The organism is Paraburkholderia sp. ZP32-5 (assembly GCF_021390495.1).
GTDB lineage: Bacteria > Pseudomonadota > Gammaproteobacteria > Burkholderiales > Burkholderiaceae > Paraburkholderia.
Map to the genome: position 1 here is coordinate 1 of NZ_JAJEJP010000002.1, position 55964 is coordinate 55964.

Annotated in this window: 54 protein-coding genes and 3 pseudogenes (1 of these 57 running past the window's edge); 33 read left to right on the forward strand and 24 right to left on the reverse strand. The window is 64.0% G+C overall.

Going from position 1 to position 55964, the window contains the following annotated elements; translation table 11 throughout:
• The coding region (locus tag L0U82_RS18865; RefSeq protein WP_233833408.1) for a replication initiation protein at positions 1-1350 on the forward strand (1350 nt) is incomplete at its 5' end.
• Between the two features lie 113 nt (positions 1351-1463).
• On the opposite strand, the pseudogene L0U82_RS18870 reads toward L0U82_RS18865, so the two are convergent.
• The 3 genes and pseudogenes from L0U82_RS18870 to parA all read right to left on the reverse strand — a co-directional run.
• Positions 1464-2330 (reverse strand): annotated as a pseudogene (locus L0U82_RS18870) (ParB/RepB/Spo0J family partition protein); the annotation flags it as partial.
• A gap of 74 nt (positions 2331-2404) precedes the next feature.
• A pseudogene (locus tag L0U82_RS39980) lies at positions 2405-2519 on the reverse strand (ParB/RepB/Spo0J family partition protein); the annotation flags it as partial.
• 25 nt (positions 2520-2544) lie between these two features.
• On the reverse strand, positions 2545-3207 hold the full coding sequence (gene parA, locus L0U82_RS18875) for a ParA family partition ATPase (RefSeq protein ID WP_233833412.1): 663 nt from the start codon (positions 3205-3207) through the stop codon (positions 2545-2547).
• A 737-nt stretch (positions 3208-3944) separates the two neighbouring features.
• Between parA and arsC the strand changes: the two genes are divergently transcribed.
• Positions 3945-4304 carry an arsenate reductase (glutaredoxin) gene (gene arsC, locus L0U82_RS18880; protein ID WP_233833414.1) on the forward strand — a complete coding sequence of 120 codons (360 nt, stop codon included), beginning with the start codon at positions 3945-3947 and terminating at the stop codon, positions 4302-4304.
• A 52-nt stretch (positions 4305-4356) separates the two neighbouring features.
• Here arsC and L0U82_RS18885 read toward each other — a convergent pair whose 3' ends face one another.
• Positions 4357-5340: a sulfonate ABC transporter substrate-binding protein gene (locus tag L0U82_RS18885; protein ID WP_233833416.1), complete on the reverse strand. Its 984-nt coding sequence runs from the start codon at positions 5338-5340 to the stop codon at positions 4357-4359.
• A gap of 295 nt (positions 5341-5635) precedes the next feature.
• Here L0U82_RS18885 and L0U82_RS18890 point away from each other — a divergent pair, with 295 nt between their 5' ends.
• Entirely contained in the window at positions 5636-7012 is a 1377-nt protein-coding gene (locus L0U82_RS18890) for a GntT/GntP/DsdX family permease (protein ID WP_233833418.1), read from the forward strand.
• Positions 7013-7185: 173 nt separating this feature from the next.
• Positions 7186-7477 (forward strand): annotated as a pseudogene (locus L0U82_RS18895) (DUF1272 domain-containing protein).
• A 442-nt stretch (positions 7478-7919) separates the two neighbouring features.
• Here the strand turns inward: L0U82_RS18895 and L0U82_RS18900 are convergent.
• Entirely contained in the window at positions 7920-8135 is a 216-nt protein-coding gene (locus tag L0U82_RS18900) for a zf-HC2 domain-containing protein (protein ID WP_233833419.1), read from the reverse strand.
• Positions 8128-8730, reverse strand: a complete 603-nt coding sequence (locus tag L0U82_RS18905; protein ID WP_233833421.1) for an RNA polymerase factor sigma-70 — start codon at positions 8728-8730, stop codon at positions 8128-8130. The genes L0U82_RS18900 and L0U82_RS18905 overlap by 8 nt, the downstream gene beginning before the upstream one ends.
• A gap of 351 nt (positions 8731-9081) precedes the next feature.
• Between L0U82_RS18905 and L0U82_RS18910 the strand changes: the two genes are divergently transcribed.
• Positions 9082-9324: a hypothetical protein gene (locus tag L0U82_RS18910; protein WP_233833423.1), complete on the forward strand. Its 243-nt coding sequence runs from the start codon at positions 9082-9084 to the stop codon at positions 9322-9324.
• A gap of 185 nt (positions 9325-9509) precedes the next feature.
• Here L0U82_RS18910 and L0U82_RS18915 read toward each other — a convergent pair whose 3' ends face one another.
• Positions 9510-9725 carry a hypothetical protein gene (locus L0U82_RS18915; RefSeq protein ID WP_233833426.1) on the reverse strand — a complete coding sequence of 72 codons (216 nt, stop codon included), beginning with the start codon at positions 9723-9725 and terminating at the stop codon, positions 9510-9512.
• Positions 9726-10025: 300 nt separating this feature from the next.
• Here L0U82_RS18915 and L0U82_RS18920 point away from each other — a divergent pair, with 300 nt between their 5' ends.
• A complete protein-coding gene (locus tag L0U82_RS18920) occupies positions 10026-10580 on the forward strand; it encodes an NADPH-dependent FMN reductase (protein ID WP_233833428.1) in 555 nt (184 codons plus the stop codon).
• Positions 10581-10729: 149 nt separating this feature from the next.
• Here L0U82_RS18920 and L0U82_RS18925 read toward each other — a convergent pair whose 3' ends face one another.
• Complete coding sequence (locus L0U82_RS18925) at positions 10730-11932, reverse strand: hypothetical protein (RefSeq protein WP_233833430.1); 1203 nt, start codon at positions 11930-11932, stop codon at positions 10730-10732.
• Between the two features lie 235 nt (positions 11933-12167).
• Positions 12168-14462 carry a hybrid sensor histidine kinase/response regulator gene (locus L0U82_RS18930; RefSeq protein ID WP_233833432.1) on the reverse strand — a complete coding sequence of 765 codons (2295 nt, stop codon included), beginning with the start codon at positions 14460-14462 and terminating at the stop codon, positions 12168-12170.
• 577 nt (positions 14463-15039) lie between these two features.
• Between L0U82_RS18930 and L0U82_RS18935 the strand changes: the two genes are divergently transcribed.
• From L0U82_RS18935 to L0U82_RS18965, 7 genes are all read left to right on the forward strand, one after another.
• Positions 15040-15405 carry a response regulator gene (locus L0U82_RS18935; RefSeq protein ID WP_233833434.1) on the forward strand — a complete coding sequence of 122 codons (366 nt, stop codon included), beginning with the start codon at positions 15040-15042 and terminating at the stop codon, positions 15403-15405.
• Entirely contained in the window at positions 15398-16021 is a 624-nt protein-coding gene (locus L0U82_RS18940) for a chemotaxis protein CheC (RefSeq protein ID WP_233833436.1), read from the forward strand. Before L0U82_RS18935 ends, L0U82_RS18940 begins: the two co-directional genes overlap by 8 nt.
• On the forward strand, positions 16018-16974 hold the full coding sequence (locus tag L0U82_RS18945; RefSeq protein ID WP_233833438.1) for a sensor domain-containing diguanylate cyclase: 957 nt from the start codon (positions 16018-16020) through the stop codon (positions 16972-16974). Before L0U82_RS18940 ends, L0U82_RS18945 begins: the two co-directional genes overlap by 4 nt.
• 208 nt (positions 16975-17182) lie before the next feature.
• A complete protein-coding gene (gene hpnD / locus L0U82_RS18950; protein ID WP_233833440.1) occupies positions 17183-18031 on the forward strand; it encodes a presqualene diphosphate synthase HpnD in 849 nt (282 codons plus the stop codon).
• 4 nt (positions 18032-18035) lie between these two features.
• Positions 18036-19301, forward strand: coding sequence for a hydroxysqualene dehydroxylase HpnE (gene hpnE / locus L0U82_RS18955; protein WP_233833442.1), 1266 nt, complete (start codon positions 18036-18038; stop codon positions 19299-19301).
• On the forward strand, positions 19301-21373 hold the full coding sequence (gene shc / locus L0U82_RS18960) for a squalene--hopene cyclase (protein ID WP_233833444.1): 2073 nt from the start codon (positions 19301-19303) through the stop codon (positions 21371-21373). Before hpnE ends, shc begins: the two co-directional genes overlap by 1 nt.
• 3 nt (positions 21374-21376) lie before the next feature.
• Entirely contained in the window at positions 21377-22132 is a 756-nt protein-coding gene (locus L0U82_RS18965; protein ID WP_233833446.1) for a phosphorylase, read from the forward strand.
• 20 nt (positions 22133-22152) lie between these two features.
• Here the strand turns inward: L0U82_RS18965 and L0U82_RS18970 are convergent, their stop codons facing one another.
• Complete coding sequence (locus tag L0U82_RS18970) at positions 22153-23223, reverse strand: MlaA family lipoprotein (RefSeq protein WP_233833448.1); 1071 nt, start codon at positions 23221-23223, stop codon at positions 22153-22155.
• A 2-nt stretch (positions 23224-23225) separates the two neighbouring features.
• Complete coding sequence (locus L0U82_RS18975; RefSeq protein ID WP_233833450.1) at positions 23226-25841, reverse strand: MMPL family transporter; 2616 nt, start codon at positions 25839-25841, stop codon at positions 23226-23228.
• Positions 25842-26055: 214 nt separating this feature from the next.
• On the opposite strand from L0U82_RS18975, the gene L0U82_RS18980 reads away from it, so the two are divergent.
• Positions 26056-26658, forward strand: coding sequence for an MlaC/ttg2D family ABC transporter substrate-binding protein (locus tag L0U82_RS18980; RefSeq protein WP_233833452.1), 603 nt, complete (start codon positions 26056-26058; stop codon positions 26656-26658).
• Positions 26659-26794: 136 nt separating this feature from the next.
• Here L0U82_RS18980 and hpnH read toward each other — a convergent pair whose 3' ends face one another.
• A complete protein-coding gene (hpnH, locus tag L0U82_RS18985) occupies positions 26795-27949 on the reverse strand; it encodes an adenosyl-hopene transferase HpnH (RefSeq protein WP_233833454.1) in 1155 nt (384 codons plus the stop codon).
• A 10-nt stretch (positions 27950-27959) separates the two neighbouring features.
• Positions 27960-28904: a 4-hydroxy-3-methylbut-2-enyl diphosphate reductase gene (gene ispH, locus L0U82_RS18990; protein ID WP_233833456.1), complete on the reverse strand. Its 945-nt coding sequence runs from the start codon at positions 28902-28904 to the stop codon at positions 27960-27962.
• A gap of 572 nt (positions 28905-29476) precedes the next feature.
• Here ispH and L0U82_RS18995 point away from each other — a divergent pair.
• A complete protein-coding gene (locus tag L0U82_RS18995; RefSeq protein WP_233833458.1) occupies positions 29477-30649 on the forward strand; it encodes a glycosyltransferase in 1173 nt (390 codons plus the stop codon).
• A gap of 82 nt (positions 30650-30731) precedes the next feature.
• On the opposite strand, the gene L0U82_RS19000 is transcribed toward L0U82_RS18995, so the two are convergent.
• The gene (locus L0U82_RS19000; protein WP_233833460.1) at positions 30732-31286 is read right to left on the reverse strand and encodes a hypothetical protein; all 555 of its coding nucleotides are present in this window, start codon (positions 31284-31286) and stop codon (positions 30732-30734) included.
• Positions 31287-31422: 136 nt separating this feature from the next.
• Positions 31423-32433 carry a hopanoid-associated sugar epimerase gene (hpnA, locus tag L0U82_RS19005; protein ID WP_233833462.1) on the reverse strand — a complete coding sequence of 337 codons (1011 nt, stop codon included), beginning with the start codon at positions 32431-32433 and terminating at the stop codon, positions 31423-31425.
• Positions 32434-32571: 138 nt separating this feature from the next.
• On the opposite strand from hpnA, the gene L0U82_RS19010 reads away from it, so the two are divergent.
• Positions 32572-32865: an acylphosphatase gene (locus L0U82_RS19010; RefSeq protein ID WP_233833464.1), complete on the forward strand. Its 294-nt coding sequence runs from the start codon at positions 32572-32574 to the stop codon at positions 32863-32865.
• Between the two features lie 88 nt (positions 32866-32953).
• Here the strand turns inward: L0U82_RS19010 and egtD are convergent, their stop codons facing one another.
• Complete coding sequence (egtD, locus tag L0U82_RS19015) at positions 32954-33937, reverse strand: L-histidine N(alpha)-methyltransferase (RefSeq protein ID WP_233833466.1); 984 nt, start codon at positions 33935-33937, stop codon at positions 32954-32956.
• A gap of 638 nt (positions 33938-34575) precedes the next feature.
• Between egtD and rarD the strand changes: the two genes are divergently transcribed.
• Positions 34576-35472, forward strand: a complete 897-nt coding sequence (gene rarD, locus L0U82_RS19020; RefSeq protein WP_233833468.1) for an EamA family transporter RarD — start codon at positions 34576-34578, stop codon at positions 35470-35472.
• 59 nt (positions 35473-35531) lie between these two features.
• Here rarD and L0U82_RS19025 read toward each other — a convergent pair whose 3' ends face one another.
• On the reverse strand, positions 35532-36071 hold the full coding sequence (locus L0U82_RS19025) for an Mpo1 family 2-hydroxy fatty acid dioxygenase (RefSeq protein WP_233833470.1): 540 nt from the start codon (positions 36069-36071) through the stop codon (positions 35532-35534).
• Between the two features lie 101 nt (positions 36072-36172).
• Between L0U82_RS19025 and L0U82_RS19030 the strand changes: the two genes are divergently transcribed.
• Complete coding sequence (locus L0U82_RS19030) at positions 36173-36895, forward strand: Crp/Fnr family transcriptional regulator (protein ID WP_233833472.1); 723 nt, start codon at positions 36173-36175, stop codon at positions 36893-36895.
• On the opposite strand, the gene L0U82_RS19035 is transcribed toward L0U82_RS19030, so the two are convergent.
• From L0U82_RS19035 to L0U82_RS19060, 6 genes are all read right to left on the reverse strand, one after another.
• On the reverse strand, positions 36892-37230 hold the full coding sequence (locus L0U82_RS19035) for a hypothetical protein (RefSeq protein ID WP_233837408.1): 339 nt from the start codon (positions 37228-37230) through the stop codon (positions 36892-36894). The two genes, L0U82_RS19030 and L0U82_RS19035, sit on opposite strands and share 4 nt — an antisense overlap.
• A 298-nt stretch (positions 37231-37528) precedes the next feature.
• Positions 37529-37918: a hypothetical protein gene (locus tag L0U82_RS19040; RefSeq protein WP_233833474.1), complete on the reverse strand. Its 390-nt coding sequence runs from the start codon at positions 37916-37918 to the stop codon at positions 37529-37531.
• Between the two features lie 328 nt (positions 37919-38246).
• Positions 38247-38507 carry a hypothetical protein gene (locus tag L0U82_RS19045; RefSeq protein ID WP_233833476.1) on the reverse strand — a complete coding sequence of 87 codons (261 nt, stop codon included), beginning with the start codon at positions 38505-38507 and terminating at the stop codon, positions 38247-38249.
• Entirely contained in the window at positions 38500-39249 is a 750-nt protein-coding gene (locus L0U82_RS19050; protein ID WP_233833478.1) for a DNA/RNA non-specific endonuclease, read from the reverse strand. The genes L0U82_RS19045 and L0U82_RS19050 overlap by 8 nt, the downstream gene beginning before the upstream one ends.
• Positions 39250-39651: 402 nt before the next feature.
• The gene (locus tag L0U82_RS19055) at positions 39652-40011 is read right to left on the reverse strand and encodes a DUF3564 domain-containing protein (protein ID WP_233833480.1); all 360 of its coding nucleotides are present in this window, start codon (positions 40009-40011) and stop codon (positions 39652-39654) included.
• A 391-nt stretch (positions 40012-40402) separates the two neighbouring features.
• Positions 40403-40699 carry a hypothetical protein gene (locus L0U82_RS19060; protein ID WP_233833482.1) on the reverse strand — a complete coding sequence of 99 codons (297 nt, stop codon included), beginning with the start codon at positions 40697-40699 and terminating at the stop codon, positions 40403-40405.
• Between the two features lie 165 nt (positions 40700-40864).
• Here L0U82_RS19060 and L0U82_RS19065 point away from each other — a divergent pair, with 165 nt between their 5' ends.
• Positions 40865-41836 (forward strand): IclR family transcriptional regulator, encoded by a 972-nt coding sequence (locus L0U82_RS19065; RefSeq protein ID WP_233833484.1) that lies wholly within the window; start codon positions 40865-40867, stop codon positions 41834-41836.
• Between the two features lie 148 nt (positions 41837-41984).
• On the opposite strand, the gene L0U82_RS19070 is transcribed toward L0U82_RS19065, so the two are convergent.
• A complete protein-coding gene (locus L0U82_RS19070; RefSeq protein WP_326489748.1) occupies positions 41985-43058 on the reverse strand; it encodes a porin in 1074 nt (357 codons plus the stop codon).
• A gap of 437 nt (positions 43059-43495) precedes the next feature.
• Between L0U82_RS19070 and L0U82_RS19075 the strand changes: the two genes are divergently transcribed.
• The 14 genes in view from L0U82_RS19075 to L0U82_RS19140 are tightly spaced (at most 60 nt apart) and all read left to right on the forward strand, a layout consistent with a single transcriptional unit that may run on beyond the window.
• Positions 43496-43810, forward strand: coding sequence for a non-heme iron oxygenase ferredoxin subunit (locus tag L0U82_RS19075; protein WP_233833486.1), 315 nt, complete (start codon positions 43496-43498; stop codon positions 43808-43810).
• Between the two features lie 2 nt (positions 43811-43812).
• Positions 43813-44124: a recombinase-like helix-turn-helix domain-containing protein gene (locus L0U82_RS19080; protein WP_233833488.1), complete on the forward strand. Its 312-nt coding sequence runs from the start codon at positions 43813-43815 to the stop codon at positions 44122-44124.
• Between the two features lie 60 nt (positions 44125-44184).
• Positions 44185-45267, forward strand: coding sequence for an aromatic ring-hydroxylating oxygenase subunit alpha (locus L0U82_RS19085; RefSeq protein ID WP_233833490.1), 1083 nt, complete (start codon positions 44185-44187; stop codon positions 45265-45267).
• The gene (locus L0U82_RS19090; RefSeq protein ID WP_233833492.1) at positions 45260-46027 is read left to right on the forward strand and encodes an SDR family oxidoreductase; all 768 of its coding nucleotides are present in this window, start codon (positions 45260-45262) and stop codon (positions 46025-46027) included. Before L0U82_RS19085 ends, L0U82_RS19090 begins: the two co-directional genes overlap by 8 nt.
• 26 nt (positions 46028-46053) lie before the next feature.
• Positions 46054-46581 (forward strand): cupin domain-containing protein, encoded by a 528-nt coding sequence (locus tag L0U82_RS19095; protein WP_233833494.1) that lies wholly within the window; start codon positions 46054-46056, stop codon positions 46579-46581.
• Between the two features lie 57 nt (positions 46582-46638).
• Positions 46639-47550 carry an alpha/beta fold hydrolase gene (locus tag L0U82_RS19100; protein WP_233833496.1) on the forward strand — a complete coding sequence of 304 codons (912 nt, stop codon included), beginning with the start codon at positions 46639-46641 and terminating at the stop codon, positions 47548-47550.
• Between the two features lie 14 nt (positions 47551-47564).
• Entirely contained in the window at positions 47565-48449 is an 885-nt protein-coding gene (locus tag L0U82_RS19105) for an IclR family transcriptional regulator (protein WP_233833498.1), read from the forward strand.
• Positions 48449-49258, forward strand: a complete 810-nt coding sequence (locus tag L0U82_RS19110; protein ID WP_233833500.1) for an SDR family oxidoreductase — start codon at positions 48449-48451, stop codon at positions 49256-49258. The genes L0U82_RS19105 and L0U82_RS19110 overlap by 1 nt, the downstream gene beginning before the upstream one ends.
• Positions 49251-50909 (forward strand): thiamine pyrophosphate-binding protein, encoded by a 1659-nt coding sequence (locus L0U82_RS19115; protein ID WP_233833502.1) that lies wholly within the window; start codon positions 49251-49253, stop codon positions 50907-50909. Before L0U82_RS19110 ends, L0U82_RS19115 begins: the two co-directional genes overlap by 8 nt.
• Positions 50902-51732, forward strand: coding sequence for an aspartate dehydrogenase (locus L0U82_RS19120; protein ID WP_233833504.1), 831 nt, complete (start codon positions 50902-50904; stop codon positions 51730-51732). The genes L0U82_RS19115 and L0U82_RS19120 overlap by 8 nt, the downstream gene beginning before the upstream one ends.
• A gap of 53 nt (positions 51733-51785) precedes the next feature.
• The gene (locus tag L0U82_RS19125) at positions 51786-53276 is read left to right on the forward strand and encodes an aldehyde dehydrogenase (protein ID WP_233837410.1); all 1491 of its coding nucleotides are present in this window, start codon (positions 51786-51788) and stop codon (positions 53274-53276) included.
• Between the two features lie 25 nt (positions 53277-53301).
• On the forward strand, positions 53302-54267 hold the full coding sequence (locus L0U82_RS19130) for a VOC family protein (RefSeq protein WP_233837411.1): 966 nt from the start codon (positions 53302-53304) through the stop codon (positions 54265-54267).
• Positions 54260-55525 carry an NAD(P)/FAD-dependent oxidoreductase gene (locus tag L0U82_RS19135; RefSeq protein WP_233833506.1) on the forward strand — a complete coding sequence of 422 codons (1266 nt, stop codon included), beginning with the start codon at positions 54260-54262 and terminating at the stop codon, positions 55523-55525. Before L0U82_RS19130 ends, L0U82_RS19135 begins: the two co-directional genes overlap by 8 nt.
• Positions 55526-55550: 25 nt before the next feature.
• Positions 55551-55964: the 5' portion of an MFS transporter gene (locus tag L0U82_RS19140; protein WP_233833508.1), read on the forward strand. Its footprint extends 990 nt past the window's final position; only the first 414 of its 1404 coding nucleotides appear in the window; the start codon lies at positions 55551-55553; the stop codon falls past the right edge of the window.

Consider the following 55964-nt stretch of genomic DNA (forward strand, 5'->3'; position numbering starts at 1 on the left):
ATGGCCACGAAGCGCGCGAAAAAGACCGATGTAGTCAGCCCGAGTTCGGCTGAATTGCGCAAGGCCGTCGAGGCAATCGCAATCCAGCCCAAGAGCGGCAAGATCACGCTGCTCACGCGCAAGCTGTTCAACGTGCTGCTCGCCGTCGCGCAGCAGGCGGACGAATCGGGCGACACGTATCGGGCGCTGCTGTCCGACATCGTGGCCAATTCGGCGTTTGATTCCAACGATACCGCGCTCGTCAAGGAGCATCTGCGCCGCATGGTGTCGGTGCAGGTCGAATGGAGCACGGGCACGTCGAGCCAGAAGCCCGGTCGCAAGTGGGGCATCTCGACGCTGATCGCCGACGCCGAAATTCTCGAAGATCCGACCACCCGTCGCGTGTGGGTCGAGTTTTCCTTTGCGCCGAAGATCAAGAAAAAGCTGCTCGATCCGGTTCAGTACGCGCGTCTGAGCCTGCAGTTCCAGAGCCAGTTGCGCAGCAGCGCGGGCCTCGCGCTTTACGAGATCTGCGTACGCTATCTGACCAACCCGAGTCATCTGACGATGCGCGAGACGTGGGAATGGTGGCGCCCGATTCTGTCGGGTACGCCGGACACCGAAGCGGGTGACGAAGCGAAGCGCGAGTACAAGTATTTCAAGCGCGACTATCTGCGCCCGGCCATTGCCGAGGTCAACGCCGTCACGAACATCTTCGTCGAGCTGATCGAACATCGGGAAGGCCGGCGTGTGGCGGAAATTCAGTTTCGCGTGACCGAGCGCAAGCAGCCGATGCTCGCGCTCGACGAACATCCGAACGTATTCGACAGCACGCTCGTCGACCGGATGGTGAAGATCGGCATCCCGCTGAAAGAGGCGCAGACGCTGTACGCGGACAGTGAGGAAAACCGCATCCGCGCCGCGTTGCAGATGACCGAGCAACGCATGCGCAGCACGTCGCTGCCCCCGGTGCGCAGCGCGCCGGCGCTGTTCAAGGATGCGTTGAAGAAGGGTTATGCGCCGCCGGTCGAGGCGCTGCCGCTCACCGGTGGCACCGGCAAAGCCGCCGTTGCGCCGGCCGACGATCTGAAGGCGCGTCTGCTCGGCGAATACTCGGCGTACCGCCGCAAGCAGGCGTACGAGTTGTACAACGAGCAAGGTGAGTCGGAACGGGATATCGCGCGGCAGTCGTTCGAGGAAGAGGAACTGCCGGGGCTGGGCACGCACATGCGCGACGACTGGCGTCGTCGTGGACTGGACTCGAAGATCGTCGAAACGGCGTTTTTCGATTGGCTCGCGCGCAGAACCTGGGGCGAGCCGACCGATGGCGATCTGCTCGCCTTTACGCTGAGCCAGTCACGCGCGGCCTGATGGCGGCACGTTTGATGGCCGGTCTGGTTGTCTGTCCGGCCGCCTGATTTTGCGGTGATGAGTCTGCCGGTTGCGTTGAGGGCGGCGACGAACACATGCCGCCCGGACCACTTTTACTTCAGCATCTTTTCAATCTGCCGGAGGATGTCATCGCGCTTTTCGCGCGACAGGCCTTTCAGGCGCAGCTCGAGGCGATCGTCTCCGTATGACTTTAGATCGCCGACAGAGACTCCCTCAAGCTTGATTTCCAGACGCTGCGCGTAGCGCTGCCGGCCGGCGGGCTTCGCGTTTTCCTGCGTGGTCGCCCGGCCTTTGACGATATCGGCGACCTGCCGCGTGCTCAGATCGTCGGAGAGGATCCGGTTGATCAGCCGCAGCGTGGCGTCCGCGCCTCGGGCCGTGTGATAGCGGCCCACCTGATACGCCATGTTCGAGCCGAAGCGGTCGGTGCGGGCGACCATTTCCTGCATGACGGCTTCCGGCAACTTGGCGATGGACAGAGCGACTGCGATGGTCGATTCGTCGAGTCCCAGATGCTCGGCAAGCTCCTTCTGGCTCTGGAAGTGCCGCTCGTCGAGAAAGCGTTTCCAGACGACTGCATTGTCGAACACAGTCTGCGAGTCGCGCTGGACGTTGAGGTCGTAGCCGAGCTTGTAGCTCTCGATGCCGATCGGCAGGTCGATGACGATCGCCTTCACCGACTCTTTGTTCGCTTCCTTCAGCGCACGCACGCGCCGGCCGCCGTCGCTGACGAAATAGGTACCGGGATTATCGTAATCGGGGATCACGTGGATCGCCTGCTGCTGCCCCTGCTTCGCCAGATTAACGGCGAGCTCGGCAATCGACGATTTCAGATAAAAGTGCCGCGGATTGAACGGGCTCGGCTTGATGGTTTTGAGCGCGAGTTCGATCACCTGGCCCGGTCGGTAGCCGTGTTCGAGTCTCCACGCGCGGTAGGCGGCTGACTCGTCGGTCGTGTCGACGGCGTCGACTTCCTGGAGCCGCGGCGGCACGATGGCCGGAATCGCGCGTCCCGGAGACACGGTGTTCGCGGGTTCGTTTCTGACCAGGCCGTCGATCGCGTTCAGGCGATCAAGAGCGGTGCGCTTTTCGCTGCTGGTGGTGTCGGGGCGTGCTTGAAAGCCTTTGGCGAATTGGGACGGTTTCATTCAGGGTCCTTTATGCGCATAAATTTCACGGGAGCAAGGCGGCGATCTCATTCGCGCACGCCCGTACTTCGATAGCGGCGAGTTTGGCGCCGCGGTCGTTCATCTGAAGGACCGTTTGCCCGAGCGCCATCGCCTGCTTGTAGGCTTCGCGCGTCGGGATCTGGGTCTTGAGCAGAGGGAAACCGAGTTCCTCCAGCGCACGCTTCAGCTCGCGCGTCAGCATCCGTTTCTCTTCGGTCTTGTTGAGCAGGAAGACGGCACGCAGGTCTTCGTTCATCACCTGGGCTTGCTGAACCAGTTTGACGAGACCGATGCTCGACCAGTAGTCGGCAGGCGAAGACGAGGTGGGGATTACCGCGACGCTTGCGGCAAGCAGCACAACGCCGGAGACTTTTTCGGTAATGGAGGGCGGACAGTCGACGACGATGATGTCGTAGTCAGCCACGAATTTCTTGATCTCGCGATGGATCTGGCTGCCGGCTTCGGAGAGGTTGACGACCGCGAATGGGATGCCTACGTCACCGTCAGAGGAGGCACTGGCCCAATGGATCAGTGTGTTTTGGCCGTCCGCGTCGACAACGAGAACGCGTTTGCCTTTTTCGTGAAAGGCAGCACCGAGATGCATCGCGATTGTGCTTTTTCCGACCCCGCCTTTCTGCTGCGTTACCGCGATGATTTCCGCTGCCAAATTTCACCCCCTCTTTTTAGACGCAAATGGATTTTACCTGGATGAATTCCTATTTCAAATGATTTGTATAAATGAGATAGAAATTAGCCGTTCGGCAGAGGTTTATGCGCATAAAGAGGACATCGAGGGGGCATCGGATGGGGTGGCGATGCACGTGCGCCTGTGCAGTGCTGGTGTTCTTTTGAGGCACCGTCGGATGAAGTGAATCGAAGTGGGTCGATGCGCGGGTGCCCCATCGCGCGACAGATGGCAGCATACGATGCGACCGGATTTGCCTTATTGAATCGCGCTGCTGCGTGTGAGAACGACACATCAAGTCAGGGACTAGGGAGAGCAGGCTTTATGCGCATAAAGCCTCGGCGCGATAAGGCAGGAGAGGCGGTATCGCTTGAGGACTCAGGACCACGCCGTCTGCTGCGTCGACCGAGAGACGTACCACCGTCTCTTCGATTTCAGCCCTCGTCTTACCCGCAGCGCTCGGCCTCAGACGCAAGCCGAACGTACGGATTTTGATAGGACAGAGGCACGCTTTCACTGCTCGCTAGCCCTCCCTCCCAGCTGCGAACCAATGCTGGCTCACGCGCTGGTTTATGCGCATAAACCGCGCGCCCCGCGGACTCTCCGCGCCGGACACGAACGCACCGCCCAGCCGTGCCAAACGAGGCTCCCACTCTCCAGCTAAAATCCTCAAACGCTCCTCGCGCACCAACCCTCTACAGCACAAAGCTCAATAGCCCATGATCACCATCTACCACAACACCCGCTGCTCGAAGTCGCGCGCTGCCTGCGAACTCATCACAAGCACGTACAACAGCGCAAACGAGGCAACGGAAGTCATCGAATACCTGAAGCAGCCGCTTACCGTCGCCCAGCTCAAGGAACTCAACGCCCAACTCGGTTGCCCGGTCCGCGAGATGATCCGCGACACCGAAGCCGAATACAAAGAACTCAACCTCGCCGATCCATCGTTGACCGACGCGCAGCTCTATGAGGCATTGGCGAAGCATCCGATCTTGCTGCAACGCCCGATCGTCGTCAGGAACGGACGAGCCGTTATCGGCCGCCCGCCTGAAAACGTTGCGGCGCTCTTCGACTGAACGAGCGCGTGACCAAATGAAGTGTCGCGTGGCGCAAGTCCACGCGATGACGTTAGGCCTTGCCCGGCAACGCCGCGTCTCTGGTGACGATTCTGGTTGGGATCAGGCGCAGTTCGGTGAACGCATCCGCGATGCGCTGCTGTTCGGCGAGTACATTCGCGTCGACGGGTTTGTAGATGTGCGCGTAATGGCGCAAACCCGATTCGATGACGTTCGCGTCGAGCCCCTGAATCGGCGCGAGTTGTGCGGCCGCCTCACTGTAATGGCCGCGCACCCACTCCCCTTCCTTGCTGACTTCATCCATCACGATCGCGAGCACTTCGCCGTTCTGTTGCGCGAACGGCCTTGCGCTCAGAAAAAACTGATGGTGACTTACGATACCTTCGGCATCCGCGAGCAGACGGGCATTCGTCTGCCGCTTGGCGGCTTCGAGGAACGGATCCCAGATTGCCCACGCATCGATTGCGCCGCGTTCGAACGCGGCGCGCGCATCGGCGGGCGGTAGGTAGACGGGCTGAATCTCGCTGAATTTCACGCCGTTCTTTGCCAATGCAGCGACCAGAAACCAGTGCACATCCGATCCCCGGTTCAGCGCGATTTTCTTTCCCTTCAGGTCGGCCAATGTTTTGATCGGCGCATCCGGATGGACGAGGATGCCCTCGGCATGCGGCGTTGGAATCTCGTAGGCGGTGTAGACGAAGTTTGCGCCCGCGGCCTGCGCAAACACCGGCGGCGCTTCGCCGACATAGCCGAAATCGATCGCGCCGACATTCAGCCCTTCGAGCAATTGTGGTCCGGCCGGAAACTCGGTCCACTTGACGCCGATGCCAAGCGGCGCGAGTCGTTTTTCGAGTGTGCCGTGTGCTTTGAGCAGCACGAGGGTACTCGCCGCTTTCTGATAGCCGATGCGAATTTCCTTCGCGTGAGTGTCGGCGGCAAAAGCGGCGGTGGAAACGATGGGCAACGCGGCGGCGGCCAGCGAAGCTCCCGCGCCGGCAAGAAACGCGCGACGCGTGAGCAGCGGATGACGGGACATAAGGATGCTCGCAAAAAGAAAAATAACGGGCACGAAACGGCCCGATTGGCTCCGACGATAATTCGTCTGTCGTCCTGGACGAACCGATAAATTCGGATAAGCAAATCACACACGCGCTGCGAAGCATTGGCCGCCGCCGACCAGCGTGAACTTAAGCCCGCCTCGCAGCGACGCGCCGGCACCCGCCGCTACAATCGGTCAACCGCGAGCCAAGCCCGAGCCAAGGGCGCGAAAGTCACCTGCTCAGCGCGTCAGGCAAAACCGTATCAATCGCTAAAAGGGAAAAAGAAATATCGTGCCTTTAACAACTGCACTCACCCCGTGGGCTACCCACGACACTCAGCTCATCCTGGCGTGCGCGCTCGGGCTCGCAGTGATCATCGTCTTCATCAGTGTGCTGAAGCTCGCGCCGTTTCTGTCGATTCTGATCGGCACATTCGCAGCGGGGTTTGCGGCCGGTCTGCCGCTCGACGCGGTCGCTAGCGCCTTCAGCAAAGGCGCGGGTGCGTTGCTCGGCGACGTCGGCATCATCATTGCGCTGGGGGCGATGCTCGGCGCGCTGATGGCCGAATCGGGCGCGGCCGACCGGCTCGTGTCGACGATCCTCGCGCACTCGACGCCGCGCACCTTGCCCTGGATGATGGCCGTCGTCGCATTGCTGATCGGCTTGCCGTTGTTCTTCGAAGTCGGCCTCGTGATGATGGTGCCGATCATCTTCGTGATGGCGCGCCGCTCGCAGCAGCCGATCCTGCGCATCGCGATTCCCGCGCTCGCCGGCATGACGACGCTGCACGCGTTGCTGCCGCCGCATCCGGGTCCGCTGATCGCGGTGAGCGCGCTACATGCCGACCTCGGTTTGACGCTCGGCCTCGGCTTGATCGTCGCGATTCCGGCGGTGATTCTCGCGGGCCCGCTGTATGGAATCTGGCTGTCCAAACGGATGCAGGTGGCCGAGCCCGAGGAAATGGGCAAGCTGTTCACCGCGCAGCAAAACGGCGCTGAGCCGCCGGGTTTCGCGATTTCGCTGATCACGATCCTGCTGCCCGTCGTGCTGATGCTCGGACGTACAGTCGCGAAATTGCTGCTACATCCGGAGACCTTCGCGTTCGACGCGCTGAATTTTCTCGGTGAGCCGCTGATCGCGCTCGGCCTCACCGTACTGTTCGCAATCGTGGCGCTCGGCTGGTCGCGCGGGATGGCGCGCGAGCGCGTCGGCGGCATCTTGCGCAAGAGCCTGCCGCCGATCGCCGCGCTATTGCTGACGATCGGCGCGGGCGGTGGCCTGAAGCAGGCGCTCGTTGTCGCGGGCATCAGCACGACGATCGGCAAGATTGCGATCGGCGCGCATATGCCGCTGATTCTGCTTGCCTGGCTGATCGCGGTCGCGCTGCGCCAGGCCACCGGTTCGGCGACCGTCGCCACCACGACGACAGCCGGCATCGTGGCGCCGGTCGTCGCGGGTCTGAGCACCACGCACAATTCGCTGATGGCGCTTGCGATCGGCGCGGGCTCGGTGTTTTTCTGCCATGTGAACGACGCGGGTTTCTGGATGGTCCGCGAATATTTCGGGCTCCAATTGAAGCAGACGGTGCTGGTCTGGTCGGTGTTACAGACTATCGTCTCCGTCGTTGGGCTCGCGTTGACGCTCGTTTTGTGGACCGCGCTGACCTGACACACGGCAGCGCGCGTGACTTTATGCGATAGCGTCAGCGTCAGTATCTGCGCAGACCGTTGACGCATGCCCGTGCTGCTCGCTTTTCGCGGCGAGCGGCGCCGCTTAAACTGGCTGGCGAGCGATGCACATCCCACTTGTTGCACCGCCGACAAACCGGAGGAGCCACCGCCATGCTCGAGTTGAGACCGTCATGTGAAGGGCTGCGGCAAGTTATTGCCGCCGAACGCGTCTGACGCGATGATCTGCACGTACGAATGCACGTTCTGCGAAGTTTGTGCGCTGACGAAACTGCGCAACGTGTGCCCGAATTGCGGTGGCAATTTCGCGCCTCGGCCGATCCGCACGCGCGCGCAACTCGACAAACATCCTGCGCGCACGCAAGCGCAGCCGGTCTTTGTCGATGAAGCATCACACGCGCGATTCTTCGAGCGTTACCGGGATACGCCGCCGGGCGAACGCTGATGATCGTCGCAGCGTGCGGCTCGGGCCGCACCGGGCCACGCCACGCCGCGTCAATTCCGCGCAAGGATCGCATCCGCGGTTCTTTGAGCGTTACCGGAATGCGCCACCGGGCGGGCGTCGACCGCCGCGGTATGCGGCTCGAGCCGCATCGGACAACGGGGCAACGCTACGCCACGTCGATTCCGCGCAAGCACCGCCCGCGCGATTCTTTGAGCGTTACCAGGATACACCGCCAAGCGAACGCTGATGACCGTCGCGGCGTGTGGCTCGAGCCGTATCCGGTAACGCCACGCGACGCCACGTCAATTCCGCGTAGCTCCACAAACCGCTGCATGTCTATACGCCCCTGCAGCGAGCCATGGCCGGGTCGCATAGACCCCGCCCACCAGCTCGCCCCAACCCCACGCATCCAATCCGAAAACAAAAACAAAAAACAAAACCCTCAATCTTCCCGCCCACCCTCACCATCCACCCCATCAGCACCAGCAATACCACTCGTCACATGCGCAGCCATCCTCAGTAACCGGATCTGCTTGCGATAGTTGCGGCAGCCGCTACAAGTCGGCAGATGCAGCCTGATCGCGACCCACTCGCCGGTCGTCAGCGAGCGGTCGAGCGCATCGGACAAGAGGCGCGTGATGTTCGTACACTTACCCATTCGCATCCTCGCTAGAGAGGCCCTTTTCGCTCAGGCAGGTGCGCAGCCGCAGACGCGCCCGATAGATCAGCACGCTGCAATGATTCGCGTTGATCTGCAATTCCGCGCAGATGGCTGCGATTTCCAGATCGAGGAACTCGCGCATCATGAACACGCGCCCGATATGTTCGGGCAGATGTTCGAGGCACATCTCGAAGAGGCTCCAGAACTGCTGCTGCTGTAATGCGGTTTCGGGCGTTGGCCATGGCCGCGGTTTGGTCTCGCGCGACCAGTGGCCGTTGTCCTTGAAGAGCTCGCGATCGAGCAGCGCTTCGTCATCGAGTTCGGATTCGAGCGCCGACAGATTGACCGTGCGCTGCCGCGCGCGCAGCGTGTCCACGAGCTTGTGGCGCAGGATGCCGAACACCCACGTCTTGTGCTCCGATTGCGCGGCGAACCGGTCGGCCTGGGTCCAGGCGGCCGTCAGCGCTTCCTGCACGGCGTCTTCGGCGGCCGCGGCATCGCGTAGCTGCAAACGGGCGAAGCGCACGAGGTCGCGCCGCAACTGCGCGAGATAGGCGGGATCGTTGAGCGCCGGGCCGCCTAGCTGCGCCATGGCGAGCTCCGCCGAAGCGTCGGCTGCCGTCGATGGCGCCGCGCGTGTTCCTCTGAAACGTCGTAATTCATGAGCGAATGATCGTCCTCGCGCTGTCTGCGGATGGGTGCGCCATTCTCCCTCACGTCCGTACGTCGGCGAAGCGATATTCATCCTGTTCCTTCGCAAAGCGATGATCCGATGAACTTGGTCGCGCCAGCACCGCTACCTATGACAGCGGAAATAGATTATTTCGAAAAATGAAATCAAAGAAATCCGCGACCGAGCGAATGACCTCGGCTGAAGGCGCATAAACGCTCATCGTAATGTCACATATCGCGTGCAGACCGGAAATCGGCATTATTGCAATCGATGAAAAAATATCTTCTCGTCTTCGGTATTTCTGCGCGCTGGTCGGCTCGCTATTCTTCACGCCATCGATCGCTTCCGATCGCGAACCGCACGCTAACGAGGACCCGCACCATGAAACGCATTTTTTCCGCCCTGATCGCTTCCGTTGCACTGTTTGCCGCCGCTTCCGGCGCGGCTCACGCCGAAGCTCCGTCGACCTGCAACGGCCCGGCTTCGTACTGCAACGTGTTCTTTGGCAACTGATCGGCACGGCAAGTTACTGAAGCCAAGCCAAAGCGGAAGCCAAAGCCGAAGCAACACGCGAGGCAAAAAAAGAGGGCGCCAAACGGCGCCCTCTTTGCATTCAACACAACACAAACCACGGCAACAGCAGGCCGTGCCGCTTGCACGGCCTGCCATCTGCGCCACCTATCTTCGAAACCGCGCGACTAGCGGCTCGGCGTTTTCCCGCCGCCATCGAGTCCGGCGCCCGTACGCCACACCTGCTTGCCTTTCTCGGACAACTCGCCGCAACTATGCGTGCTGTCGGCCTCGACGCCGTCGACGGCCATTTCGCCGCCAGCCGGCTCCTGCGCGCGCTGCTTGAGTTTCTTGCGCGCGGCGACGGCTTCGTCGTGAGATTTCCCTGCGTAATCCTGACTCATGACTCGATCCTCCAGAACATGGTGATGTCGATTTGCCTCAAATCCTGCCGACCCGATGGCGTGCTTGATTGACAAGGCAAAAGTCCCACTTATCCACAAGGTTATTCAGCGAAACTGTGGATAAGTTTTTGGCCTGCGGGGTTATCCACCGCCGAATTCGCGTGTCCTGTCCGCATCCGCCAGTGGCTGGCGGGATACCCCGATTTCGCCGTCGACCTTCACACCACTCTCGTAGCTTTTGCCTATGATGGACAGTCCTTACACTTTGCGCGTCGAGCGCCCTATCCGAGGAAGCGAACCATGGCCTATCACATTGCAGTCGTCGTCGGCAGCCTGCGCCGCGAGTCGTTCAATCGCCATCTGGCCCAAGCGGTGATTTCTCTTGCTCCAGCTGACTTCACGTTCGAATTCATCGATATCGGTTCCTTGCCGCTCTACTCGCAGGACTACGATGCCGACTATCCGGAAGCCGGCAAAAAGCTGAAGGAGCGCCTCGCAGCCGCGAACGGCCTGCTGTTCGTGACCCCCGAATACAACCGCTCGATTCCCGGCGTGCTGAAGAACGCGCTGGATTGGGGTTCGCGTCCGTGGGGCACGAACTCGTGGGGCAACAAGCCGGGCGCGGTCATCGGTACGTCGGTCGGCGCGACCGGCTCGGCGCTTGCGCAGCAGCATCTGCGCAACGTGCTCGCCTATCTCGACGTCGCGACGATGGGGCAGCCGGAAGTCTTCATCAAGCACGACCTCGCCGTCATCAACGACAAGGGCGAGATCCTCAACGACGGCACGCGCAAATTCCTGCAGACGTTCGTCGACCGCTACGTCGCGTGGGTCAAGCGTCATCACACTGCCTGACGCATTTGTCGGCTCGCCTGTCCCGCCGTGGATGGATGACGCGAGCCTCTAGCAATTCCCGTGTCGGCCACGCGCGCGGCCGACCGCGGCTGACATCTCCCGCCTGATGAACCAGCGGCCGCCGGCCGCTGGCGCCACATCCACCGCGGCTAAACGTGATGACGCCCCGTCACCCGTTCCCAGCCGTGACGTACCGCGAGCTTGAAGCGCTCCCACGTGCTGTCCGGCGACGTGGTTTCCCAATGGCGCCGCGCTTCGGCCTCGATGTCCTCCCATGGACGGTCACGGAAACGCGTGTCCTTGCCGATTTCCGCGCCGTAGCGATAGGCCGGCACATAGTCCTCGTAGCGCGCATTCTCGGCGGCGTACTGCTCGTCGTAGTGCGCGCGAAAATCCTCTTCGTATTCCAGATACTCGTTCGGCATGTCGCCGCCCGCGCCGGTGCCCGGCTGTCCGCCTTCCGGCACGATTTGCGACGGCGACGGCGACATCACCGCGCCCGAGCCCGGCACCGAGCCAGCGGCGAGCGCGCCACGAGCCGCATCGCCGGTGAGCGGATCCACGACGGGTTCGCTGATCGGATCGGTCATCGGCTGTTCGCCGAACGGCGGCGGCGCAAATGGCTTGGCGTCGGAGCCGGTCGGCGGCACGACGTATAGCGGATCGGATGGCTGGGCGGCAGTGGGCCGCGTCGTTCCGGTAGCCGACGTTGCACCAGTCGCTCCAGCGATTCCTGTTGACTCGAATTCGCTGCTCGCGACGTCGGCTGGACGCACCCCGCCGATGGTTGTCGCGTTCGCCCGCGCCGCGCTCGCGCTCGTGGTCTCCGGCATCCCTGCCGTACCCGTGGTTCCCGCCATCCCCGGCGCAGCAACACCCGCCCCCGTCGTCGCACTCGATGACCGAGGCGTACCCGGCATCACCGCGCCGACGCCCAGTTCGTCGAGCACCGAATGCTCGCGTGCGCTCGCGGCCGCGCCTTGCGCGTCCCAATCCGGCAACTGGTTGCCGATATCGGTCGCGCCGAGCCGCACCAGCGTGTTGCGCGCGAGTTCCGCATGCGATTCGCTCGCGGCATGCACGCACACAAGTACCGCGCCGCGGCGCATCGCTTCGGCGTAACGCGCGGTGTCCGAGCTGCGCGGGCCCGTCGAAAACAGGCTCGACAGAAAGCGCTCGATATTCGCGAGCATGCCCGCGTTGGCGACTTCGCCGGTGGCCGAGCCGACCGACGGTTCGGGGTTCGCCTGCACGTCGATCTTGTCGCGTGCGAAACCGGTTTGCACGAGCGTGTCGCGCGCGCTTTCGGCTTGCATATAGGTATCGAATAAGCCAATCACCGTATGTTGCATGGTCGTCTCCCGGCAGGTTCTGGCGGACCGGGCAGCGCCGATGGCGCCGCCCACCTTGCTGTGATTTATCCCGCAACGATCATGCCGGAATCCGACCGTGCGCCGCCGCGCCCTCTCGCAGCGCGCGTCGCAGCGGCTCTCCATGCAAAAAAGCGCGGCTGTGCGCCGCGCTTTTACAAGTTCTGGTAAATGACGCCATACCCGGCCGCTCGCTGCGCGCCGCGCGTCGCGAGCGTTACGTATCCGCCGGATGCGCCGCCTGATCGGAATCCGTCGGTTCGAGATTGCGCTGGATCGTTTCGAGCAGCTTTTCGAGCAGCCCGATATCGAACGGCTTCGAAAGCACGCGCACGTTCACGTGCCGCGCACGGTCGAGTTCCTCCGCGTAGCCGGTGACGAGAATCACCGCCAGCGGGGTGTCGAACGCGAGTACCGCTTCGGCCAGGTCGATGCCGTTCAGCTTGCCGGGCATGTGAATGTCGGACAGCACCAGATCGAACGGCAACGGCTCGCCGGTCGTCGCGCACTTGGCGCGCGCGTCTTCGAGCATACGCAGCGCGAGGTCCGCGTTGAACGCGCAGGTGACGTGATGGCCCATCATCTGCAGCAGCGCTTCTGTGCCGGCGGCCACCTCCTGATTGTCCTCGACGAGCAGCACGCGCAGCCCCGGCGGCGCGGCACATTCCTGCGCGTCGGCTTCGGCCGGTGCGGCGCTCTGCGGCTCCGCCGACGCGCGCGGCAGATACAGACGCACCGATGTACCCGCGCCGATCGCGCTGTCGATCGCCGCGAGCCCGCCCGAGCTTTCGCAGAACGCAAATACCTGCGGCAGGCCGAGGCCGGTGCCCGCGCCCTTCGGCTTGGTCGTAAAAAGCGGTTCGAAGGCGCGCGCGAGCACGTCGGGCGCCATGCCGGTACCGGTGTCTTCGAGCGACACCTGCACGAAGTCGCCGGTGATCGGGAAGCCGTCCTCGTGCCGGAACACGACGTTGCTCGCCCGCACGGTGAAGCGCCCGCCGCTGGCCATCGCGTCGCGCGCGTTGACCGCGACGTTGATCAGCGCGAGTTCGAGTTCCGCGACGTCGACGCGCACCGGCCATGTGTCGATGCCGCTGTCGATCACCAGCGACACCTTCGCGCCGAGCGATGCGCGCAGCAACTCGCGGCACGTCGGCAGCCAGTGTTCGAGCGACAGCGTCTCGGTACGCAGCGGCTGCTTGCGCGCGACGCCCAGCAGTTGCCGCGTGAGCGACTGGCCGCTCTTCAGCGCGCGCTCCATCGCCGACAGTTCGCGGTCGAGCCCGTTCACGCCGCGCCGCCGCAAGATCTGCACGTTGGCCGACACGATCATCAGCAGGTTGTTGAAGTCGTGCGCGACGCTGCCGACCAGCGTGCCGAGCGCTTCCATCTTGCGCGACTGGCGATACGCGGATTCGATCGAGCGGCGCATCGACGCTTCGGCCTGCCAGCGCCGCCATGCTTCCTCTTCGGCGCCCAGCCGCCGCAGCGACAGCCAGATCACGCACCACAGCGCGATCGACGGCGTGAACATCGACAGGATCAGCACGGTCAGGTGCCGGTACCACGCGCTCCAGATCGCCGAGGTGCGATAGGCGCACAACACGTATACCGGGTACGAACCGACGTGCCGGAACGCGACGATCAGATTGCCGCCGATGTGCGACGCGTGCACCCGCAAGACGCCGGACGATTGCCCGCTCGCGACTGCGCGCGCGAACGGCGAATCGGGCGCCATCGCGACCGGTTCGCGCGAATTCGACGGGTAGCGCGCGAGCACCGCGCCGTCCTTGCGCGCGAGGCTCATGATGACCGGCGTCCTGTCGCTGTCGCCGAGCAGTTCGCGATAGAACGCGTCGAAGTATCTCGGCCGCAGCGCGATCGACACGACGCCGGCGAACGAGCCGTCGGGGTTCTTGCGTTCGAGGCCCATGTTGAACACCTGCTCTCCCGCCACGGCCCCGCTCATCACTTGCGATACCGCCTCCAGATCGCTGCGGTCGCGGATGCCGACGAAGTCGCTTCGCTGCCCGATCGACAGCACCGGCACCGGATAGAAGCGGCTGCTCGCGAGCAGCGCGCCGTCGTGCCCGAAGATCGACATCGCGGCCACCTGCGGATAGCCGCCGCCCATCGTGCGCAGCCTGTCGTGGATCGTGAATTCGCGCGCGCGGATGCCGTCGTCGTCGAGGCCTTCCGTCAGATCGACGATGCGCGAGTTCAGCGCCACGTTCATGTCGAACACCTTCAGCGCATGTTCTTCCGCGACGCGTACCGTGCGCAGCGTCAGCTCGGTCGCGTCGGCTTCGCGCGCGCGCAGGTCGCCGAGCGCCATCGCCGCGACGTAGATGAACGGCAGCACGACGGCAACGGCCAGCAGCGCGATCAGCGTCATACGCCGCACGTGGAAATTCTGTTCCGGCACCGTGGGGAACGATGCATCGTCGTGCTCGCGGGCGGCACGGCGGGACAGGCGGTTCGCGCGCGTCGACTCGACGCGGTCAGAGCTCATTTCGTTAATGCCTAAAGTCGTCTGGAACGGACGGCCCCGTGACGGGCCGGTATCGGCACCTCGCCGCCTCCAAAAGAAGGATAGACGGCGGGTGAGGAAAAATTGACGCAAAGCGCGGAGTCTTATGTTCGCCGTGTAACGGTTCGCTAAAAGCGGCGTTAAATCAGCGATGAATCGGGAACCGCAAACGTACACAAAAGTATGAACAATAAAGAATTCGCGCAGAAACTACTGAATTATTTTGCAAATCTGGCCTATGAGGAAAAATCTCTTTAATCAAACCTATTCTGGCGGGTTGCCACGGGCATAGGTTTGCTTCGACAATCCTCGGCACGATAAAAAGGCCGTCGCCACGTCGTCTGTGCTCCGGATCGTCATGGTCCGCCGAACGCGTCCTGCCGCACACGCTCTCCTCTCGCCGGGCAATCCGCTTTTCAGCAGGCGTCACTGTACTTTGCCGCGGGTCGATCGACCACGCGCCGAAGCGAGCCGCTATCCGTTTATCGAAACGAACACGAACACCCACGAGCTGATTCCGCTTTCCGACTTGCCCATATTGCCCGACGCTTCCAGACCCATGTTGCCCATTGTGATCGCTGACGATTCGCTGCTCGCGCGCAAGCTGCTCACGAAAGCACTGCCGCCGGACTGGGACGTCGACGTGTCCTACGCGACGAACGGCCGCGAGGCGCTGGCGCTGTACCGCGAGGGCAAGGCTTCGGTGATGTTCCTCGATCTGACGATGCCGGACATGACCGGCTACGACGTGCTCGAAGCGCTGCGTCACGAGGAGCTGAACACCTTCGTGATCGTCGTTTCCGCCGACGTGCAGCCGCTCGCGCGCGAGCGCGTGCGCGAACTCGGCGCGATCGCGTTCATTGCCAAGCCGGTGACGCCCGAGGCGGTGCTGCCCATCCTCAAGGAGTACGGCTTGTATGCCTGAGCCAGCCTTCACCGAAGACCAGCGCGACGCGCTGCAGGAGATCGCCAACCTCGCGATGGGCCAGGCGGCGACGCGTCTCGCGCGGTTGCTCGAATCGTTTATCGAGCTGTCGGTGCCGCGCGTGCAGGTGGTGGACGTGGGCGACGCGGCGCGCACGCTGCGCGAGATGACCGGCATCGACGAAACGGTCAGCGCGGTGCGTCAGGGCTTTCGCTCGGACATCAAGGGCGAGGCGCTGGTGATCTGCCGCAGCGACAGCATCGCGCAACTGTGCGCGCTGGTGAGCGACCCGTATTCGCGGTCGAGCTACGAGGCGATCGGCGAGCGCGAACTGATGCTCGATGTCGCGAACCTGCTCGCCGGTGCGTGCGTGTCGTCGATCCTCGACCAGCTCGGCCGCACGCCGGTGTTTTCCGCGCCGGGCGTGCTCGGCGAAGCGCTCACGCTCGACGAAGTGTTTCAGCCCGGCACGCTGCAATGGCGCAAGGCGCTGCTCGTCGAAGTGAATTTCGCGCTCGAAACGCAGAGCTTTCGCGCGCATCTCGTGATGCTGATGGCCGAAGAGTCGATTCACCATATGAACGAAGCGCTTGACGCGCTGTTGTCCAGTCTATGAATGCTTCCGTGGAATCGTTGAGCGACCTCGTGGTCGAGCGGGTGGGCTTTGGCATCTTCGTGCTCGATCGCGATATGAACGTGCTGATGTGGAACCGCTTCATGCAGGACCACAGTGGGCTCGCACCCGACCAGGTGGTGGGCCGCCCGATCTTTACGCATTTTCCGGATCTGCCGCGCGTATGGCTGTCGCGCAAGATCGAAAGCGTGTTCCAGCTCGGCACCTTTGCCTTCAGCTCGTGGGAGCAACGGCCGTATCTGTTCCGCTTCGATCATGACCGGCCGATTACGGGCGGCGTCGATTTCATGCAGCAGGACTGCACGTTCATGCCGCTGATGCGCGAGCGCGAAGTGGTGGCCGTCTGCGTGACGATCTCCGATGTCACGCATGTGAGCATCGTGCAGCGCGAACGCGAGGAGGCGGTCGCGAAGCTGCAGGAATACGCGAATCTCGACGGGCTGACCGGCATCCCCAACCGGCGCTTTTTCGAAGCGCGTCTGCAGGCCGAGTTCACGCGCTGGCAGCGCTACGGCGGTGATATGTCGATGCTGCTGTTCGATCTCGATCACTTCAAGACGATCAACGACCAGTTCGGCCACGGCGGCGGCGATACCGTGTTGCGCGTGATGGCCGAGCGCGTCGCCAACGTGGTGCGCGCGCAGGATACCTTCGGGCGCTTCGGCGGCGAGGAGTTCGCGCTGCTGCTGCCGTGCACGCCGCTGGACGACGCGATGCTGGTGGCGGACAAGATTCGCCGCGTGATCGCCGAGACGCCGGTCGAGTTGCTGGGCACGAGCGTGGCGGTCACGGCGAGCTTCGGCGGCGCGGCGGCGCACGCGGGCGCGCCCGCCTACGACGTGCTGATCAACGAGGCCGACGCGGCGCTCTACAAGGCGAAGCGCCAGGGACGCAATTGCTCGGTCGCATTCCGGCTCGCCGGGGCCGATTCGTAGCGAACGCCGCGCCGCGCGGTCTTCCCCTCCGTCCCCATATCCGGGCGCGAAACTGCGGCCGGCTGCAAAGATTGCTATACTTTTCGCCGTTTCCGGCCTCCTGGCCGGCTCTTTCGCGCGTGTCCGCGCGCGCGGGCGCACTGCCCAGCGGGTCGGCATAAAAACCTCTTTGATCGCCTTTCAGCGGGCGCCTCCAGCGGAGATCGTCTTGGCTGTTTCCAATCTTGTCGTGGACGATACTGAAATCGACGCCGCTGCCGCTACGTCCGGCAGCTCGTTCTATCTTGCGATGCGCATTCTGCCGGTGGCGCAGCGCGACGCGATGTATCAGGTCTACGCTTTCTGCCGCGCCGTCGACGACATCGCCGACAGCGACCTGCCACGCGCCGAACGCGCGGCTGCGCTGGAGCAATGGCGCGCCGACATCGACGCATGCTATGCCGGCGCACCGCGCGCATCGCTGCGCGCGCTCACGCGGCACATCCACACCTTCCATCTGCAACGCGAAGATTTCCACGCGATGATCGATGGCATGGCGATGGACGCCGCCGCCGACATCTGCGCGCCCGACGACGCGACGCTCGACCTGTATTGCGACCGTGTCGCGAGCGCGGCGGGCCGTCTGTCGGTGAGGATATTCGGGATGCGCGAAGAACCGGGCAGGCTGCTCGCGCATCACCTGGGCCGCGCGCTGCAGCTCACTAACATCCTGCGCGATATCGACGAAGACGCCGATATCAACCGCTGCTACCTGCCGCTCGAACTGCTCGCGCGCGAAGGCATCGCGGTCACGAACCCGCACGAAATCGCCGACGATCCTTCGCTGCCGCGCGTTTGCGCGACGCTCGCCGAGCGCGCGAAGGAGCACTTCGCCGCATCCGACGCGATCATGGACCGCGAGCCGCGCATGCAGGTGCGCGCGCCGCGCATCATGTCGGGCGTCTATCGCGTGCTGCTGGAGCGCACGCTCGATCGCGGCTTCGACATTCCGCGCACCAAGGTCCGCAAGCCGAAGCTGCGTCTGCTGTGGATCGTCGCGCGGTACGCGCTGTTCTGAGCTGATGCCGAAGCTCGTCCACGTGGTCGGCGCGGGCGCGGCCGGCCTCGCCGCCGCCGTGCAATTGCAGCGGCGCGGCGCGCGGGTCGTGCTGCACGAAGCGCAGGACCACGCGGGCGGCCGCTGCCATTCGTTCTACGACGCGCGGCTCGGCACGACACTCGATAGCGGCAATCACATCGTGCTGTCGGGCAATGCGTCGACGCTGAACTACCTGCGCGCGATCGGCGCCGCCGACGAACTGGCCGGTCCGTCGCTGCCCGAGTATTCATTCGTCGACCTGGCCACGCGGGCGCGCTGGAACGTGCGCCTGTCGCCGGGGCGGTTGCCGTGGTGGATTTTCGATCCGCACGCGCGCACGCCGAACACGCACCCGGCCGATTATCTGGCGCTCGTGCCGCTGCTGTTTGCGAAGCCCGGCCGCAGCGTCGCGCAGACGATGCGCTGTGACGGCCCGCTGTGGGACAGGCTGCTCAGGCCGCTGCTGCATGCGCTGCTCAATGTCGAGCCGCGCGATGCGTCGGCCGAACTGACCGGCGCGATCGTGCGCGAGACGCTGCTCGAGGGCGGCCTCGCGTGCCGGCCGCTGATCGCGCGCAACGGCCTTGGCAGCGCGTTCGTCGACCCGGCGTTGCGGCTGCTGCAACATGGCGGCGCGACGATCCGGCTCGGCTCCCGGCTGCAAGACATCACGTTCGCGGCCGAACCGGCTCGCGTGCGGGCGTTGCATTTCGGCGAGGACAGCATCACGCTCGGCGTGAACGAGGCCGTCATTCTGGCGCTGCCGCCCGAAGTGGCGCCGGCGCTCGTGCCGGGGATGTGCGCACCGAACCGCTTCGCGGCGACGATCAATGTGCATTTCGCCGTCGAGCCGCCGGTCGGCTTGCCGCCAGTCAGCTGTCTGCTGAACGGCACGGCCGAATGGCTGTTCGCGTTCGATGGTCGCCTGTCGGTAGCGCTCGCCGATGCCGGCAAGCAACTCGATACGCCACCCGATGCGCTGGCGGCGACCGTATGGGCCGAGGTCGCGCGGGCGATCGATCTGCCGCTCGCGCCGATGCCGCCGTGGCAGGTCGTCGCTGAACCTCGCGCGACATTTGCCGCGCTGCCCGCGCAGGAAACGCTGCGCCCGGGCATGCGCACTCGCTGGAACAACCTGATGCTGGCGGGCGACTGGACGGCCACCGGCCTGCCCCCGACGCTAGAAGGCGCGATCCGCTCCGGCCAGAAGGCCGCGGATGCGCTGCTGAATCAAACGATGGAACGCTGATGAACGATTTATCCGAAAGCCAGCCGCTCGATGCGGTTCTGCCTGAATCCGCCGACGCGGCGCTTGCCGCGGCCGACACGACCGCCGAGCCGAGCGAGCCGCCGGTGCTCGCTGCTGCTGCGACTGCCTCCGCAACCGACACCGCGACTCCGCTCGACATCTCGATCACGCGCGCGACCGACGCGATCCTCGCCGCGCAGCAGCCCGACGGCCACTGGGTCTACGAACTCGAAGCCGACGCGACGATTCCGGCCGAATACGTACTGCTGGTTCACTACCTCGGCGAAACGCCGAACCTCGAACTCGAACAGAAGATCGCCCGTTATCTGCGCCGTATCCAGCTGGCCGACGGCGGCTGGCCGCTCTTTACCGATGGCGCGTTCGACGTCAGCGCGAGCGTGAAAGCGTACTTCGCGCTGAAGATGATCGGCGATCCGGTCGACGCCGAGCACATGGTGCGCGCGCGCGAAGCGATCCTCGCGCACGGCGGCGCGGAACGCGTGAACGTGTTCACGCGGGTGCTGCTCGCGCTGTTCGGCGTGGTGTCGTGGCGCGCGGTGCCGATGATGCCCGTCGAGATCATGCTGCTGCCGATGTGGTTTCCGTTCCACCTGTCGAAGGTATCGTACTGGGCGCGCACCGTGATCGTGCCGCTGCTGGTGCTCAACGCGAAGCGGCCGCTGGCGCGCAATCCGCGCAAGGTGCGCATCGACGAGCTGTTCCGCGGCGCGCCGGTCAACACCGGCATGAACGAACGCGCGCCGCATCAGCACGCGGGCTGGTTCGGCTTTTTCCGTTGTGTCGATACGGTGCTGCGCGCATTCGACGGCCTGTTCCCGAAGGCCACGCGCGAGCGCGCGGTTCACGCGGCGGTCGCGTTCGTCGACGAACGGCTGAACGGCGAGGACGGCCTCGGCGCGATTTTCCCGGCGATGGCCAACTCGGTGATGATGTACGACGTGCTCGGCTATCCGGCCGATCATCCGCATCGCGCGATCGCGCGCAAGTCGCTCGACAAGCTGCTCGTGATCAAGGAAGACGAAGCGTATTGCCAGCCGTGTCTGTCGCCGGTATGGGACACCTCGCTGGTCGCGCATGCGCTGCTCGAAACCGGCGAGGCGCGCGCCGAGCAGGCGGCCGAGCGCGGGCTCGACTGGCTGCGTCCGTTGCAGATTCTCGACGTGCGCGGCGACTGGATCTCGCGCCGCGAACACGTGCGCCCAGGTGGCTGGGCGTTCCAGTACAACAACGCGCATTACCCGGACGTCGACGATACGGCGGTCGTCGTGATGGCGATGCATCGTTCGGCGGCGCTCACGCAATCGACAGCCTATGAGCAGGCGATGGCGCGCGCGCGCGAATGGGTGGTCGGCATGCAGAGCAGCGATGGTGGCTGGGGCGCGTTCGAGCCGGAAAACACGCAGTACTACCTGAACAACATTCCGTTCTCCGATCACGGCGCGCTGCTCGATCCGCCGACGGCCGACGTGTCGGGCCGTTGTCTGTCGATGCTCGCGCAGATCGGCGAATTGCCGCAAAACAGCGAGCCGGCGCGGCGCGCGTTCGACTACATGCTGAAGGAGCAGGAGTCGGACGGCAGCTGGTACGGACGCTGGGGCCTGAACTACATCTACGGTACGTGGACTGCGCTGTGCTCGCTGAACGCGGCGGGCATGTCGCACGACGACCCGCGCATGAAGCGCGCGGCGCAGTGGCTCGTGTCGATCCAGAATGAGGACGGCGGCTGGGGCGAGGGCGGCGAGAGCTACAAGCTCGACTATCGCGGCTACGAGCGCGCGCCGAGTACCGCGTCGCAAACCGCGTGGGCGCTGATGGGCCTGATGGCGGCAGGCGAGGTCAATCACGACGCAGTCGCGCGCGGTATCGACTATCTGCAGCGCGAACAGCGCGAGCATGGGCTGTGGGATGAAACGCGCTTTACCGCGACCGGCTTCCCGCGCGTGTTCTATCTGCGCTACCACGGTTATCGCAAGTTCTTCCCGCTGTGGGCGCTGGCGCGTTTCCGTCATCTGAAGCGCAATGGGCTCACGCGCGTCGCGGTCGGGATGTAACGGATGTCCTTGTCGATAACGTCGCCGGCGGGTGCTGGTGCTGGTGGCTTGCCCGTGATCGTCGTGACCGGCATGGCGTTCGAGGCGCGCATCGCGCGTGGTGACGGCAGCGAGCGGGTCGAAGTCGTGTACGCGGCGCGTGCCGATCTGCTTGAACGCGCGCTGAGCGCGGCGGTCGCGCGTGGCGCGGCCGGGATCATCAGCTTCGGTACGGCGGGCGGGCTCGCGCCCGATCTGGAGCCCGGCGCGTTGATCGTTGCCGATGCGGTGAATGGACCGTTCGGGCGGCTCGATACCGATCGGCAGTGGGCGGACAGGATCGCCACGGCCGTGACCGCGACGGCGGCGCGCAGCGGGCTTGCTGGGCGTTTGCGACGCGGCCCGATGGCGGCTGTCGCCGCACCGCTGATTACCGCCGACGACAAACGCGCGCTGCACAACTCGACCGGCGCGCTCGCGGTCGATATGGAATCGCATATCGCGGGCGCGACGGCCGCCGCATATGGCTTGCCGTTCGCGGTGTGCCGCGCGGTCGTCGATCCGGCGTGGCGCACGCTGCCGCCGGCCGCCACGGCTGGCCTGCGCGATGACGGCAGCACGGCGCTCGGACCGATTCTGCGCGAACTGTTGCGGCAACCGTCGCAACTGGGTGCGCTGATGCGTCTCGCCGCCGATGCGCGTGCCGCGCGAGCCGCGCTGGTTCAGGCGCGGCGGGCGATGGGCGAGGGTGGTGTGCTGCGGATGCCGGCCGTCGTTTAACGTGCGTTTTTGTCGAACCGCTATTGCACTGCGGGTGTGGCCGACGCGCCAGCCGGCGCGACAGGTGCAGCTGGCGCAGTAGCCGGCGCTGCGCCGCTCGCCGCCGCATCACCGGGATCGGTGTAGTTAGGCAAGCCGTCCGGCGCGCGTTTCGCGGCACCCGATGCACCGTTCGGTGCCGGCGTCGTGTCACCCGGGTCGGTGTAATTCGGCAAATCATCCGGCGCCGCCTTACCCGCACCGCCCGCCCCCGAAGCACCATTCGGCGCTTCCCCAACATCCCCCGGGTCCGAATAGTTCGGCAGCCCGCCCGCCGGCGCGCCAGCCGCGGGCGCGCTCGCTCCCGTGTTCCCCTGATCGTCGTAATTCGGCGGCGGCGCATTGTTGTCGCTCGTGCCGCGCAGGCGCGCGCGGCGCTGCTGCGTATAGGCATCGCGCACGAACGAGTATTTGTCGAGCGCGGCCTGTTGCAGCAGATCGGTCGCGCCGAGCAGATCCGAGCGCGTGCTCACGAATTGCAGCACGTACAGCGGATTACGCGTTGCCGGTTCCATGTAGTTCAACGGATTGAACTTCACGTCGACGACGAGCCCCATGCTGTCACGCACGGTGCTCGGTCCGAACAGCGGCAACACGAGATACGGCCCCGACGGAATGCCCCAATGCCCGAGCGTCAGACCGAAGTCCTGGTGATGCTTCGGCAAGCCCGCCGGCGTCGCCCAGTCGAGCAGACCGCCGATGCCGAATACCGAGTTGAACGCGAAGCGCATGATGTCTTCGGTCGCATCGGTGATCTTCAGTTGCAGCAACGCGTTCGCGGCGTTGGTGAGGTCGCCGAGATTCGAGAAGAAGTTGCTGACGGCGGTGCGCAGCGGCTGCGGCGTCACCTTCTGATAGCCCTTTGCGACCGGCACCGCGACATAGCGGTCCACGCCGTCGTTGAAACTGAAGATCGCCCGGTTCACGGGTTCGAACGGATCGCCCGGCTTGCGGTCGGGCGCGGTTGCGCAGCCGGAGATCAAACTCACAGCGGTGAGCGTCAGCGTGGCCTGGGTGGCCAATGTGGCCAGGTTGGCGTTACGCAGCTTCATGCCTAAATTCCTTTTTGCTTCGCGCGACGTTGGCGCGGCTTGCCCATCAGCACCGGTTGGAACACCACCGCGCCGATCAGCGTGCAGAACAGCGACAGCGCGAGCAGACGTCCCATGCTCGACGTGCCGGGATGATGCGACAGCCAGAGGCTGCCGAACGCGGTGGCCGTGGTCGCGGCGCTGAACAGCACCGCGTGCGTCAGGCTCGATTGCAGCAGGCCGGTCTGGCCGTGGCGCCACGCCATCACGAAATAGATCTTGAATGCGACGCCGACGCCGAGCATCAGCGGGAGCGCGATGATGTTCGCGAAGTTCAGCGGCATGCCGAACACCACGCACAGTTCGAGCGTCACGAGCGCGGAGACCAGCAGCGGCACCAGCGTGCGCAACACGTCGCCGACACGCCGCAACGCGATCCATAGCAGCACCGCGATCGACAGCAACGCGTAGACGGCCGCTTGCAGGAACGCCTTGATGATCGTGTCGGCCGAATGCAGGATCGAAATCGGTCCGCCGATCGCGCCCGGCTCCGCCTTCTTCACCGCGTGGGCGAAGCGCGCGAGCATCTGGTCGTCGTTCGGATCGACACCGGCGGGCACCTTCGGCGCGATGTCGACGAGCGCGTGGCCGCCCTTGCCGATCCACGTCGCGGTGATGCCCTTCGGCAGGTTCTCGCGGGTGATTTCGGCCGGCTGCAGCAGGTTCGTCAACTGCATCAACGCGATGCGCAGCGTGTCGGACATCGCGACTTCGGCGCGATCGCGCGTGGCGGCATCGGCGCTGGCGAGCTTTTGCAGCGTCGCCGACAGACGCTGCGCTTCGGCCGCGCCCGGCCCCGGATGATCCTCGGCGGCGAGCGACAGCTGGTTCGACGCGCGCTTGAGCGCGGCGACGCGCACTTCGTCGGTGGCCGGCTGCGCGGGTTGCTGCTGCAACGCGGGCAACAACTGCTGCGCGGCGCTCGCGATCAGCATCATCTTCTGTTGCTGGTCGGTCGGCACGAAGGTGCTCAGTGTCGTCACGCGGCCCACTTCGGGCAGCTTGCGCAAACGCTCGGCCATCGCGTCGGCGTCGGCTAGCGACGGCGCGAGCGCATGCACGTTGTTGACCGCCGCTTCCGGTGAATCCTTCAGCGACAGCAGCGTCGCCATCGACTCCGTGTGCGGATCTTTCAGATGCAGCGGATTGAAATCGAAGCGCAGATGCGTGAGCAGCGGCGTCGCGCCGAGCACGACGATCAGCGTGCCGATCAGCACGGGCTTGCGATGATGATCGAGGAAGTCGTCGACCGGCGCGAGCCGCTTGAAGCCCGGCGAGCCGGCTTCGCCCGGCGGCCGAAAGACCTTCAGCAGCGCGGGCAGCAGCGTCATGTTCGTGAAGTACGCGACGAACATGCCGACGCCTGCGATCTGGCCCAGCTCCGATACGCCGCGATAGGCGGTCGGCAGGAACGAGAAGAAGCTCAGCGCGACCGCGACCGCCGCCAGCGTGAGCGGCACGCCGATGCTGTGCGCGGTGTGCATCAGCGCGGCCGATAGCCGGTTGTCGCGATTGCGCTCCTCGCGATACTTGACGCCGAACTGCACGCCGAAATCGACCCCGAGTCCAACGAACAGCACCATGAACGCGACCGAAATCATGTTGAGCGCGCCGACCATCATCAGACCGAGCGCGGCCGTGATTGCGAGGCCGACGAACAGCGTGATGAACACCGCGACGATCATGCGGCCCGAGCGCAGCGCGAGCCACAGAATGATCAGCACGACGACGAAGGTGCCGATGCCGTTGAGCACCGCGCCGTCCTGCACCGACGCGAACTCTTCGTCGGCGAGCGGCTGCTCGCCGGTCAGGCGGACCGTCGCGCCATAGCGTGAGTCCAGATGCAGCGACGCGGCGGTCGCGCGGATCGCCCTCGATGCGCTTGCGCCCGGTTCCAGCGCGTCGTAGTTGACGACCGGCTGCACGATGACGAATGCGCGCGCCGGATCGGTGGCGGCGCTCCTGTCGACCAGCGCGCGCCACGAGAACGCCGCCGGTTGGCCGGCTAGTACGCGATCGAGTGTGTTCGCGCTTTGCGAAAGCAGATGACTCATGTCGCCGAGCTTTACCTGACCCAGTTGCAACGGCAGCAGCAAGCTCGTTGTCAGCGTGCCGGCGAGGCCGGTCAGGCTCGGATCATGCGCAAGCGCATTGACGAGCGGTCGCGACTGCACGAGTTGCGACGTGGTGGACATCACTTCGTCGGTGGACGGGAACAGCAGGCCGTTGTGTTCGAAGAACGGGCCGCCGGTGGGCTGCGAAACCGATGTGAACTCCTTCGAGTCGGCCCTGAGCGCGGCGGTCAGCGCGTTGGCTGCCGCATCGGCGAATTCGGGGGCGCGCGCCTCGACCACCACGAGCACGGTGTCGCCGCGCTCGGGGAACGCGGTGTCGATCGCGTTTTGCAATGCCGTCCATTGCTTGTCGGTTTCGACGAGACGGCTGATGTCCGTATTGATCTTGAAGTTATGCGCGACGTAGACGCCACTCAGAACGGCGAGCACGAACGACAGCGCGATGATCCTGAACGGATGACGCACCGAGTACGCGACGAGACGGACGATAGATGACTTCAGCATGTAGGCGAAAGTGGCCTTATCACGGGTGTTGTTTTTTGACGAAGGTGCATAAGTATACAGAGCCGGAGCACCGCAGCCCGACTTCGGTAGCAAGTGCGGCGCCCGGCGGCGCCGGCCGGGATGGGAACGCAATCCCGGCTATACTGGTCTATCCCTCTTTAGCCTTGGGCTGCGCGGTCCGCCGGCGCTACTTCTCTCTGGTCCTGACGAGCGTATGAAACGATATCTGTCTGCTTTCCTGGCCGCGGCCGTGGTGTCCACGGCCGCGTTTGCGCAAACTGCGCCTGACGCGGTGGTAAAAAGTGCCGTCGAAGGCACCGTTACCGCGATGAAGGCGGACGCGAAGGCGCGCGGTGGCGACATGGCGCAGATCACGCACATTGTCGAAACGCACTTCCTGCCCGCCACCGACTTCCAGCGCACTACGCGTATCGCAATCGGCAAGTCCTGGTCGACCGCGACGCCGGAACAGCAAAAGCAGCTGTACGAGCAGTTTACGCTGCTGCTCACCCGTACTTATGCCGCGTCGCTGTCGCAACTGCGCGACCAGGACGTGAAGTTCAAGTTTATGCCGGTGAGCGTGCCGGGCGGCGCCGCCGACATCGTCGTCCAATCGCATGTCATCAGCAACGGCGGCGACGATGCGATCGACTACCGGCTCACCAAGGGGCCATCCGGCTGGAAGATCTACGACATCAACATGATGGGCGCGTGGCTGATCCAGGTGTATCAAACGCAGTTCGCCGATCAGATCAGCAAAGGCGGCATCGACGGGCTCATCAAGTTCCTGACCGAACACAATGCGCGCGGCGCGTGAGGCTTAGCGCCGGGAGCATTTGACGCGATCAAAGAAAAAGCGCGGTGGCTTGATTGGCCACCGCGCTTTTTTTATGGCTGATGCCTGAAGGCTCACGCGCAGTCCGGGGCGGCGCGCGGCCGCCCGATCGAACCGCTCAGTGTGCGGCAGTCGCGGTCTGCACCTTCTTGCCGGTGCCGGCGCGCTTGATCTCGTCGAGCTTGATCTCGACGTGACGCGAGAACACGTATTCGGCGGGACGCTGCTTGTCGAGCGGGATGTCCTTGGCGAACGCACCCGTGGTCTTCGGACCGCGCAGGCTGACCTTCAGCGCCTTCAGCGGATGCGCGACCGTATCCATCACGGCTGTCGCTTCGAAACCGCAGTGGACCATGCAGTCGGCGCACTTCTCGTAGTTGCCGGTGCCGTACTTGTCCCAGTCGGTGGTTTCCATCAGTTCCTTGAAGGTCTTCACGTAGCCTTCGCCGACCAGATAGCACGGCTTTTGCCAGCCGAACACCGTACGCGCCGGGTTGCCCCACGGCGTGCATTCGTAGCTCTGGTTGCCCGCGAGGAAGTCGAGGAACATCGCCGACTGGCTGAACGACCAGTTCTTGCCGTTGTTGCCGCGCTTGAAGATTTCGCGGAACAGTTGCTTGGTCTTGTCGCGATTCAGGAAGTGTTGCTGGTCCGGCGCGCGCTCATATGCGTAACCCGGCGACACGGTAATGCCGTCGACGCCCATCGGGCCCAGCGTGTCGAAGAACTTCGCGACGCGCTCCGGCTGTGCGTCGTTGAACAGCGTGCAGTTGATGTTCACGCGGAAACCACGGCGCTTCGCCTCGCGGATCGCCGCGACGGCCTTCTCGTACACGCCTTCCTGCGACACCGAGTGATCGTGCGCTTCCTGGTCGCCGTCGAGGTGAACCGACCAGACGAAATACGGATTCGGCTCGTAGTCGTCCATCTTCTTTTCCATCAAGAGCGCGTTCGTGCACAGGTACACGAACTTCTTGCGCGCCATGATGCCCTTGACGATCTGCGGCATTTCCTTGTGCAGCAGCGGCTCGCCACCGGCAATCGATACCACCGGCGCGCCGCATTCGTCGACGGCCTGCAGGCACTCTTCGAGCGACAGACGCTGGTTCAGGATGGGATCCGGATAGTCGATCTTGCCGCAACCATTGCAGGCGAGATTGCAGCGAAACAGCGGCTCCAGCATCAGGGCGAGCGGATAGCGTTTGTTGCCGGAGAGATGCTGGCGCATGATGTATGCACCGACGCGGACTTTCTGTAGCAGCGGAATAGACAAGACGTCCTCCTTAAACTTCGCGTGCAGCGAGTGGTTGCATCAGCTTCGATGGCAACTTGAATTCGACCTTTTCTTCACGGCCCGCCATCGTCGTGACATCGACGGGCCCCAATGCGCGCAGCGCATCGATTACGTTTTTGACCATCTCTTCCGGTGCCGACGCGCCGGCCGTGATGCCGACCGTCTGGACCCCCGCAAACCATTCCGGCTTCACTTCGGAGCCATCGGCGACGAGGTAGCTCGCCACGCCGCTTTCGCTGCCGATTTCGCGCAGCCGGTTCGAGTTCGAGCTGTTGGTGGCGCCAACCACCAGCAGCACTTCCACTTCCTTGCTCAATTCGCGCACCGCGGCCTGACGATTCTGCGTCGCGTAGCAGATGTCGCGCGTGTCCGGACCGACGATGTCGGTGAAGCGGCGCAGCAGCGCGTCGATGATGCCGCGCGTATCGTCGACCGACAGCGTGGTCTGCGTGACGTAGGCGAGCGGCGCATCGGTCGGCAGATCCAGTCTCGCGACCTCGGCCTCGCTTTGCACGAGCAGCACCTTGCCCGGAATCTGACCGATCGTGCCTTCCACTTCCGGATGACCCGCGTGGCCGATCAGGATCAGCGTGCGGCCGGCGGCGACATACTGGCGCCCTTGCACGTGAACCTTGGTGACGAGCGGGCAGGTTGCGTCGAGCACGTCGAGGCCACGGGCTTCGGCATCGCGCTCGACGGTTTGCGCCACGCCATGCGCGCTGAATATTGCCACAGCGCCTTGCGGCACTTCGTCGAGTTCCTCGACGAAACGCGCACCTTTCTGGCGCAGATTGTCGACCACGTGACGGTTATGAACAATCTCGTGGCGGACATACACGGGCGCGCCGTGTTGCTGTAACGCACGATCGACGATTTCGATTGCGCGGACAACGCCCGCACAAAAGCCGCGGGGCTGAGCAAGGATGACTCGCATAAATTGGCGAACTCCGACAGACGCGGGTTTCGAAGAAGTCGGTGAAGCTGACTTTATCGCCGCGCTCATCTTGATTAGTTGACGTCTTGAGCCCCGGCGACCAGCCGGTACAGCAAAACCAAACGCGCATTCTAACGCTATCGGGGCCGCTTTGCTTTGCGGCGCGGCCCTTGTGTTGGGCGCTTGCCGCACCCGCAACGCGGTGTCCAGCGCCGCATCCGGGGGCACCGGGAGCAGGGCGCGGACGCCCGCGGCGGCGTAACGGGCCGCGATCGCACGCTGCGCCGCCGTGGCGGAACCCTTAAACTACCGGTCCTTGCGCGTGCATCGCGCGCCGTCTTACAGAATGGTTTCGAGGCTTGCTGGATGGACGTCGATCCGCACGAGAATTTCCGGATCACGAGCGTATCGTTGCCGAAGGCGCCGCGCGCGGCTGCATTATCTATCAGGCCGCGCGGATCACGGCCGATACTCACAGTGTTCGACGGGTGCGTGACGGCGGCGCGCATCGTGGCAATGCAACTGTCCAGACGTGCCGGCGTGGCGGCACGTTCAATCGAGGGTAATGCTTAATGGCGGCGGTTCTGTTTGTTCTTTCGGGTGTTTCCCTGCTGATCTGGTGCGTGCTGCTGTTCGCGCGCGGCGGCTTCTGGCGCGCGCGCCCCGCCGCCCCGCTGAGCGTTGCGCCGCGCGCCGAGTGGCCGGCCGTCGCGGCCGTGGTGCCGGCGCGCAATGAGGTCGACGTGATTGCCGAGGCGGTCACGTCGTTGCTGCAGCAGGATTATCGCGGCGCGTTCCACGTGATCGTCGTCGACGATCACAGTACGGACGGCACCGCCGATGCCGCGCGAGCCGCCGCATTGCAACTGCAATGTCCGGAACGCCTGACCGTGCTCACCGCGAAACCGTTGCCGCCGGGCTGGTCCGGCAAGGTGTGGGCGCAATCGCAGGGTATCGAGGCGGTGCGCACGCAGGGTCTGCCGGCCGATTACCTGTTGCTGACCGACGCCGACATCGGCCATCCCACCGATGCGCTCACGCAACTGGTCGTGCGCGCGGATGCCGAAAAGCGCGACCTGGTCTCGCTGATGGTGCGACTGCGCTGCGATTCGTTCTGGGAAAAGGCGCTGATTCCGGCCTTCGTGTTCTTCTTCGCGAAGCTGTATCCGTTCGCGTGGGTCAACAATCCGCGCAACCGCACCGCGGCGGCCGCCGGGGGCTGCATGCTGGTTCGGCGCGTGGCGCTGGAAGAAGCGGGCGGCATCGAGTCGATCCGCGCCGAGCTGATCGACGATTGCAGTCTTGCCGCGCGCATCAAGCATCGCGGCGACGGGCGTCATCCGATCCGGCTCGACGTCGCGGCCAGAAGCGTTTCGCTGCGTCCTTACGATAGCTGGCGCGAGATCTGGAACATGATCGCGCGCACCGCGTTCACCCAGCTGCGCTATTCGCCGCTGCTGCTCGCGGGCACGCTCGTCGGCATGGCGATCATCTATCTGCTGCCCCCCGTCGCCGCGCTCGTGCTCGGCCCGCTCGGCTGGCCCGCATGGTTCGCGTGGGCGGCAATGTGCTGCGCTTATGCGCCGATGCTCGTCTACTATCGCCGCTCGCCGCTGTGGGCGCCGTTTCTGCCGCTCGTCGCGCTGTTCTATGTCGGCGCGACGTTTGCCTCGGCGGTGCGCTACTGGCGCGGCAAGGGCGGTCAGTGGAAGGCGCGCGTGCAGGCGCCGGTGCAGGAGCGTTGAGTCGGGCCTTCAACGCAAAACGGATGGACGAAAAAAAAGCGGCTTTGGCCGCTTTTTTGCGTTCGTACCGCGTGTTCGTCCGTCAGGCGTTGCTGAGCATCATGTACATCTGAATCACGACATCCGGCGAGAACGTGAACGGCACCCAGCCGTGGCCAGTGTGGCGCATCACCAGCAGGCGGTCGCCGTTGGACTGCTTCTGTACCGCCATCACCGGATTTTTCGTCGACACGAACTGCCAGCCGGGCGGCACGCCCATCGGCTGTTCCGGCTGCATCGACGCGCGCGCGTTCGATAGCTCCTCGATCAGCTTGCTGATCTGGTCCGGGTGAAACGAGACCATCTGGTCGCCGATCTTCATCGTGATTTCGTCGCGCGTAGGCCGGCCGACTTCGAGCGTCGGCTGCAGTTGCGGAGCGGTGGGCGCGGCGTCGGTTACGGAAGACTCGGGCGCCGGTGCGTCGTGCTCGGCGACCGTCGTCTCGGCGTGCGCTGCATCGGCCGCGGCTTCAGACGCCTGCGATGCCGCTGCGTGTTCGGGTGTCTCGGGAATGTTTTCGGCCTGCGTGGCCACGACAGCCTGAATGAGCTGATCGACGCCCATTTCCAATGCGCCGAGCTGTTCGTGAAGATTCATGCGAGTTTCTCTGGTAGGACCCGCGATTTTACCTGCTGCGCGCGGCCTTGGACCCGTCGCCGGCGCGGGACTTGTAACAAAATGCTTACGCTCGCGCGGAATCGCGAAGGACGGCCGGTGCGCCGTCCCACCTAGATCAGCTCTTCAAATAGCCCGCCTGACGAAACCACTCGAGCGCATCCGCCAGCCCCTCGCGATAAGGCCGCGCGCGATAGCCAAGCTCGCGCTGCGCCTTCGCCGACGTGAAATACATCTTGTTCTTCGACATCTTCAATCCGTCGACCGTGACGAACGGTTCGCGCTTCGTGAATTTGGCGACCGCCTCCGCGCCCATCGCGAGCGGATACAGCGGCCAGCGCGGCAGGCTCAGCGTCGGTGCCTTGCGGCCGGTCAGCGCGGCGATATCCGCGAGCATCTGCTGCAGCGGCAGATTTTCACCGCCCAAGATATAGCGCTCGCCGATCTTGCCGCGTTCGAGCGCGAGGAAATGGCCGGCGGCGACATCCTCGACGTGTACGAGGTTCAGGCCCGTATCGACGAATGCCGGAATCTTGCCGAGCGCCGCCTCGAGGATGATGCGGCCGGTCGGCGTCGGCTTGACGTCGCGCGGACCGATCGGCGTGGACGGATTGACGATCACCGCGGGCAGACCATCCTCGGCGATCATCCGTTCGACCGCGCGCTCGGCGAGCACCTTGCTGCGCTTGTACACGCCGATCGCCTGCGCTGCGGTGAGCGGCGAGGTTTCGTCGGCGGACTGGCCGGAGCTGGTCACTTTCAGCGTCGCGACGCTGCTCGTGTAGACGATGCGCTCGACGCCTTCCTTCAACGCCGCGCGCATCGTTGCCTCGGTGCCTTCGAGATTCGAGCGCTCGATCTCGCTCGGGTCCGGTGCCCACAGCCGGTAATCGGCGGCCACGTGCAGCAGATAGCGCACGCCACGCAGCGCGTTGCGCATCGACGCTTCGTCGCGCATGTCGCCAACCACGATTTCCGCATCGAGCGCTTCGACGTTTTTGCGCGGACTCGTCGCGCGCACCAGCACGCGCACGTTGAAGCCCTTGCTTTGCGCGATGCGTGCCACCGACGAGCCGACGAAGCCGGACGCGCCGGTCACGAGCACGAGATCGCGATTCTGTTCGGTCATTCTGTTTCCATTCCCTGCGTGACGGTCGACGGATTGTACGTGGCGCGTTCGCGAAATGGGCGTTGGCGGGCACGGCCGCGGCGACGCGACTAGAATGCCGGCTTGAAAGATTGACAGGCATTCAAAGGAGAAACCAGCATGGCCCCGGATCTGGACGAGCGCATCGAAACGTATTACGTGCGAGTGCGCGGCATGGTGCAGGGCGTCGGCTTTCGCCACGCGACCGTGCGCCAGGCACACGCGCTGGGTATCAAGGGATGGGTTGCGAATCTCGACGACGGATCAGTCGAAGCGATGCTGCAGGGACCGGCCAATCAGATCGACCGGATGCTGTCGTGGCTGCGTCACGGGCCGCCGGCGGCGCGCGTGACCGACGTGAGCGGCGAGGAGCGTCTGTCGGATAAGCGCTACGAACGTTTTGAGCAGCATTGAGGGCGACGCCGCGGTGAGCGAGGCTCCGCGGCTGAGCTGAATAAATCGCGCGCGCAATGTTCCGCGCGCATCGCCCTCTTTGCAGCGCCTACTGCGCCACCAGCAAACTCTCCGCGAAGCCCCACTCGTCCTCGATCCATTGATGGCTGCACACGAAGCCGGCATCGTCGGCAATCGCGGGCAATTCTTCCGCGCGGTACTTGTGGCTGCTCTCGGTCCAGATCGTTTCGCCTTCCTTCAGCGACACCGTCAACTGCGCCGCGCGCACGTGCGCGGTCAGATCACGCTTCGCGCGCAAATGCATCTCGATGCTGCGCGCGTCCGGGTTGAAGCGCGCGACGTGCTCGAACGCGTCGAGCGGAAAGTCGCCATCGAGTTCGCGATTGATGCGCGCGAGCAGATTCAGATTGAACGAAGCCGTTACGCCGACCGCATCGTCGTACGCGGCGATCAGCACCGGCGTCGGCTTGATCAGATCGGTGCCGAGTAGCAACGCGTCGCCGGGCGCGAGCATGTTGCGGATATCGCGCAGAAAACGCGTGGCCGCGAGCCTGCCGAAGTTACCGATCGTGCTGCCGAGAAACAGCACGAGCAGCCGGTCGCCTTGCGCGCGATGCCGGCTCACTTCGGCGAGACCGGCCAGGTAATCGCGCTCGTAACCGACGATCGAAATCCGCTCGATGTCGCCGAGTTCACGCCGGCACAACTGCAATGCACTGCGCGAAATTTCAATCGGGCAGTAAGAAGTGGGGCGTTTTTTACACAGTGCTTCGAGAATGCGGCGTGTTTTGCGGCCGCTGCCGCTGCCGAGTTCGGCGACGGTCACGTCATGCGGCAAATGTCCGACGATGTCCGCTGCGTGCTTCGTAAGCAGGTGTTCCTCGGCGCGCGTCACGCCGTATTCGGGCAATACGGTAATCACTTCAAAAAGCGCGGAGCCGACTTCATCGTACAGATACTTCGACGGCAGTTCTTTTTGCGGCGCGTGGGTAAGGCCCGCGCGCACGTCGGCCGCGAAGGCTCGGCGTAGTTCGGAAGGCGAGTTGCCAAGCGATAGGGCTGGCTGGGTCATGCTGGCTCCAGTAGTCACATTCGATAAGCGGAAAAGTTGCCGGGTAGTGGCATGCGTGGTCAACGCGGTTGACGCATGCCGTGGGCGAGAAGCGCGGGTGGGCGCGGGGGGGCATCCCCGCGGCTGCCTGAAAGTTGCGCTCAGGACTGCATTCGCCGGCCCGGCTCGTGGGTGCTGCCAGGTGATGCCGAGAGGTGGTGCTGCGTGAGCCGCCGCGAACGGCGGGCGAGCAGCGTGCAATGTTTCATAGCAAGATTCGCGCACGAGTCGGACCTGAACCGGAAATCGATACTCAATGAAACCGGAACGCGGTTCGCCCCCGAGGCGCATGAAGTTATGTTCTAGCGCATCGACGGCCGATGCGCACGACTAATTGCAGCCGGCTGACGAAAAAGCGCGAACCCTGTCAGCCGACAACCCGTCTAGAATGCCCGATTTGCGCCATTCGTGCTTCGGCCTCAAACGACCAGAACAACGATGCAGCGTCTGCCTGCTTACGAGACACCACATTCCATGATCATCCCGACCATCACGAACGTCGCGCGCGCGGCTGCCGCGCCGTGCTTGCGCGCGCCCGCAAGCGCCGTATCGAACCCGTCGATCACCCCGTGCGCGGCGTCCGCGTGCCGGACCGCGCAATGAACCACAACGACTTCAGACGCGGTATTGCATTGTCGGTCGGCGCGTCCGCGATGTTCGCCTTGTTGTCTGCTTACGCGACGCTGCTCAAACCGCTCTCCGGCCTCGACATCTTCGCGTGGCGGATCGTATGGACCGCGCCGGGCGCGCTGCTGCTCGTCGCGTTGCGCAAACGTCTGCCGATTCTGCGTCAGCTTGTTGACCGCATGGTGACGGAGCCGAAGCTCGGCATCGCGATGGTGGTTGCGTCGGCGTTGCTCGGCATACAGCTATGGTTGTTCCTGTGGGCGCCGCTGCATGGCCGCATGCTCGAAGTGTCGCTTGGCTATTTCCTGTTGCCGCTCGCGATGGTGCTGGTCGGCCGCTTCCATTATCGCGAGCGCCTCGACGCGTTGCAGTGGCTTGCGGTCGCGTGCGCGGCGATCGGCGTCGGTCACGAACTGTGGGTGACCGGCGCGTTTTCATGGCCGACGCTCGTGGTGGCGCTCGGCTATCCGCCGTATTTCGTGCTGCGTCGCAGGATCAATCTGGATTCGCTTGCGATGTTCACCGTCGAAATGGCGCTGCTGGTGCCGGTGGCGGTCGTGTTCATCGTGGTTGGCGGCTCGCTGCAAGCGATCGCCGGGCGCGTGGAGATGTGGTGTCTGCTATTGCCGGGCCTCGGCGCGTTGAGCACGGTCGCGCTTGCTTCGTATTTGAAGGCGAGCCGTCTGTTGCCGGTCGCGTTGTTCGGCATTCTCGGTTACGTCGAGCCCGTGCTGCTCGTACTCGTATCGATCACGCTGCTGCGGGAAACACTGAGCGCCACGCAACTGGCGACCTATGTGCCGATCTGGATCGCGGTCGCGTTGACCGCGCTGCATAGCGTGCGGTTCGTGCGCTTCGCGCGGGACTGAACGATGCAGATGCGACGCGACGTGGATGCCGGGCCGCTGAGCTGAGGGATGCGTCTCGATCAGTGCCGCGCTTCGGTGCGATCCGCGTTGATACGCGTCGGGCCGACCTGCGCGTCGATCGCGTCGCGCAGATCGGGGCGCCAGCCAACGCCGAACAGCGCTTCGGCGAGCACGAATAGCGGCCCGATCAGCAGACCGATCACATCGTCGACGAAGGCCGGCTTGCGATGTTCGTACGCGACATGGCCGACGAACTGGAACACCCAGCCGATTACGAAGAGGCCAATACCCGTGGCGAGCCATACGAGCGTCGACTGCGCGGCGGCCCATTGACCGAACGCGACGCACAGTGCTGACACGCAGGCCATCGCGACACCGAGCGGCACGTCGAGCACAAGGTAATAGACGGTCGCCGCGACGAACAGCAGCCACGCGGGCGATAACGTGACCGGCAACAGGGCGCCGCCGAAAGCGGGGCGGCTCAACAGCACCGCGAGCGCGAGCACGATCATCGGAATGCCGACGAAGTGCGTGGCGATATTGCGCCGGTCGCGATGGTAGGCCGCGTATTGCGTCAGTTGCTGGGTCAGCGTTCTCATCAGTGCCGCTCCTGTGCCAAAGTCAGCATAATCGCGGACAGCCGAATTTGAAACCATCGGGTAGCCGACAATCAGCGATCATCGCGCACGGATGCCGTCCCATGACAGAGCGTTTTTCATCGAATGAGCTGGCGGCGCTGCTTGCGCGCAGCGCATGGTTTCGCGCGGCGCCCGACGACATGCGAATGCGCTTGCTGGAAGCAGGGCGCGTCGAATGCCTTGTTGCCGGTCAGCGCCTCTTCATGCGCGGCGATGCCGATGATGGTCTCTATTGCGTGCTCGACGGGCTCGTCAGAATCGGCGCCGCGAGTCCTAGGGGCAAGGAAGCCTTGCTCGCGGTGATCGAGCCGGTGAACTGGTTTGGCGAGATCGCGCTGTTCGACGATCGCCCGCGCACTCATGATGCTTATGCCGAGCGCGATTGCGCGTTGTTTCATGTGCCGCGCGCGGCGCTTGCCGCGTTGCTCGAACGCACGCCGGCTTACTGGCACGTGTTCGGTCTGCTGCTCACGCACAAACTGCGTCTCGCGTTCGAGGCGATTGAAGAGGCCGCGCTGCTGCCCGCCGCGCCGCGTGTCGCGCGGCGTCTGTTGCTGATGGCGGGCGGCTATGGCGAGCCCGGCGCGTTTCGGCGCGTACTCAAGGTTTCGCAGGAAGATCTCGCGATGATGCTCGCGTTGTCGCGGCAAACGATCAATCAGGTGCTGAAGCACTTCGAAACGCAGCGCGCGTTGCAACTGCGCTATGCGGAAATCGAAATCGTCGACGTCGACAAACTTCGCGCGTTGGCCGATTTGCAGGCAAGCGACGCCGAACCGGATTAATGCGCGGCGGCAGTGCTCGCGCGACGCTTCAACGGGCCGATCGTCGCGGCCGGCAACGTGGCGAGTAGCGTGTGCAACGTGAAGTCCAGGTCTTCACGCGCGATATCCAGGTGCACGCGAATTTCTTCGCGAGCGTTTTCCGTACCGATGACGTAAACCCCGAGCGGCGAATGCAATAGCGCGCGCAATTGGGTACTGGCGTGATCGTGGGGCGGGTGGGGCAGGGTTACGCACAGAAGTGCGCGTGCGGAAGGGAACGGAATGACGTTGTTGCGTTGAACCTGTCGGCCGGCGGATTGCGGCGCGAGCGTGTCGAGCGGTTGCGTAAGAGCCATTGAGTGCCGCAGTCGTTTGATGCGGTAGTGAGTCGGGACAATGGGAGAGTAGACGTCCGCGAGTAAACGCGGTGCAAAAATTCGGCCCGTTGTCGAAAAAATGATGCGGTGTAGAAGCCTGCGTCGACTCGGTACATGAAGCTTCATTCGCACCAAAGCGTGGCACGATCGTAATAGAGATCGCGCAGAAAAAAGGCGAGTCATACGACTCGCCCTCCCTGAACGACACACCCGGCTTCGATCAGCTTTTATTGGAAAACCATCTGCATGGCCGGTAAGCGCCGGAACCGGACACGTGTTATTGCGTCTTGGTCGTGCCGGTTTGCGCGCCGTCGGCTTTCGCCGGAGCAGTGCTGGCCTCTTTCGCGCTCTCCGTTTTAGTCTTCGCGGCGCTCGTTTCGACGGCGTTTTTCTTGCTGGACTTGTGGGTCGTTTTCTTCGTGTGGGCGGCGGTCTTTTTCACCTGTTTCTTCGGTGCGGCTTCGGCGGGTGCCTTCGTGTCGGCCGTGCTTTGGTTAGCGGCGCCGGCTTGTACCGACGTGTTCGCCTTCAGATTCGCCTGACCGGCGGCCGGCATTTGCGCGGATTGAGCAGCTTGCGTGGATTGCGTCGTGGACGGTGCGGCCGTTTGAGCAAATGCGGTCGACACGAGCAGAGCGGAAGCGAGAGCAGCGAAAAGCGTCTTCATCAGATGACTCCTTGTTGAATCGGTGGATTCTTTTGTCGCGGCCGAATCATTTCAGCCTGCCGGTTTAACGTAGGCCGGAATACGGGAGTTGACGCCGTCGTGGTGACAAAACGTAACTACTGCGTCAGCGCTGATACATGTTGGCGTTGGTGCACACCGCGACCGGCGCAATACGGCGCGAATGCGAAGCGGAAATGACAAAGGCGGGAGAGCTTCTCCCGCCTTTGTCTTGGCGCCTTTCGACAGTACTTTGCAACGGCTAGTGACTAACGGTTAATGACTCATGCACGCGCAGATGCAGACTCAGGCCGCCGCCGGCACCTCGCCTTCATTGAAATGGATTCTGCACGACACCCGGCTTCGCATCCGGCTCGTCTTTCACTTTCGCCGGCAGATCTTTTTGCGCCTGCAGACTCGCGACGATTGCATCGACCGCTTCCTTCAACGCAAGCGCCGCCTTCAGGCCGCGCTGATCGCGGGTCAATTCGAGCGTGCCGTTCAGCACGACGCGTGTGGTGCCGTTGCTGAGCGTCAGCGCGTCGCCCTGAATGTTGAGTACGTCGTCATCATTCGAGTAGGGTTTAAACACCTTTCAGTCCTCCTGGCCGCTGGTCCTTGAGGTTCTCCGGAATGCCCGGAAAACGGATGCCCGATACCGCTTCGAGTTCGTGAATCGTCCGGATGTCGTAGCGATTGGTCGACACATTATCGACGACGATGGCGAACGCGAGGCGGCGCGACGGCACATAGACGGCCTTGTACAACTGCGTCGGCACGAATACGCGCGTCGGTCCGATGGTTTGCAATTGCTGGCCGTTAAATAGCGGCCCGGTGACGACATAGGTGTCGTCGTACGAGAGCGCGATCTTGCGCACCGCGGTTTCGATACGCGCCCACAGTCGCTGGTTGTTCTGACGGTCTTGCGGCACGACATTGGCGAGCGAGAACGATTGCGCCATCGCTTCCTCATTCCAGCGATTGCCCGCCGGGCTCATATGACCGCGATCGAAGCCGCTGCGTTTGTAGTCGGCTAGCGTCGCGCCTTCGCCGTCGGGCAGGCGCGCATCTTCGAAGAACTTGTTGGTGCGTACCATATCTTTTGCTTCTTCGATATGCTCGCGCGTCAGATGCTCGGCGGACCATAACGGCCCGTGCGTAACGCCCGAATGCAGAACCGCGAAATCGCTATAGCAAAGCAGGCGCGTTTTCGGCGCCATCTTCTGATTGGTCAGCGCGGGCCACTGCGCATTCGGCGTGAACTGGGTGCAGGAAGGTGCCGCGCTCGCATGAGCGGCGACGGCGAATAACAGACAGGCAAGCCACTTCTTCATGTGTCGGTCGTTCGATGGATGGGGGCGCAAGTATAGCGTCGCGATCGCTATAGAGCGACCTCGTCGGCACGGTAAATACAGGGAGTGGAGAAAGGAGAAGTGGCGCGAATCGAGCGGGCTTGAACGGTACTCGAATCTGGAATTCAAACTGCGTCGAACGCCCCGCGTGCGGATCGCGGCGCGCACACTCGCGCGGCAAAAGGCAAAAAAATGGGCCGCTTTGCAGCGACCCGAATGCGTGGACTTCCGACTCTACGCACGCAAGCTTAAGAAGTTCTTAAGCGACGCGCGGCCGAGTGTGCGCTCGCGTACGCACACCCGTGGCGCCTGCGAGCGAGCCGCTCGCGGCGAGCCGGAAGTTTCGACCGAAAGATATTGAATACGCGTAAATCGCGCTAGAACCTAATTACCGAACACGCTGTTTTCCGCGTGTACTTTCTGGCGATCGACTGCTTGCAGACGCCAGAAGCCGCTCGTCTGCTTGTGCGAGCGCAGCGCGGTCCACGCGGCGGCGCCTTGCGCGGCGCTCACGCGTTCCTTGCGATCGACATGCAGGCCGCGCAACGTACAAAGCGGTGCATCGGCGCTCGGCGCGCACAGCGTCGTCACGCCGTCTTGGTCGTGCAATTCACCCCACGGGGGCAGGTCGATCCCTTGATGCGCCTCTCTCGACCACCGGTGCTCATCGGTGTCGAGCCAGAGCACAGCGTAATCGTGGCTTACGGTGGGATCGGAACCGTTGATCAGGATGGTCAGTCGCATGTCAGTTCCGTACAAAGTGCGAAGTGCTTTATCAGTCTAGGCGGCGCCGCGCGTTATGCAAGGCAAAGGCATCGCATGCACGAGGAAAAATTGTCGCACCCGGCGCGCATCGAGATACGGCGGATGCTGCGATGCGCTGCGGCATGAGCGGCGTGCGTGCAGCATAAGCAGCAGGCACGCTGCGAATCGCATCGATTCACTCCGCGCGATATAACGCTCAGGCGGGGTCGAGCGTTGCCGATAAATTGCCGGGCGGCGCGAGTCCATACACGCGGCTAATGCAACATAGAAGAAACGCAGAATCGAATTCGTGCCGTACACCGTATGATCGACGTGACCCTTCTTCGCGGAGAGGAGAAATCACCAGCGTCGTGGCGGCGAGTCCCGCCCCTTACGGCAGCCTGCGCTTTACGCGCCAACTGTGATGCGTTGCATCGACGGCTAATAGTAGCCAGTGACGTGCGTCGACAGGATGACGCTTTTGCGTCGCGTAGCCGTCAACCGTCAATTCGAGTTCGTCATGCGCGCGCAGATGGCAGGTGGCGTGCGCGCCCGAGCCATCCGCGAATTCGACGCGCGCGTCGGTGAGGTCTGGTGCCGAGGCCGGTTCCGGCAGATGCGCGATGCGCACCGCGCAGCCCGGATAAAGATGCGAGTCGGCGACCTGAATCTGGATCGAAGCGGACATGGCCTGGCCTCCTTGCGCGTCACTGGCGCGAGTGCGCGGCACCGCTGCCCGGCGCCGCTGGACCGGCTCAAAGCATAGCACCGCATGGCCGATTCGCCGCATGCTTCGCGCTATGATGACGAATTGGAGTCAACGAACCGTAAAGAAACGGAAACGGTAGCCACGATGGCAAAAGAAGAGCAGACAGGCGCGGGGCGCAGGCAGGGAAAACCCCGTGGAGGAGCCGCGGCGCAACCGCGCGACGAAGCCGCGCAATTGCTCGCGGACAGTGCGGAACTCGCCGCTTCCGCCGATGAGGAAACCGCCGGCGGCTCCACTTATCTGGTGCCGGGTCTCGAGCGCGGTCTGCGCATCCTCGCCGAATTCAGCGCGCGCGAGCCGGTACTCGGCGCGCCCGAACTGTCGAAGCGGATCGGCATTCCGCGCACCACCACATTCCGCTTGCTGCAAACGCTGGAGGCACTCGGCTTTCTCGAACGCGTGAATGGCGACCGCTATTTCAGGCTGAGTGTCGCGGTACTGCGGCTTGGCTTCGAGTACCTGAGTTCACTCGAATTGACCGATGTCGGCACGCCGATTCTGGAGCGGCTGCGCGATTCGACCGGATTCAGTACGCATCTGGTGATTCGCGATCAGCGCGACGTCGTATTCGTCGCCAAGGCGCAAACGCACTCGCCGATGTTCAGCTCGGTGAAGGTGCACGTCGGCACGCGCTTGCCCGCGCATGCGACCGTGCACGGCCAGGTGCTGATGGGCGATCTGAGTTTCGAGGAATTGCGCCAGCTTTATCCGGAGCCGCAACTCGAGCGCTTCACCGAGCGCACGCCGGCTAGCGTCGAAGAACTGTACGGCCGCGTGCGCGAAAGCGCGGCGCTCGGCTACGCGGTCAGCGAGGCGTCGTTCGAGCGGGGGATTTCGGTGGTGGACGCGCCGGTGCGCGATCAGGCCGGCAAGATCGTCGCGGCGTTGACGGTCACGATTCCGCGTTCGGATATCGGTCTCGCGGCAGATCGCGATCCGCTGATCATCGCTGTATGCCAGGCGGCGCTCGAGTTGTCCGAGCGTCTTAGCTATCGCCCACGGGCGGACGACCCGACCACGATGCAGGCACGCCGTAGGCAGGTCGCGGCGAGCTGATCGCATAAAGCATCGCGCGCGGCATCTTTGATGCGCTTACTTCAAACGCTTCAAAGCTTCAAACGCGTTGCCCATCCATCGCTTCAGATCCATCGGCGAGTCCCGCTGCACCGCGCAGCCGGACTCGCCGCTTCACGTCGTCGACTAATCAGAACGAGTGATGGATGCCGCTCAGCACGATCGCCTGATTGCGGCCGCTCGATACGCCGGCGGTGAAGAACGCCGCATCCGTGTTCGAACCCGCGCGCTGATACAGCGCGTTGATATACACCTGCGTCGACTTCGACAGCGCATAGATATTGCCGATCATGAACTGCGTCCAGCGATGCCCGGCCATCGTCGTAGTCGCGGCGCCGCCGGCGATCGTATTGAACGGCGTGACCTGCCAGTTCGCGCCACCGTCGTAGCTCTGATAGGTATCCGACTGTCCGTTGCTGTCAAGCTTCACGCGCGTGTACAGGCCATGCACGAGCACGCTGCCGAACTGGTACGACAGACCCACGCCCATGTTTTGCAGCTTGTCGGCCATATAGGTCGCGGCGGGCTGGCCCTGGAAAGTCGTGATGCCGGTCGTGACGATCGATGGTGAACGGTTGTTTTCGTTCGAATAGCTCGCGCCGGCCTTGAAGCCGCCGTTCGCGTACGTCGCCGCAAAGCCGTAGGTGCGGCCGGTCGCGAAGTTGGTCTGGTTGCCGAGGCCCATCATCGCGCCGACGGTAAAGCCGCTGAACGACGCCGAACGGAATTTCACCGAGTTGTCGTACGGCACGACCGCGGTGTTGGCGAGCGCATCGATATTGCCCGGGTGGAATGCGTACCAGCTCGCGGCCTGATAGCCGGTGCTGAAGGTGCCGAGCACGTCGAAGCTGAACGGTGTCTGGTGACCGAAGGTCAGCGTGCCGATGTTGTCGGATGAAAGACCGACGTAAGCCTGACGGTTGAACAGCACGCCCGGCTTGGCCATCGCGCCGGTGTTCGTATAGAAGCCGTTTTCGAGCTGGAACACCGCCTTCAGGCCATTACCCAGATCCTCCACACCCTTCAGGCCCCAGCGGTCCGGCTGCATGTTGCCCTGTTCCTGAATCCACTTCGAGCTGCCGCCTACGTTGCTGATATACGCGACACCGGCATCGAGGCTGCCGTATAGCGTCACACTGCTCTGCGCCCACGCGCCCGTGGCCATGCAAGTCGCCGTCAAGCCGGCTGCAATGATTTGCTTCACCGCTAGTTCTCCTGATCTACGACGTCGGCGCTTGCCGAATGCGTCGTCCCTGATCTGTTCCTTGGTTGAGACAGTTCTGGTTTCTTCGCCAGAGCCTTTGGCGCGATACGTTTGTTCCATGTATGGACAAACGTATCGCCTATGGAAAGTATAGTGAAGCAGGGAATAATCAAAATAAATTTTGAGATCGGGACAAACCCGCATCGGCCGGATTGTGTCGTGTGACGATTCCGGCTAGCGCCGCGCTCCGCAAAGGCCCGCGTCATCGGGGCTTTTGCGGCGGCGGCGTGCGACCGATGTGTGGCAAAAACGACAGTCGGTGTTTTCCCCTACCAACCCAAGTTTTTATTTTCTCCACGCAAAACGACTTCTATAATTAACCACATACGAACTGACGTTCCTTGTATGGAACATAAAGGCTCAGGAGAACGTGAGAAATGACTGAACAATGGCGCTGCGCCGGACATGCCGGCGATCTGTCCGAAGACACCCCGCTCGAGTTCAAGCTCGACGACACGGAAATCGGTATCTACAAGGTGGGCGACGAGATCTACGCGATGGAGAACGTCTGCCCGCATGCATACGCATTGCTGACGCAGGGCTTCATCGACGGCGACACGATCGAATGTCCGTTGCACGAAGCCGTGTTCCATATCCCGACCGGCAAATGTCTGAAGGAGCCGGGTGGCCGCGACCTGAAGACGTACTCGGTACGTCTCGCAGGTGAAGAAATTCAGATCAAGGTGGAATGACCATGCGAGAGGTAGCCGTGAATTTCAATCCGTTCCTGAAGCCGTGGCTCGCGCCGCAACCGAACAACGTCGCCGGCAAGGGCGTGATCGAGAAGCCGGGCGAGAGCACCAACATGATTTGGCAGAACCGCAAGGCCGAGCCGACCCAGTATGAAAACGACTTCGGCGATGCGCTCGAACGCGTTTTCGAAGCCGGCGCGACGGAATTGCAGGAAGTCGCCGACGGCCTGAACCGCGATGGCTTCCGTACCCCGGAAGGCACGCCGTGGAACGCCGAGCGTCTTGCCGCCGAATTCCGTTTGCTCGCCGATTAAGCGCGCTATTCCGAACACGTCCCCGAACACGTTTCATCGCATCCGTACTGGAGTCTCTTCATGACGTCCCCCACTACAACTGAAGGCACGGCCGATCCGGTCAAGACGTATCTGGACCGCGGCCTGCGCAATTACTGGTATCCGGTCGCGCCGAGCTGGCAGGTCGGCAACGCGCCGATCGGCATCACCCGTCTCGGCGACCAGATCGTGCTGTGGCGCGATGGCGAAGGCAAAGTCCGCGCGCTCGAAGATCGTTGCCCGCATCGCGGCGCGCGTCTGTCGCTCGGCTGGAACCTCGGCGATCGCGTCGCCTGCTGGTATCACGGCATCGAAGTGAGCGGCGCCGGTACGGTCACCCGGGTGCCGGCCGTATCGAACTGTCCGCTCGAAGGCCAGACGTGCGTGAAGTCGTATCCGGTCGAGGAACACGCCGGCGCGATCTTCCTGTGGTTCGGCGACGACGCGCACAAGGAACCCACGCCGCTGCAACTGCCGGAAGAACTGGTCGGCGACGAATACGCGTCGTTCCTGTGCATGTCGAACTGGAAGTGCAATTACCAGTACGCGATCGATAACGTGATGGACCCGATGCACGGCGCGTATCTGCACGCGACGTCGCACTCGATGGCCGAAGGCGACAAGCAGGCCGACATGCGCGTGCGCAAGACCGAAACCGGTCTTATGTTCGAGAAGATCGGCCAGCGCGACGTGAACTTCGACTGGGTCGAACTCGGCGACACCGGCGCGCTGTGGATGCGCCTCGCGATTCCGTACCGCAAGAAGTTCGGCCCGGGCGGCAGCTTCGGCATCATCGGCTTCGCGGTTCCGGTGGACGGCGACAACTGCCAGGTCTACTTCTGGCGTACCCGCAAGGTGCAAGGCTGGCAGCGCGACGCATGGCGCTTCCTGTATCGCAACCGTCTGGAAGGTCTGCACTGGGACGTGCTCGAACAGGACCGCTACGTCCTCGAAAGCCTCGCGCCGAATGCTCGCGATCACGAGTTCCTGTATCAGCACGACGTCGGCATGACGCGCGTGCGCCGCATGCTGCGTCAACGGGCGCAGCAGGATCTCGCCGCGCTCGACGCGCATCGCGCGAGCGCAGCGCCCGCCACCACCGAAGCCGGTCACAGCCATGCATAACGACGCTCTCGCAGCGCTCAACGGCCGGCGCGTGCTCGTGACCGGCGGCGCGCGCGGACTCGGCGCGGCGTTCGTGCGCGCACTCGTTGAGGCCGGCGCGCGAGTCGTGTTCGGCGATGTGCTGCACGACGAAGGCCGCGCACTCGCGGCATCGCTCGTCGAGCAGGGCCACGCGGCCACCTATCTGCCGCTCGATCTCGCCGATCCGCAAAGCGTCAAGCAGTTCGCCGAACAGGGCGCGGCTCACCTCGGCGGTCTCGACGCGCTGATCAACAACGCGGCAATCACCAACTCCGGCGGCAAGTTCGCCGACGAGTTATCCGTGGACACATGGGACGCGGTGATGAACGTCAACGTGCGCGGCACCTGGCTGATGAGCGCCGCCGCATTGCCTTATCTGCGCGACTCGGGCCGCGGCAGCATCGTCAACATCGCGTCCGATACCGCGATGTGGGGCGCGCCGAAGCTGCTCGCGTATGTCGCGAGCAAGGGCGCGGTGATTTCGATGACCCGTTCGCTGGCACGCGAATTCGGCGCGCACGGCGTGACGGTCAACGCGATCGCGCCGGGCCTGACCGAAGTCGAGGCCACCGCGTACGTGCCCGCCGAGCGTCATCAGTATTACCTGCAAGGCCGCGCGCTGTCGCGCGCACAGGTGCCCGACGACGTAACCGGGCCGGTGCTGTTCCTGTTGTCCGATGCCGCTCGCTTTGTGACCGGCCAACTGCTGCCGGTCAACGGCGGCTTCGTGATGAATTGATCTTGTCGAATCGAAAGGAGAAAGAGATGGCCGACGCCGATAACGCAGGCAAATCCTGGGACCAACCCGTGGACGCAAGCTTCCAGCAGTGGCTGGACGGCCGCGTCGCGCGCTTCGAAACGCGTCGCTACGACTGGGACGCGCTGAAGTTCCAGGCCGACTTCGACCCGAAGTACCGCCGTGCGCAGATGCGCTATGTCGGCACCGGTGGCACGGGTGTCGCGAAAGACATGAACACGGTGCCCGCAGGCAACTTCACGTTTTCGACGATGGTGATTCCGGCCGGCAACATCGGCCCGAGCCATATCCATACGGATGTCGAAGAAATCTTCTTTGTGCTGCGCGGCAAGATGAAAGTGATCTGCGAGCGCGATGGCGAAACGTGGGAAGCGGTGCTCGGCGAGCGTGACCTGATCTCGGTGCCGCCGGGCGTGTACCGCACGGAAATCAACATCGGTGAGGAAGACGCATTGATGTGCGTGATGCTCGGTTCGTCCAAGCCGATCACGCCGACGTATCCGCCGGATTCGCCGCTCGCGAAGATCAAGCGCTAAGCGCTTCGAGCAGTTTCACTGCAACACCATCACCACATCACCCACGAAAAGGAAGTCATGTCCGCCGTCCCGTCCGCCAATGCTGGCCAGCCTGATCGTCATGCCGCGCTCGAAGCGCGTCTTGCCAGCTATCCGGCGCAGCAAAGCAGCCTGGCATCGCAACGCGTGTTGAGCTATCGCGAAGTCAATCGCGCCGGCCATGACGCGCTGCCGCTCGTGCTGCTGCACGGTATCGGTTCGGGCGCGGCATCGTGGGTGCAGCAGTTCGACGCGCTCGGCGAGTCGCGGCGCGTGCTGGCCTGGGATGCGCCGGGGTATGGCGCATCCACGCCGGTCGCGGCGCCGTCGCCGGCCGCGCAGGATTACGCGGCTGTTCTGAGGGAATGGCTCGACACACTCGGTATCGATCGCTGCGTGCTGGTTGGGCATTCGCTCGGCGCGATCATCGCCGGTGCGTTTGCCGCGGCGAATTCGCAGCGTGTGGCCGGGCTGTTGCTGTTGTCGCCCGCCGGCGGTTATGGCGCGGCATCCGCTGAAGTGCGCGACGCGAAACGCGACCAGCGCCTTGCGATGCTGAACGAACTCGGCCCGCAAGGTCTCGCTGAAAAGCGCAGCGCCAACATGCTGTCCGCTCACGCGAGCGACGAGGCACGTGCATGGGTGCGCTGGAACATGTCGCGCGTGATTCCGCACGGTTACGCGCAGGCGACGCATCTGCTCGCCAATGCCGATCTCGCGAGCGACCTCGCGCGCTACGCCGGCCGCGTCAATGTCGCGGTTGGCGCGGACGATGCGATCACCACGCCCGCGGCTTGCGAAAAGATCGCCCAGGCCGCACGCACCCCGTTGCAGGTCGTGCCGGGCGCGGGGCACGCCGGCTATATCGAAGCCCCCGCCGCCTATACGGCGCTCATCGACACGTTCTGCCGCGCGAGCGGCAGGAACGAGGCCGATGAGCTGAGCCAATGAACGGAGCCCATGACATGACGTCCGACATTCTCGATGCCGCAGGCGACGTGATCGCCGACGGCAAGGAAGCTGGCAGCGATATCGGCTACCGTGTGCCCGGTCTCGAACGCGGCTTGAAGATCCTGATGGAATTCTCGCCGCGCGAGCCGGTTCTCGGCGCGCCCGAACTGTCGCGCCGCCTGAAGATTCCACGCACGACGGTGTTCCGTCTGCTGCAAACGCTCGAATCGCTCGGCTTTCTCGAACGCGCCGATCGCGACCGCAACTATCGCCTCGGCATCGCGGTGCTGCGCCTCGGCTTCGAATATCTGAGTTCGCTGGAACTGACCGATCTCGGCCTGCCGATCATCGAAGGGCTGCGCGACGACACCGGCCTCACCAGCCATATCGTGATTCGCGACGGACGCGACGTCGTGTTCGTCGCCAAGGCGCAAAGCCATGCACCGATTTTCAGTTCGGTGAAGGTCAATGTCGGCACGCGCCTGCCCGCTCATGCGACGACGCACGGCCAGGTGCTGATGGGCGATCTGACGCTGGACGAACTGAAGAAGCTCTATCCCGAGCCGCAACTCGAACGCTTTACGACGCAAACGCCGGCCACGCTCGACGAACTCTACGAACGCATTCGCGATGACGCGCGGCGCGGTTTCGCGATCAGCGAGTCGTCGTTCGAACGCGGCATTTCGGTGGTCAGCGCGCCGGTGCGCAACGACACGCGCCGCATCGTCGCGGTGATCACGACGACGATTCCGCGCCACGAGATCGACGCGGCGCTGCTCGACGGTGGCCTCATCGACAAGGTGCGCCGCGCGGCGGACGAACTGTCGAAGCGGCTCAATTTTCGGCCGAAGTCCGAGCCGAATGGCGGCAACAAATACATGAAGGCATTGGGGCTCTGATGATCCAAATCGACTTGACCGGACAGGTCGCGGTAGTGACGGGCGGTTCGTCCGGCATCGGCCTCGCGACCGCCGAACTGTTTCTGCGCGCGGGCGCTTCCGTTGCGATCTGCGGCCGCGATACCGGACGTCTCGAAGATGCGCGGGTCGCGCTCAGCGACAAGTACCCCGGCGCGCAACTGCTCGCGCAGCGCTGCGACGTGCTCGACAGCGACGACGTGAACGCATTCGCACAGGCCGTGCAGCAACGTTTCGGCCGCACCGACATGCTGGTGAACAACGCGGGCCAGGGCCGCGTGTCCACCTTCGCCGACACCACCGACGACGCGTGGCGCGAAGAACTCGATCTGAAGTATTTCGGCGTGATCCGCCCGACCCGCGCGTTTCTGCCGATGCTGCGCGACGCCGCCGGCGAAGGTAATACCGCGAGCATCGTCTGCGTGAATTCGCTGCTTGCGCTGCAACCGGAGCCGCACATGGTGGCGACCTCGTCGGCACGCGCGGGCCTGTTGAGTCTGACCAAGTCGCTCGCGGTCGAACTCGCGCCGCAACGTATCCGCGTCAACTCGATTCTGATCGGCATCGTCGAATCGGGTCAGTGGCGCCGCCGTTACGCGACGCAGGCGCAGCCCGGCCAGAGTTGGGAAGACTGGACCGGCGAACTCGCGCGCAAGAAAAACATTCCGCTTGGCCGCTTCGGCCGCCCTGAAGAAGCCGCTCAGGCGCTCTTTTATCTGGCTACCACGCTGTCGTCGTACACGACGGGCAGTCACATCGATGTTTCTGGAGGCGTTGCACGACATGTCTAATAAAACCACCGTTGGCGAACTGATCGCCGCCTTTCTCGAGCAATGCGGCGTTCAAACCGCATTCGGCGTGATCTCGATTCACAACATGCCGATCCTCGACGCGATCAACACGCGCGGCAAGATCCGCTATGTCGGCGCGCGCGGCGAAGCCGGCGCGGTGAACATGGCCGATGGTCTCGCGCGCGTGTCGGGCGGCCTCGGTGTCGCCTTCACCAGCACCGGCACCGCGGCGGGCAACGCGGCGGGCGCGATGGTCGAGGCGCTGACGGCGGGCACCGCGCTGTTGCACGTGACCGGTCAGATCGAAACCGAATACCTGGATCAGGACCTCGCGTATATCCACGAGGCACCGGATCAACTGTCGATGCTGCAATCGATCTCGAAGGCCGCGTTCCGCGTGCGCTCGGTCGAAACCGCATTGCCGACGATCCGCGAAGCGGTGCGCGTCGCGCAAACGGCGCCGAGCGGCCCGGTCAGCGTCGAGATTCCGATCGACATTCAGGCGGCCGAAATCGAATGGCCGAGCGATCTCGGCGCTCCGCACCTGACGACGCTCACGCATAGCAGCGAGCGCGTCGCGCAACTCGCCGAGCAACTGGTAAAGACCAGGCGTCCGCTGCTGTGGCTCGGCGGCGGCACGCGCCACGCGCGTGCGGCGGTCGAGCGTCTGGTCGCGCTCGGCTTCGGTGTCGTGACCAGCGTGCAGGGCCGCGGCGTGCTGCCGGAAGATCATCCGGCGACGCTCGGTGCGTTCAACGTGCATCCGTCGGTCGAGAGCTTCTACAAGACTTGCGACGCGCTCGTCGTGGTCGGCTCGCGTCTGCGTGGCAATGAAACGCTGAAGTACAAGCTCGCGCTGCCGCAACCGCTGTATCGGATCGACGCCGACGCGCTCGCCGATAACCGTGGCTATCGCAACGAGATGTTCGTTCACGGCGATGCGTCGGCGGTGCTGAACGAACTCGCGACGCTGCTCGAAGGCCGCATCAAGATCGATCCGCGCTTCGCGCAGGATCTGGCCGCCGCGCGCGAAACCGCGGTCGCCGAAGTCAGCAAGGGCCTCGGCCCGTACAAGCGCCTCGTCGACGCGCTGCAGGACGCGGTGGGTCGCGACTACAACTGGGTGCGCGACGTGACGATCTCGAACAGCACGTGGGGCAACCGCCTGCTGAAGATTTTCTCACCGCGCGCGGGCGTTCATGCGCTCGGCGGCGGTATCGGTCAGGGCATGCAGATGGGCATCGGTGCGGCGCTCGCGGGCAATGCGGCGAAAACTGTTGCACTGTGCGGCGACGGCGGCCTGATGGTCAACGTCGGCGAACTCGCGACGGCCGTGCAGGAAAACGCCAACGTGATGATCGTGCTGATGAACGACCAGTGCTACGGCGTGATCCGCAACATCCAGGACGCGCAGTACGGCGGCCGCCGCTGCTACGTGCAACTGCATCAGCCGGATTTCGCGCAGTTCTGCGAAAGCCTGAAGCTCGCGCACTACCGCATCAAGTCGCTCGACGATGCCGCCGCGATCATCCGCGAAGGCATGGCGCAGACGGGCCCGGTGCTGGTCGAAGTGGACATGCTGTCGATCGGCTCGTTCGCGACCGCGTTCGCGGGCCCGCCGGTCAAGAAAGAGGAGCCGGAACATGCATAAGGCCGACTACGCGGGACATCACGCGCCCGTCGATGTCGCGATGATCGGCTTCGGCGCGATCGGCCAGGCGGTGTATCGCTCGGTCGCCGCCGATCCGGCGGTGCGCGTGTCGCATGTGATCGTGCCCGAGACGCACATTGCGTCGGTGCGCGATGAGCTTGGCGCGTCGGTGGACGTGGTGTCGTCGGTGACGGCGCTCAGCACGAAGCCGGAGTTCGTACTCGAATGCGCGGGCCACGGTGCGCTCGTCGATCACGTGATGCCGCTGTTGAAGTCCGGTGTCGATTGCGCGGTCGCGTCGATCGGCGCGCTGTCCGATGTCGGTCTGCTCGAATCGCTGGCGGCCGCGGCCGATGAAGGCGACGCGACGCTCACGCTGTTGGCCGGCGCGATCGGCGGTGTCGATGCGATCTCGGCGGCGCGTTTCGGCGGCCTCGACGAGGTGCTGTACACCGGCCGCAAGCCGCCGACCGGCTGGCTCGGCACGCCGGCCGAACAGGTCTGCGACCTGGCCGCGCTCAGCGAAGCAACAGTGATTTTCGAAGGCAGCGCGCGCGACGCCGCGCGGCTCTATCCGAAGAACGCGAACGTTGCCGCGACGATCGCGCTCGCCGGCCTCGGACTCGATCGCACGACGGTGCGGCTGATCGCCGATCCGAACGCGACGCGCAACGTGCATCACATCGTCGCGCGCGGCGTGTTCGGCGAGATGTCGCTCGAAATGAGCAACAAGCCGCTGCCGGAGAACCCGAAGACATCCGCACTGACCGCGTATAGCGCGATCCGCGCGCTGCGCAATCGCGCGGCACGCTGCGTCATATAAGACCCGTTAAGCCCCGCTAAGACCTTGGCCTGACAGCAACCGGAATGACCGACATGACTCACTTCGATACCAGCCTCGTGCCCAACGGCGATATTTTTATCGGCGGCGAATGGCGGCAAGGGCGTGGCAACCCGTACAAAAGCCTGTATCCGGCGGATCAGTCGGTCAACATGGAAATCTCGACGGCCAGCGCGGACGACGCGCGCGAAGCGGTCGAAGCCGCCGACGCCGCATGGCGCAAGCCGAACTGGTCGGGTCTGAAGCCGCATCAGCGCGCGCTGATCCTGTATCGGATCGCCGATCTGATCATGGCGCGTCACGAAGCGCTCGCGAATCTGCAGCGTCGCGACAACGGCAAGCCGATCGGCGAGACACGCGTGCTGGTCGCGAGCGCGGCGAACACGTTCCGCTATTTCGCGGCTTGCCTCGAAACGCTCGACGAAGAAGTCACGCCGTCGCGCGGCGACTATCTGACGATGAGCCTCTATGAGCCGATCGGCGTAGTCGCTGCGATCACGCCGTGGAATTCGCCGATCGCCTCCGATGCGCAGAAGCTCGCGCCGGCACTCGCGGGCGGTAACGCGGTGGTGCTGAAGCCGGCCGAAGTCACGCCGCTGGTGGCGCTCGCGCTTGCGCGCATCTGCGAGGAAGCGGGCGTGCCGAAGGGTGTGGTCAGCGTGCTGCCGGGCAAGGGCTCGGTGATCGGCGACGTGCTGGTGCGTCATCCGCTGGTGCGCAAGGTGTCATTTACCGGCGGCACCGAAGTGGGCCGCGGCATCGCGCGTATCGCAGCGGACAAGCTGATGCCGGTGTCGCTCGAACTGGGCGGCAAGTCGCCGACCATCGTGTTCGACGATGCCGATCTCGATCATGCAGTCAACGGTGTGCTGTACGGCATCTTCAGTTCGTCGGGCGAAGCGTGTATCGCGGGCTCGCGTCTGTTCGTGCAGCGCTCGATTTACGACACGTTCATGCAACGTCTCGTCGAAGGCGCGCGCAAGCTGCGCGTCGGCGATCCGTCGCGCGAAAACACGCAGATGGGTCCGCTGATCACGCAGGCGCATCGCGAGACGATCGAGCGTTATGTCGCACTCGGTCTCGAAGAAGGCGGCCGCCTGCTGTGCGGCGGCGAACGTCCGGTCGGCGACGGCCGCGAAGCCGGCACCTACTTCCAGCCGACGATTCTCGAAGGCCTGAACAACGACGCACGTATCTGTCAGGAAGAAATCTTCGGGCCGGTGCTGGTCGCGATGCCGTTCGACGACGAAGCGTCGCTACTGAAGGAGGCGAACAACAGCGTGTTCGGCCTTGCCGCCGGCATCTGGACGCGCGACTACAAGCGCGCGTACCGGATCGCGCGCGGCCTCGACGCCGGCACGATCTGGATCAACACCTACAAGCTGTTCTCGATCTCGACGCCGTTCAGCGGCTGGAAGGAAAGCGGCATGGGACGCGAAAAAGGCCGTCTCGGCATTCGCGAATACATGCAACAGAAGAGCCTCTACTGGGGCTTGAACGAAGCGCCGCTGGCGTGGGCGAACTAACGAACAGGCAACGAAGAGGCACGTGATGACGATTCTCGGCATTGAACAGATTACCTACGGCGTGACGGATCTCGCCACCTGTCGTCAGTTTTTCTCGGACTGGGGTCTGAAAGAGACCGCGCACGATAGCAAGCAAGCGCGCTTTGAAACGCAGAACGGTTGCACGATCCTCGTCGTCGAAGCGAACGAGCCGTCGCTGCCGCCCGCGTTCGAAGAAGGCCCGACGCTGCGCGAAGTGACGTGGGGCGTGGCGACGAAAGCGGAACTCGACGAACTGCGCGGCCGCTTCGCCGGTCAACCCGGCCACTACGAAACCGACGATGCAGTGGGCTGTATCGACCCGAACGGGATGGCGATTCGCGTCGAAGTGACCCGCAAGTGGGCGCTCGACGTGCAGGGTTCGCTGTCCAACGTGTGGGGCAAAACGCTGCGGGTGGATCAGCCGTCGCCGGTCTACGAACGCGCGGAGCCGATCGAAGTGGGCCATGTCGTGTTCTTCACGAACAGGCTCGCCGAACAGGAAAAGTTCTATCACGAGCTGCTCGGCTTCGAGACCTCGGATCGTTATCCGGGCCGCGGCGCATTCATGCGCTGCGCGCCGCACGGCGGTCACCACGACCTGTTCCTGCTCGCGCTGCCCAACGGCAAGCGTGGCCTGAACCACGTCGCGTTCACCGTGCGCGATATCCACGAAGTGTTCGGCGGCGGCATGCATATCAGCCGTTGCGGCTGGGAAACGCAGCTCGGGCCGGGACGTCATCCGGTGTCGTCGGCGTACTTCTGGTACTTCCAGAATCCGGCCGGCGGCCTGATCGAGTACTACGCGGACGAAGACCAGTTGACGCCCGAATGGCAGCCGCGCGAATTCGAACCGGGTCCGACCGTGTTCGCCGAATGGGCGATCGACGGCGGCATCGACGGCAATACGCGCCGGCAGAGAGACGCGAAGGCGCCGGAGGGCAAATTCATGACGGAGCGCAAACATGACTGACGCTGCTACCGAACAGGCGCAAGCCGCGCACGCGGGGCTCGAAGCGCCGCGCACGATCGTCGTGATCGGCGGCGGTCAGGCGGCCGGCTGGGTCGTCAAGACGTTGCGCAAGGAAGGCTTCGACGGCCGCCTCGTGATGATCGCCGACGAAGTGCATCTGCCGTACGAGCGGCCGCCGCTGTCGAAAGCGGTGCTGGCCGGCGAGGCCGATATCGAAACGGTGCGCCTCGTGAAGCCCGACGATTTCGACGCGCTGAACATCGAAGCCTGGCAACCGGATTGCGCGACGTCGATCGATCGCGAACAGCGCATCGTGCGCACGAAGGCAGGCCGCGAAGTGCAATACGACCGGCTCGTGATCGCGACCGGCGGCGCGGCGCGCCGTCTGCCCGACGCGCTCGTGAAGACCTCGCATCTGGCCTACCTGCGCACGCTCGATGAAGCCGTTGCGCTCGGCGAACGGCTGCGCGCGAGCCAGCGCGTGCTGGTGGTCGGCGGCGGCTGGATCGGTCTCGAAGTCGCGGCGACCGCGCGCAAGCTCGGCGTCGAGGCGAGCGTCGTGGAAGGCGCGCCGCGTCTGTGCATGCGCTCGCTGCCGCCAATGGTGTCGGACTTCCTGCTCGACCTGCATCGCGCGAATGGTGTCGACGTGCGTTTGAATGCGGCGCTCGTCAAGCTCGAAGACCATCCGAACGACGCGAAGCGGATTCGCGCGACCTTCGCCGACGGCTCGACGCTCGACGCCGATTTCGCGGTGGCCGGCATCGGCCTCGCGCCGCACACAGCGATCGCGCAAGCGGCGGGCGTGAAGGTGGAGGACGGCATCGTCGTCGATCATTTCGGTGCGACTGACGACCCGCGCATCTTCGCGTGCGGTGACGTCGCGAATCATCCGAGCGCGTGGCTGAAGCGCCGCGTGCGGCTGGAGTCGTGGGCCAATGCGCAGAACCAGGCGATCGCGGTGGCGAAAGCATTGCTCGGCAAGTTCGAACCGTATGCGGATATCCCGTGGTTCTGGTCCGATCAGTACGACGTGAATCTGCAGATTCTCGGCGACATTCCGGCCGATGCGCAGCTCGCGGTACGCGGTGACCTGGCAGGCAAACGCGCGACGCTTTTCTATCTGGAAGACAACGCGATTCGCGGCGTGATTGCAATCAACACGCCGCGCGAACTGAAGCTCTCGCGCAAGTGGATGAATCAAGGCCGGACCATCGACCTGGCCACCCTGACTGACGCCTCGACGGCGCTTGCCTAACCATTTTTACGGACGGCACTTTGGCATGAGAACTATAGATAACACCACAGGAGACCGCAGTAGCGCCGGTGTATCGGCGGCTGTGACCCCGGGTTCGATCATCGCGCGGCTGGAGCGCATGCCGCGTAACCGCATGCAGGTTCGCGCGCGGATCCTGATCGGTCTCGCGACGTTCTTCGACGGCTTCGACGTGATCGCGATCGCGACGACGCTGCCTCTGCTGATTGCAAAGTGGCATCTGAGCCCATGGGACGTCGGCTTTCTGCTCGGCTCCGGTTCCATCGGCCAACTGATCGGCGCATTCCTGTTCCCGTGGTACGCGGAGCGTGCCGGACGCGTGAAGGCGATCGCGCTCAGCTCGGGCATTATCGGCATCACCAGTATTGCGTGCGGTTTTGCGCCGACGTTCGCGGTATTCGTCGCGCTGCGCATCGTGCAG

What these genes read in the sequence shown, in the direction of transcription:
- L0U82_RS18900 (WP_233833419.1), bottom strand. Translation starts at nt 8,135, where the DNA reads ATGGGTAAGTGTACGAACATCACGCGCCTCTTGTCCGATGCGCTCGAC.
- L0U82_RS19105 (WP_233833498.1), top strand. Translation starts at nt 47,565, where the DNA reads ATGACGTCCGACATTCTCGATGCCGCAGGCGACGTGATCGCCGACGGC.
- L0U82_RS19025 (WP_233833470.1), bottom strand. Translation starts at nt 36,071, where the DNA reads ATGAGAACGCTGACCCAGCAACTGACGCAATACGCGGCCTACCATCGC.
- L0U82_RS19075 (WP_233833486.1), top strand. Translation starts at nt 43,496, where the DNA reads ATGACTGAACAATGGCGCTGCGCCGGACATGCCGGCGATCTGTCCGAA.
- egtD (WP_233833466.1), bottom strand. Translation starts at nt 33,937, where the DNA reads ATGACCCAGCCAGCCCTATCGCTTGGCAACTCGCCTTCCGAACTACGC.
- L0U82_RS18980 (WP_233833452.1), top strand. Translation starts at nt 26,056, where the DNA reads ATGAAACGATATCTGTCTGCTTTCCTGGCCGCGGCCGTGGTGTCCACG.
- L0U82_RS19130 (WP_233837411.1), top strand. Translation starts at nt 53,302, where the DNA reads ATGACGATTCTCGGCATTGAACAGATTACCTACGGCGTGACGGATCTC.
- L0U82_RS18905 (WP_233833421.1), bottom strand. Translation starts at nt 8,730, where the DNA reads ATGGCGCAGCTAGGCGGCCCGGCGCTCAACGATCCCGCCTATCTCGCG.
- L0U82_RS18995 (WP_233833458.1), top strand. Translation starts at nt 29,477, where the DNA reads ATGGCGGCGGTTCTGTTTGTTCTTTCGGGTGTTTCCCTGCTGATCTGG.
- L0U82_RS19010 (WP_233833464.1), top strand. Translation starts at nt 32,572, where the DNA reads ATGGCCCCGGATCTGGACGAGCGCATCGAAACGTATTACGTGCGAGTG.
- L0U82_RS19035 (WP_233837408.1), bottom strand. Translation starts at nt 37,230, where the DNA reads ATGGCTCTTACGCAACCGCTCGACACGCTCGCGCCGCAATCCGCCGGC.
- L0U82_RS18970 (WP_233833448.1), bottom strand. Translation starts at nt 23,223, where the DNA reads ATGAAGCTGCGTAACGCCAACCTGGCCACATTGGCCACCCAGGCCACG.
- L0U82_RS18910 (WP_233833423.1), top strand. Translation starts at nt 9,082, where the DNA reads ATGAAAAAATATCTTCTCGTCTTCGGTATTTCTGCGCGCTGGTCGGCT.
- shc (WP_233833444.1), top strand. Translation starts at nt 19,301, where the DNA reads ATGAACGATTTATCCGAAAGCCAGCCGCTCGATGCGGTTCTGCCTGAA.
- arsC (WP_233833414.1), top strand. Translation starts at nt 3,945, where the DNA reads ATGATCACCATCTACCACAACACCCGCTGCTCGAAGTCGCGCGCTGCC.
- L0U82_RS19040 (WP_233833474.1), bottom strand. Translation starts at nt 37,918, where the DNA reads ATGAAGACGCTTTTCGCTGCTCTCGCTTCCGCTCTGCTCGTGTCGACC.
- L0U82_RS19090 (WP_233833492.1), top strand. Translation starts at nt 45,260, where the DNA reads ATGCATAACGACGCTCTCGCAGCGCTCAACGGCCGGCGCGTGCTCGTG.
- L0U82_RS19095 (WP_233833494.1), top strand. Translation starts at nt 46,054, where the DNA reads ATGGCCGACGCCGATAACGCAGGCAAATCCTGGGACCAACCCGTGGAC.
- L0U82_RS19050 (WP_233833478.1), bottom strand. Translation starts at nt 39,249, where the DNA reads ATGAAGAAGTGGCTTGCCTGTCTGTTATTCGCCGTCGCCGCTCATGCG.
- L0U82_RS18925 (WP_233833430.1), bottom strand. Translation starts at nt 11,932, where the DNA reads ATGCAACATACGGTGATTGGCTTATTCGATACCTATATGCAAGCCGAA.
- L0U82_RS19085 (WP_233833490.1), top strand. Translation starts at nt 44,185, where the DNA reads ATGACGTCCCCCACTACAACTGAAGGCACGGCCGATCCGGTCAAGACG.
- L0U82_RS19120 (WP_233833504.1), top strand. Translation starts at nt 50,902, where the DNA reads ATGCATAAGGCCGACTACGCGGGACATCACGCGCCCGTCGATGTCGCG.
- L0U82_RS19060 (WP_233833482.1), bottom strand. Translation starts at nt 40,699, where the DNA reads ATGTCCGCTTCGATCCAGATTCAGGTCGCCGACTCGCATCTTTATCCG.
- L0U82_RS18920 (WP_233833428.1), top strand. Translation starts at nt 10,026, where the DNA reads ATGGCCTATCACATTGCAGTCGTCGTCGGCAGCCTGCGCCGCGAGTCG.
- L0U82_RS19000 (WP_233833460.1), bottom strand. Translation starts at nt 31,286, where the DNA reads ATGAATCTTCACGAACAGCTCGGCGCATTGGAAATGGGCGTCGATCAG.
- L0U82_RS19125 (WP_233837410.1), top strand. Translation starts at nt 51,786, where the DNA reads ATGACTCACTTCGATACCAGCCTCGTGCCCAACGGCGATATTTTTATC.
- L0U82_RS18975 (WP_233833450.1), bottom strand. Translation starts at nt 25,841, where the DNA reads ATGCTGAAGTCATCTATCGTCCGTCTCGTCGCGTACTCGGTGCGTCAT.
- rarD (WP_233833468.1), top strand. Translation starts at nt 34,576, where the DNA reads ATGAACCACAACGACTTCAGACGCGGTATTGCATTGTCGGTCGGCGCG.
- hpnE (WP_233833442.1), top strand. Translation starts at nt 18,036, where the DNA reads ATGCCGAAGCTCGTCCACGTGGTCGGCGCGGGCGCGGCCGGCCTCGCC.
- L0U82_RS18945 (WP_233833438.1), top strand. Translation starts at nt 16,018, where the DNA reads ATGAATGCTTCCGTGGAATCGTTGAGCGACCTCGTGGTCGAGCGGGTG.
- L0U82_RS19030 (WP_233833472.1), top strand. Translation starts at nt 36,173, where the DNA reads ATGACAGAGCGTTTTTCATCGAATGAGCTGGCGGCGCTGCTTGCGCGC.
- L0U82_RS19065 (WP_233833484.1), top strand. Translation starts at nt 40,865, where the DNA reads ATGGCAAAAGAAGAGCAGACAGGCGCGGGGCGCAGGCAGGGAAAACCC.
- L0U82_RS18965 (WP_233833446.1), top strand. Translation starts at nt 21,377, where the DNA reads ATGTCCTTGTCGATAACGTCGCCGGCGGGTGCTGGTGCTGGTGGCTTG.
- L0U82_RS18915 (WP_233833426.1), bottom strand. Translation starts at nt 9,725, where the DNA reads ATGAGTCAGGATTACGCAGGGAAATCTCACGACGAAGCCGTCGCCGCG.
- L0U82_RS18930 (WP_233833432.1), bottom strand. Translation starts at nt 14,462, where the DNA reads ATGAGCTCTGACCGCGTCGAGTCGACGCGCGCGAACCGCCTGTCCCGC.
- hpnA (WP_233833462.1), bottom strand. Translation starts at nt 32,433, where the DNA reads ATGACCGAACAGAATCGCGATCTCGTGCTCGTGACCGGCGCGTCCGGC.
- L0U82_RS19115 (WP_233833502.1), top strand. Translation starts at nt 49,251, where the DNA reads ATGTCTAATAAAACCACCGTTGGCGAACTGATCGCCGCCTTTCTCGAG.
- L0U82_RS18885 (WP_233833416.1), bottom strand. Translation starts at nt 5,340, where the DNA reads ATGTCCCGTCATCCGCTGCTCACGCGTCGCGCGTTTCTTGCCGGCGCG.
- L0U82_RS19080 (WP_233833488.1), top strand. Translation starts at nt 43,813, where the DNA reads ATGCGAGAGGTAGCCGTGAATTTCAATCCGTTCCTGAAGCCGTGGCTC.
- L0U82_RS19135 (WP_233833506.1), top strand. Translation starts at nt 54,260, where the DNA reads ATGACTGACGCTGCTACCGAACAGGCGCAAGCCGCGCACGCGGGGCTC.
- L0U82_RS19055 (WP_233833480.1), bottom strand. Translation starts at nt 40,011, where the DNA reads ATGCGACTGACCATCCTGATCAACGGTTCCGATCCCACCGTAAGCCAC.
- L0U82_RS18935 (WP_233833434.1), top strand. Translation starts at nt 15,040, where the DNA reads ATGTTGCCCATTGTGATCGCTGACGATTCGCTGCTCGCGCGCAAGCTG.
- ispH (WP_233833456.1), bottom strand. Translation starts at nt 28,904, where the DNA reads ATGCGAGTCATCCTTGCTCAGCCCCGCGGCTTTTGTGCGGGCGTTGTC.
- L0U82_RS19100 (WP_233833496.1), top strand. Translation starts at nt 46,639, where the DNA reads ATGTCCGCCGTCCCGTCCGCCAATGCTGGCCAGCCTGATCGTCATGCC.
- L0U82_RS18940 (WP_233833436.1), top strand. Translation starts at nt 15,398, where the DNA reads ATGCCTGAGCCAGCCTTCACCGAAGACCAGCGCGACGCGCTGCAGGAG.
- L0U82_RS19110 (WP_233833500.1), top strand. Translation starts at nt 48,449, where the DNA reads ATGATCCAAATCGACTTGACCGGACAGGTCGCGGTAGTGACGGGCGGT.